The 56929-nt window shown below is 57.4% G+C and carries 52 protein-coding genes, 1 tRNA gene and 1 riboswitch; of the genes, 23 read left to right on the top strand and 30 right to left on the bottom strand.

Features of this window, described 5'->3' with window-relative positions:
- Window positions 1-148: 148 nt before the first annotated feature.
- Window positions 149-1528 (bottom strand): putrescine aminotransferase, encoded by a 1380-nt coding sequence (gene ygjG / locus IM291_RS19225; RefSeq protein ID WP_185860329.1) that lies wholly within the window; start codon window positions 1526-1528, stop codon window positions 149-151.
- 436 nt (window positions 1529-1964) lie between these two features.
- On the opposite strand from ygjG, the gene IM291_RS19220 reads away from it, so the two are divergent.
- Both IM291_RS19220 and IM291_RS19215 read left to right on the top strand, forming a co-directional pair.
- On the top strand, window positions 1965-3485 hold the full coding sequence (locus tag IM291_RS19220) for a PAS domain-containing methyl-accepting chemotaxis protein (RefSeq protein ID WP_192987511.1): 1521 nt from the start codon (window positions 1965-1967) through the stop codon (window positions 3483-3485).
- 336 nt (window positions 3486-3821) lie between these two features.
- Window positions 3822-5381 carry a methyl-accepting chemotaxis protein gene (locus tag IM291_RS19215; protein ID WP_192987510.1) on the top strand — a complete coding sequence of 520 codons (1560 nt, stop codon included), beginning with the start codon at window positions 3822-3824 and terminating at the stop codon, window positions 5379-5381.
- Here the strand turns inward: IM291_RS19215 and IM291_RS19210 are convergent.
- Window positions 5378-5872, bottom strand: a complete 495-nt coding sequence (locus IM291_RS19210; protein WP_126300150.1) for a PadR family transcriptional regulator — start codon at window positions 5870-5872, stop codon at window positions 5378-5380. The two genes, IM291_RS19215 and IM291_RS19210, sit on opposite strands and share 4 nt — an antisense overlap.
- Window positions 5873-6019: 147 nt before the next feature.
- Between IM291_RS19210 and IM291_RS19205 the strand changes: the two genes are divergently transcribed.
- Window positions 6020-6784 carry a siderophore-interacting protein gene (locus IM291_RS19205; protein ID WP_192987509.1) on the top strand — a complete coding sequence of 255 codons (765 nt, stop codon included), beginning with the start codon at window positions 6020-6022 and terminating at the stop codon, window positions 6782-6784.
- Here IM291_RS19205 and IM291_RS19200 read toward each other — a convergent pair whose 3' ends face one another.
- The gene (locus tag IM291_RS19200) at window positions 6785-7954 is read right to left on the bottom strand and encodes a DNA repair protein (RefSeq protein WP_192987508.1); all 1170 of its coding nucleotides are present in this window, start codon (window positions 7952-7954) and stop codon (window positions 6785-6787) included.
- Window positions 7955-8274: 320 nt separating this feature from the next.
- Window positions 8275-8350, bottom strand: a tRNA-Ile gene (locus IM291_RS19195).
- A 124-nt stretch (window positions 8351-8474) separates the two neighbouring features.
- On the opposite strand from IM291_RS19195, the gene mug reads away from it, so the two are divergent.
- Complete coding sequence (mug, locus tag IM291_RS19190; RefSeq protein ID WP_048998545.1) at window positions 8475-8981, top strand: G/U mismatch-specific DNA glycosylase; 507 nt, start codon at window positions 8475-8477, stop codon at window positions 8979-8981.
- Window positions 8982-9081: 100 nt separating this feature from the next.
- Here the strand turns inward: mug and rpoD are convergent, their stop codons facing one another.
- The 3 genes from rpoD to rpsU all read right to left on the bottom strand — a co-directional run bounded on the left by rpoD (window position 9082) and on the right by rpsU (window position 13156).
- Window positions 9082-10926 carry an RNA polymerase sigma factor RpoD gene (gene rpoD / locus IM291_RS19185; protein WP_028014473.1) on the bottom strand — a complete coding sequence of 615 codons (1845 nt, stop codon included), beginning with the start codon at window positions 10924-10926 and terminating at the stop codon, window positions 9082-9084.
- A gap of 153 nt (window positions 10927-11079) precedes the next feature.
- Entirely contained in the window at window positions 11080-12825 is a 1746-nt protein-coding gene (gene dnaG / locus IM291_RS19180; protein WP_028014472.1) for a DNA primase, read from the bottom strand.
- 115 nt (window positions 12826-12940) lie between these two features.
- Entirely contained in the window at window positions 12941-13156 is a 216-nt protein-coding gene (gene rpsU / locus IM291_RS19175) for a 30S ribosomal protein S21 (RefSeq protein ID WP_001144069.1), read from the bottom strand.
- Between the two features lie 236 nt (window positions 13157-13392).
- Here rpsU and tsaD point away from each other — a divergent pair, with 236 nt between their 5' ends.
- Entirely contained in the window at window positions 13393-14406 is a 1014-nt protein-coding gene (gene tsaD, locus IM291_RS19170) for a tRNA (adenosine(37)-N6)-threonylcarbamoyltransferase complex transferase subunit TsaD (RefSeq protein ID WP_041908060.1), read from the top strand.
- 46 nt (window positions 14407-14452) lie between these two features.
- On the opposite strand, the gene ureG is transcribed toward tsaD, so the two are convergent.
- The 9 genes from ureG to IM291_RS19125 form a co-directional block, all read right to left on the bottom strand.
- Window positions 14453-15070 (bottom strand): urease accessory protein UreG, encoded by a 618-nt coding sequence (gene ureG / locus IM291_RS19165; RefSeq protein ID WP_022651876.1) that lies wholly within the window; start codon window positions 15068-15070, stop codon window positions 14453-14455.
- A 9-nt stretch (window positions 15071-15079) separates the two neighbouring features.
- Window positions 15080-15754: an urease accessory protein UreF gene (locus IM291_RS19160; protein ID WP_126344883.1), complete on the bottom strand. Its 675-nt coding sequence runs from the start codon at window positions 15752-15754 to the stop codon at window positions 15080-15082.
- Entirely contained in the window at window positions 15754-16293 is a 540-nt protein-coding gene (locus tag IM291_RS19155; RefSeq protein WP_049000588.1) for a HupE/UreJ family protein, read from the bottom strand. Before IM291_RS19155 ends, IM291_RS19160 begins: the two co-directional genes overlap by 1 nt.
- A gap of 9 nt (window positions 16294-16302) precedes the next feature.
- Window positions 16303-16767 carry an urease accessory protein UreE gene (gene ureE / locus IM291_RS19150; protein ID WP_192987506.1) on the bottom strand — a complete coding sequence of 155 codons (465 nt, stop codon included), beginning with the start codon at window positions 16765-16767 and terminating at the stop codon, window positions 16303-16305.
- 9 nt (window positions 16768-16776) lie between these two features.
- Window positions 16777-18480: an urease subunit alpha gene (ureC, locus tag IM291_RS19145; RefSeq protein ID WP_192987505.1), complete on the bottom strand. Its 1704-nt coding sequence runs from the start codon at window positions 18478-18480 to the stop codon at window positions 16777-16779.
- Window positions 18473-18787 carry an urease subunit beta gene (locus IM291_RS19140; protein WP_028014465.1) on the bottom strand — a complete coding sequence of 105 codons (315 nt, stop codon included), beginning with the start codon at window positions 18785-18787 and terminating at the stop codon, window positions 18473-18475. The genes ureC and IM291_RS19140 overlap by 8 nt, the downstream gene beginning before the upstream one ends.
- Before the next feature lie 10 nt (window positions 18788-18797).
- Window positions 18798-19100 (bottom strand): urease subunit gamma, encoded by a 303-nt coding sequence (locus IM291_RS19135; RefSeq protein ID WP_003862556.1) that lies wholly within the window; start codon window positions 19098-19100, stop codon window positions 18798-18800.
- 10 nt (window positions 19101-19110) lie between these two features.
- Window positions 19111-19938 (bottom strand): urease accessory protein UreD, encoded by an 828-nt coding sequence (locus IM291_RS19130; RefSeq protein ID WP_192987503.1) that lies wholly within the window; start codon window positions 19936-19938, stop codon window positions 19111-19113.
- A 137-nt stretch (window positions 19939-20075) separates the two neighbouring features.
- A complete protein-coding gene (locus IM291_RS19125; RefSeq protein ID WP_028014463.1) occupies window positions 20076-21089 on the bottom strand; it encodes an alpha/beta hydrolase in 1014 nt (337 codons plus the stop codon).
- A gap of 143 nt (window positions 21090-21232) precedes the next feature.
- Between IM291_RS19125 and IM291_RS19120 the strand changes: the two genes are divergently transcribed.
- On the top strand, window positions 21233-21655 hold the full coding sequence (locus tag IM291_RS19120) for a MarR family winged helix-turn-helix transcriptional regulator (protein WP_047367377.1): 423 nt from the start codon (window positions 21233-21235) through the stop codon (window positions 21653-21655).
- A 41-nt stretch (window positions 21656-21696) separates the two neighbouring features.
- Here the strand turns inward: IM291_RS19120 and IM291_RS19115 are convergent, their stop codons facing one another.
- The gene (locus tag IM291_RS19115; RefSeq protein WP_063155324.1) at window positions 21697-23163 is read right to left on the bottom strand and encodes an MFS transporter; all 1467 of its coding nucleotides are present in this window, start codon (window positions 23161-23163) and stop codon (window positions 21697-21699) included.
- A 92-nt stretch (window positions 23164-23255) separates the two neighbouring features.
- Window positions 23256-23870, bottom strand: a complete 615-nt coding sequence (plsY, locus tag IM291_RS19110; protein ID WP_014833311.1) for a glycerol-3-phosphate 1-O-acyltransferase PlsY — start codon at window positions 23868-23870, stop codon at window positions 23256-23258.
- A gap of 107 nt (window positions 23871-23977) precedes the next feature.
- Here plsY and folB point away from each other — a divergent pair, with 107 nt between their 5' ends.
- Both folB and bacA read left to right on the top strand, forming a co-directional pair.
- Entirely contained in the window at window positions 23978-24346 is a 369-nt protein-coding gene (gene folB, locus IM291_RS19105; RefSeq protein WP_045261137.1) for a bifunctional dihydroneopterin aldolase/7,8-dihydroneopterin epimerase, read from the top strand.
- 108 nt (window positions 24347-24454) lie between these two features.
- The gene (gene bacA, locus IM291_RS19100; RefSeq protein ID WP_028014459.1) at window positions 24455-25276 is read left to right on the top strand and encodes an undecaprenyl-diphosphate phosphatase; all 822 of its coding nucleotides are present in this window, start codon (window positions 24455-24457) and stop codon (window positions 25274-25276) included.
- 13 nt (window positions 25277-25289) lie between these two features.
- Here bacA and IM291_RS19095 read toward each other — a convergent pair whose 3' ends face one another.
- Together IM291_RS19095 and IM291_RS19090 are read right to left on the bottom strand one after the other, a co-directional pair.
- Window positions 25290-26531: a multifunctional CCA addition/repair protein gene (locus tag IM291_RS19095; protein WP_192987501.1), complete on the bottom strand. Its 1242-nt coding sequence runs from the start codon at window positions 26529-26531 to the stop codon at window positions 25290-25292.
- A gap of 60 nt (window positions 26532-26591) precedes the next feature.
- Complete coding sequence (locus IM291_RS19090; RefSeq protein ID WP_041911953.1) at window positions 26592-27212, bottom strand: TIGR04211 family SH3 domain-containing protein; 621 nt, start codon at window positions 27210-27212, stop codon at window positions 26592-26594.
- Window positions 27213-27441: 229 nt separating this feature from the next.
- Here IM291_RS19090 and IM291_RS19085 point away from each other — a divergent pair, with 229 nt between their 5' ends.
- Genes IM291_RS19085 through hldE form a run of 3 tightly spaced genes read left to right on the top strand, consistent with a single transcriptional unit; the run spans window position 27442 to window position 33091 of the window.
- The gene (locus tag IM291_RS19085; RefSeq protein ID WP_028014456.1) at window positions 27442-28743 is read left to right on the top strand and encodes an inorganic triphosphatase; all 1302 of its coding nucleotides are present in this window, start codon (window positions 27442-27444) and stop codon (window positions 28741-28743) included.
- Window positions 28744-28764: 21 nt separating this feature from the next.
- The gene (glnE, locus tag IM291_RS19080; protein ID WP_192987499.1) at window positions 28765-31620 is read left to right on the top strand and encodes a bifunctional [glutamate--ammonia ligase]-adenylyl-L-tyrosine phosphorylase/[glutamate--ammonia-ligase] adenylyltransferase; all 2856 of its coding nucleotides are present in this window, start codon (window positions 28765-28767) and stop codon (window positions 31618-31620) included.
- A gap of 40 nt (window positions 31621-31660) precedes the next feature.
- On the top strand, window positions 31661-33091 hold the full coding sequence (gene hldE / locus IM291_RS19075; RefSeq protein ID WP_003862540.1) for a bifunctional D-glycero-beta-D-manno-heptose-7-phosphate kinase/D-glycero-beta-D-manno-heptose 1-phosphate adenylyltransferase HldE: 1431 nt from the start codon (window positions 31661-31663) through the stop codon (window positions 33089-33091).
- 64 nt (window positions 33092-33155) lie between these two features.
- On the opposite strand, the gene ubiK is transcribed toward hldE, so the two are convergent.
- A complete protein-coding gene (gene ubiK, locus IM291_RS19070) occupies window positions 33156-33452 on the bottom strand; it encodes a ubiquinone biosynthesis accessory factor UbiK (protein ID WP_028014454.1) in 297 nt (98 codons plus the stop codon).
- A gap of 121 nt (window positions 33453-33573) precedes the next feature.
- Window positions 33574-33724: riboswitch (FMN riboswitch) on the top strand.
- Window positions 33725-33830: 106 nt separating this feature from the next.
- On the opposite strand from ubiK, the gene ribB reads away from it, so the two are divergent.
- Window positions 33831-34484, top strand: coding sequence for a 3,4-dihydroxy-2-butanone-4-phosphate synthase (ribB, locus tag IM291_RS19065; protein ID WP_028017147.1), 654 nt, complete (start codon window positions 33831-33833; stop codon window positions 34482-34484).
- A gap of 44 nt (window positions 34485-34528) precedes the next feature.
- On the opposite strand, the gene IM291_RS19060 is transcribed toward ribB, so the two are convergent.
- The 5 genes from IM291_RS19060 to zupT all read right to left on the bottom strand — a co-directional run bounded on the left by IM291_RS19060 (window position 34529) and on the right by zupT (window position 40524).
- Complete coding sequence (locus IM291_RS19060; RefSeq protein ID WP_063155327.1) at window positions 34529-35590, bottom strand: fimbrial protein; 1062 nt, start codon at window positions 35588-35590, stop codon at window positions 34529-34531.
- Window positions 35574-36335, bottom strand: a complete 762-nt coding sequence (locus tag IM291_RS19055; RefSeq protein WP_048959459.1) for a molecular chaperone — start codon at window positions 36333-36335, stop codon at window positions 35574-35576. Before IM291_RS19055 ends, IM291_RS19060 begins: the two co-directional genes overlap by 17 nt.
- Before the next feature lie 9 nt (window positions 36336-36344).
- The gene (locus tag IM291_RS19050) at window positions 36345-38783 is read right to left on the bottom strand and encodes a fimbria/pilus outer membrane usher protein (RefSeq protein ID WP_192987528.1); all 2439 of its coding nucleotides are present in this window, start codon (window positions 38781-38783) and stop codon (window positions 36345-36347) included.
- 73 nt (window positions 38784-38856) lie between these two features.
- Window positions 38857-39417, bottom strand: a complete 561-nt coding sequence (locus IM291_RS19045; protein ID WP_045261131.1) for a fimbrial protein — start codon at window positions 39415-39417, stop codon at window positions 38857-38859.
- 333 nt (window positions 39418-39750) lie between these two features.
- Entirely contained in the window at window positions 39751-40524 is a 774-nt protein-coding gene (zupT, locus tag IM291_RS19040) for a zinc transporter ZupT (RefSeq protein ID WP_028014448.1), read from the bottom strand.
- A 130-nt stretch (window positions 40525-40654) separates the two neighbouring features.
- Between zupT and ygiD the strand changes: the two genes are divergently transcribed.
- Window positions 40655-41443, top strand: coding sequence for a 4,5-DOPA dioxygenase extradiol (ygiD, locus tag IM291_RS19035; RefSeq protein ID WP_048959959.1), 789 nt, complete (start codon window positions 40655-40657; stop codon window positions 41441-41443).
- 37 nt (window positions 41444-41480) lie between these two features.
- Here ygiD and IM291_RS19030 read toward each other — a convergent pair whose 3' ends face one another.
- From IM291_RS19030 to tolC, 3 genes are all read right to left on the bottom strand, one after another.
- Window positions 41481-42641 (bottom strand): glutathionylspermidine synthase family protein, encoded by a 1161-nt coding sequence (locus IM291_RS19030; protein ID WP_047364600.1) that lies wholly within the window; start codon window positions 42639-42641, stop codon window positions 41481-41483.
- A 2-nt stretch (window positions 42642-42643) separates the two neighbouring features.
- On the bottom strand, window positions 42644-43309 hold the full coding sequence (locus IM291_RS19025) for a DUF1190 family protein (RefSeq protein WP_049000611.1): 666 nt from the start codon (window positions 43307-43309) through the stop codon (window positions 42644-42646).
- A gap of 161 nt (window positions 43310-43470) precedes the next feature.
- Window positions 43471-44949 carry an outer membrane channel protein TolC gene (tolC, locus tag IM291_RS19020; RefSeq protein ID WP_028014444.1) on the bottom strand — a complete coding sequence of 493 codons (1479 nt, stop codon included), beginning with the start codon at window positions 44947-44949 and terminating at the stop codon, window positions 43471-43473.
- A 204-nt stretch (window positions 44950-45153) separates the two neighbouring features.
- On the opposite strand from tolC, the gene nudF reads away from it, so the two are divergent.
- From nudF to parE, 5 genes are read left to right on the top strand one after another with little or no spacing between them, the layout of a single operon-like run.
- A complete protein-coding gene (nudF, locus tag IM291_RS19015) occupies window positions 45154-45786 on the top strand; it encodes an ADP-ribose diphosphatase (RefSeq protein ID WP_028014443.1) in 633 nt (210 codons plus the stop codon).
- Entirely contained in the window at window positions 45783-46205 is a 423-nt protein-coding gene (locus IM291_RS19010) for a DUF1249 family protein (RefSeq protein ID WP_003862516.1), read from the top strand. Before nudF ends, IM291_RS19010 begins: the two co-directional genes overlap by 4 nt.
- A gap of 27 nt (window positions 46206-46232) precedes the next feature.
- Complete coding sequence (cpdA, locus tag IM291_RS19005; RefSeq protein ID WP_028014441.1) at window positions 46233-47060, top strand: 3',5'-cyclic-AMP phosphodiesterase; 828 nt, start codon at window positions 46233-46235, stop codon at window positions 47058-47060.
- Window positions 47060-47641, top strand: coding sequence for an esterase YqiA (gene yqiA, locus IM291_RS19000; protein ID WP_041908103.1), 582 nt, complete (start codon window positions 47060-47062; stop codon window positions 47639-47641). The genes cpdA and yqiA overlap by 1 nt, the downstream gene beginning before the upstream one ends.
- 28 nt (window positions 47642-47669) lie before the next feature.
- Window positions 47670-49562 (top strand): DNA topoisomerase IV subunit B, encoded by a 1893-nt coding sequence (gene parE, locus IM291_RS18995; protein WP_028014439.1) that lies wholly within the window; start codon window positions 47670-47672, stop codon window positions 49560-49562.
- Between the two features lie 83 nt (window positions 49563-49645).
- On the opposite strand, the gene IM291_RS18990 is transcribed toward parE, so the two are convergent.
- Window positions 49646-51784: a TonB-dependent siderophore receptor gene (locus IM291_RS18990; RefSeq protein ID WP_047367385.1), complete on the bottom strand. Its 2139-nt coding sequence runs from the start codon at window positions 51782-51784 to the stop codon at window positions 49646-49648.
- Window positions 51785-52168: 384 nt separating this feature from the next.
- Between IM291_RS18990 and IM291_RS18985 the strand changes: the two genes are divergently transcribed.
- From IM291_RS18985 to IM291_RS18965, 5 genes are read left to right on the top strand one after another with little or no spacing between them, the layout of a single operon-like run.
- Window positions 52169-52981: an ABC transporter ATP-binding protein gene (locus IM291_RS18985; protein WP_126817121.1), complete on the top strand. Its 813-nt coding sequence runs from the start codon at window positions 52169-52171 to the stop codon at window positions 52979-52981.
- The gene (locus IM291_RS18980) at window positions 52978-53961 is read left to right on the top strand and encodes an iron ABC transporter permease (RefSeq protein WP_192987498.1); all 984 of its coding nucleotides are present in this window, start codon (window positions 52978-52980) and stop codon (window positions 53959-53961) included. The genes IM291_RS18985 and IM291_RS18980 overlap by 4 nt, the downstream gene beginning before the upstream one ends.
- Window positions 53958-54998 carry an iron ABC transporter permease gene (locus IM291_RS18975; RefSeq protein WP_192971898.1) on the top strand — a complete coding sequence of 347 codons (1041 nt, stop codon included), beginning with the start codon at window positions 53958-53960 and terminating at the stop codon, window positions 54996-54998. Before IM291_RS18980 ends, IM291_RS18975 begins: the two co-directional genes overlap by 4 nt.
- Before the next feature lie 9 nt (window positions 54999-55007).
- On the top strand, window positions 55008-55958 hold the full coding sequence (locus IM291_RS18970) for an iron-siderophore ABC transporter substrate-binding protein (RefSeq protein WP_192971897.1): 951 nt from the start codon (window positions 55008-55010) through the stop codon (window positions 55956-55958).
- Window positions 55955-56830, top strand: coding sequence for a MurR/RpiR family transcriptional regulator (locus IM291_RS18965; protein ID WP_028014433.1), 876 nt, complete (start codon window positions 55955-55957; stop codon window positions 56828-56830). Before IM291_RS18970 ends, IM291_RS18965 begins: the two co-directional genes overlap by 4 nt.
- Window positions 56831-56929: the final 99 nt, after the last annotated feature.

Below are 56929 nucleotides of genomic sequence, written 5' to 3'. Positions count from 1 at the left end.
TCCTTTTATTAAAATTAAATATTAATTTAAAACGGGAATTGTTCTTTAGGGCAATGTAAGAGTGATTTTCAATATGCCATGTTTAATTACAAATTGAAATGAAATTAGAGTGGATATAACTCCCTCCTCCATAAGAGGAGGGATTAAATCATACTTCTTCTACTCTTACCCGCAGCGCTGCCAGCGCCTTGCGCGCCGCCTTCAGCACCTGCTCACACTGCTCTATGGTCAGCGTCAGCGGTGGCTCAATGCGGATGGTTTTCGAGTTGTTGAGCGTGCCGGCTACCAGCACCCGCTGGCGGAACATCTCGCTCGCGAAGCTATAGCCGATTTCATTGTCGACAAACTCGATTGCCATCAGCATCCCTTTGCCGCGCGCCTCCTGCACCAGATCCGGGTACTCACGCCCCAGCTGGCGGAAGCCATCCAGCAGCATGTCGCCTTTCTGCTCCGCCTGCGCAGGCAGGTTTTGCTCCAGCAGCACGTTGATGGTGGCCAGCGCCGCCGCACAGGCCAGCGGGTTACCGCCAAAGGTGGTGGTGTGCAGGAACGGATTGTCGAACAGCACCGAGAACACCTCCTCGGTGGCAACCGTTGCACCAATCGGCATCACGCCGCCGCCGAGCGCCTTCGCAAGACACAGTATGTCCGGCTGAACGTTCTCGTGCTCGCAGGCAAACATCCTGCCGGTGCGCCCCATCCCGGTCTGCACTTCGTCGAGGATCAGCAGCGCGCCAAACTCATCGCACAGCTGACGCACGGCGGGCAGGTAGCCCTGTGGAGGCAAAATCACGCCGCCTTCACCCTGAATCGGCTCGAGAATCACCGCCGCCACGTCATCGCCGGTTTTACGGCATTCGCTTAGTACGGTGCGCATGGCGTTAATGTCGCCGAACGGCACGTGGCGGAAGCCCGGCAGCAGCGGCATAAACGGTTTGCGGAAGGTGGATTTGGCGGTCGCAGACAGTGCCCCCAGGGATTTCCCGTGGAACGCGCCGCTGGTGGCGATAAAGGTGAATTTCCCGCGTGGCGACTGGTACGCCTTGGCGAGCTTGATCGCCGCCTCGACCGACTCGGTGCCGCTGTTGCTGAAGAAGCTGTATTTCAGCTTGCCGGGCGTTAAGGCCGCCAGCGTTTTCGCGAGCATGGCGCGAAGAGGGTCGAGCAGTTCCTGACTATGGAGAGGTTGTTTCGCAAGTTGATTCTGTACGGCGGAAACCACTACTGGATTACGGTGCCCCACGTTAAAGATACCGAAACCACCCAGGCAATCTATAAACTCCTGTCCCTGGGTGTCGACAAGCGTGTTGAGACTTCCCGCTTGCCACTCTACGGCTCCGTAATCCCCGCCGGCGGTAACAGATTTGCGATACTCCAGAAAACCAGGATTCACATGCTCTTTAAAATAATCGATGACCTCTCGGTTAAGTTGTTTCATCTCCTCATGATCGAGCGTTCGCTTCTCAATGAGATTCAGTGCGTGCGCGGTACAGGCAAGAGCCGAGGCGCTGGAAGGTAACCTGTTCAAAATATGCTCCCGGGGATCGCGTATCACATGATACTGAGTTAAGTATTGCAGGGATTACGCCACTTCAGATGACTTAACGAAAATCGGGATAAACGCCAGGTTAAAATTATGTTGCGCAATATTTAATCATGCCGGAGCAATCGAAACGGGATTTAGGGGGGACAGGGCAACCCGCATTCTCAGGTGCACAAAAAGGCAATTGCACTAAAGGAGTGCATGGCTTGCGGCTTAAGTGGGCGTTAACAGGTCATGCTTTAAAGGTAATTTCTTTACGAAAGTATTTGGAATCAATGAATTATAAAATCTCACAAAAAGTGCGGTTTAAGTGAAATCTGCGATCTCCATCAAGTTTAACAACTAAAGATAAATTGTTTACCGCCGAAAAAACAATAAACCACAAAATTAACATTCGAATAACCTGCAAGGAATGCCCGTCATGTCTTCTTCTTCCTGTGTCACCCAGAATAATTATCCTCTGGACGATGACACCACCTTAATGTCGACCACCGACGTCCACAGCTATATGACCCATGCAAACGACACCTTTGTGCAGGTGAGTGGCTATCAGCTTGATGAGCTGATGGGCCAGCCGCACAATCTGGTGCGCCATCCCGACATGCCAAAAGCGGCGTTTGCCGATATGTGGTACACCCTGCAGCAGGGTGAGCCGTGGAGCGGCATTGTCAAAAACCGGCGTAAAAATGGCGATCATTACTGGGTGCGCGCGAATGCGGTACCGATGGTGCGGAATGGGCAGGTGACGGGGTATATGTCGATCCGCACCAAAGCCACGGAGGAAGAGATCGCTGCCGTAGAGCCGCTCTACCGGGCGCTGAATAACGGGAGCTGTAAAAAACGCATCCAAAAAGGACTGGTGGTGCGTAAGGGCTGGTTGGGTAAACTTCCTTCCATGCCGCTACGCTGGCGCGTACGCAGCGTGATGGCGGCGCTCTTTGCCGCGCTTGCCGCTACCCTGGAGACCACCTCCGCAGGCTGGATGCCGCTCGCCGCGGCCGCCGTGGTAACGCTGCTGGGAACGCTGCTGTTTGAGCAGCAAATTGTCCGCCCGATCGAAAACGTCGCGCATCAGGCGCTGAAGGTGGCGACCGGCGAGCGCAACAGCGTGCAGCATCTGAACCGCAGCGACGAGCTGGGGCTGACCCTGCGCGCGGTAGGACAACTGGGGCTGATGTGCCGCTGGCTCATCAATGACGTCTCAAGTCAGGTGATGAGCGTCCGTGACGGCAGCGACAGGCTGGCGCAGGGGAACGAAGCGCTGAACGATCGTACGCGTCAGACCGTGGCGAACGTGCAGCAGACCGTCGCAACGATGAACCAGATGGCCGCTTCCGTTCAGAGCAACTCAGAAACCGCCGCCGAAGTGGACAAACTCTCCGTCGCCGCGAGCAGCGCGGCGACGAAAGGCGGCAACGCGATGCAGACCGTGGTGAAAACGATGGATGACATCGCCGATAGCACGCAGCGCATCGGCTCGATTACCTCCCTGATTAACGACATCGCTTTCCAGACCAATATCCTGGCGCTGAATGCGGCCGTTGAAGCGGCAAGAGCCGGCGAGCAGGGGAAAGGCTTTGCCGTGGTCGCGGGGGAAGTGCGCCACCTTGCCAGCCGCAGCGCGAATGCGGCTAACGATATCCGCAAGCTGATTGATGCCAGCGCCAGCAGGGTACAGTCCGGCTCGGAGCAGGTGCACGCCGCAGGCCGCACGATGGATGACATTGTCGAGCAGGTGAAAAACGTCACGCAGCTCATCGCGCAGATCAGCCACTCGACGTCCGAACAGGCGACCGGGTTGTCAGAGCTAACCCGCGCGGTGGCGGAACTGGACAGCATTACGCAAAAAAATGCCGACCTGGTCGAGGAGAGCGCGCACATCTCTGCCATGGTGAAACACCGCGCCGGGCGTCTTAAGGATGCGGTGACGGTGCTCCATTGAGCCAGTAATGTTCCGGAAAAGTCGTTTATACCGTAAGGAATAAACGGCTTTTTTATTTGTGGTTGTGACTATTAATGTTTTTTATTGTTAATGAGATATTAAATAACTAAAGAAAGTGCCTCAGTTATTTATCCCTGCCTAAGTCAGTTTTCCCCGATGCTATTTTGCAAAACCCTGTTCTGGTGGTCTGGTAACGATCGATGGGGCGGAATTAATAGCCTCTACCTATCCATTGTGATGGTTATGAAATAAAAAAACGATCAAAGTCATAAAGTTAGCGGATTCGTTACCGATAACAGCGATCGTCTGAGAAATAATCACATCGATGGAGTAAATATGTTCTTACATGACGTAAAGATCGGCACGAAATTATTTCTGGCGTTTGGATTCTTTATTGTCCTGATGGTGATCAGCGCCAGTATGTCCTTACTGAGCCTGAACCGGGCTAACAACGGGATGCAATCCATCATTACCCATGATTATCCCACCACGGTAAAAGCGAACCAGTTAATCGACAACTTCCAGGAATTTATTAGCACTCAGCAGCTCATGCTGCTGGATGAACAGGGAACGTACAAGGCACAGTCGCAGCAGCATCTTAAAGAGATCAGCGAGCATATCACGGTGATTTTGGGCGAGCTGAATACGGTGTTGCAGGACCCGAAATCGCAGCAGGTCCTTGCCGAGATCCGCGACGTTCGTCAGCAGTATCTGGACTCGCGCTATCGCATTTTGCAGGCGGTGCAGAATAATGACCGTGCGGGTGCTATCCAGGAGATGATGACCCATACCCTCACCGTGCAGCAGGCCTATAAAGCTAAAGTGCAGGAGCTGATTGCGATTCAGAACCATGAGATGCAGAGCGCGGGGGCGCAGGTGGAAGGAGACTTCAGGTCCAGCCGACTGCTGCTGATCCTGATCACCCTCTTTAGCGTCGCCGCTGGCAGCCTGATTGGCTGGTTTATCGTGCGCGCTATTACCCGCCCACTCGGCGAGGCGGTGAATTTTGCCAATGCCATTTCAGAGGGCGACCTGACGGGCAGCATCACGCCGCACGGCAAAGACGAAACGGGCCTATTGCTGCACGCGCTGATGGAGATGAAAAACCGCCTGCTGGATATTGTGCAGCAGGTGCAAACAGGCTCGGAGAATATCTCCAGCGCAGCCGCGCAGATTGTCGCCGGTAACCAGGATCTTGCCGCGCGCACCGAGGAGCAGGCAAGTTCGGTTGAACAGACCGCCGCCTCGATGGAGCAGATCACCGCGACGGTGAAAAACACCGCCTCGCACACCGGAGAAGCGACTAATCTCTCGGCAGATGCCGCCACGGTGGTCAAAAACAACGGGGAGATGATGAAGCAGGTGACCAGCAAAATGCGCCTGATTAACGAGACGTCGAACCGGATGTCCGACATTATCGACCTGATCGACGCTATTGCGTTCCAGACCAACATTCTGGCGCTGAACGCGGCGGTGGAAGCGGCGCGTGCGGGCGAGCACGGCCGCGGCTTCGCGGTGGTTGCCGGTGAGGTTCGCCAGCTTGCCCAGAAGAGCGCGTCGTCTGCCAGTGAAATTCGCGAGCTGATCGAGAGCTCCACCAGCCAGACCCAGGACGGGATGAATCTGGTGGAAAAAGCGAGCGCGTTGATCAACGGCATGGTCGGCAACGTGGAGGAGATGGACACGATCCTGCGCGAGATCCGCCAGGCCAGCCACGAGCAGACGGAGGGGATCTCGCAGATCAACAGCGCGATTGGCCTGATTGATGCCACCACCCAGCAGAACTCTGCGCTGGTGGAGGAGTCCGTCGCGGCGGCGGCATCCCTTAACGAGCAGGCGATGCACCTGAAAGAGCTGGTTCGCGTATTCCGAGTGAGCGAGCACGCGCCGGCTTAATCCAGCTGGGAGATCTCCAGCGCCGCGCGGTCGATTATGCCGATAATCTGCTTGAGCTGCGCGTCGCTGAACTCTCCCTGATTTACCTTCAGGTCTAACACCGCTTTAAAGTTATCCAGCGCCCGCTTCATCTGCGGGTTTTTGCGCAGCTCAAAGCCGACGCTGCGCGCCTTAATACGCACCTGGATCTGTTCCAGCTGTTCCCGGTTTTCGTCCAGCCAGCGTTGTCCTTCAGCGGTAATCGCAATCTTCTTACGACCGCTCTCTTCTTCCGTAATGGTGATAAGGGTTTGATCTTGCAGATAATCCAGCGTCGGGTAGATCACACCGGGGCTCGGCGTGTAGTTCCCCTGGGTCAGGTTCTCGATCTCTTTGATCAGCTCATAGCCGTGGCTGGCGCTGCGGGTCAGGATATCCAGAATCACCAGTCGCAGGTCGCCGTGGCCGAAAAAGCGCGGTCGGCGTCCACCGCCGTCGTGTTCATGTCGCATGTTATGTCTCTTAATTTGATATATCTAAACTATATCTAAGATATATTCAGATGCAATCTAAAAAATCTTGCTTTTTTACTGATTAGTAATCATTATCATTTAAAATTCAATTCCGATATATCGTATTCACCAGAGAAGAGGCTAAAAATGGCATCTACCCGTTACCCACAGCGCGTGCGTAATGACCTGCGCTTTCGCGAGCTGACGGTGCGCCGCGTTGAACGCGTTAGCGCAGGCTTTCAGCGCATTGTTTTAGGCGGCGAGGCGCTGGAGGGCTTTAGCTCCCGCGGCTTCGACGACCACAACAAAGTCTTTTTCCCTGCACCTGGCACCACGTTTGTCCCGCCGAAGGTTACCGATGAAGGCATCGACTGGGGCGACGGCGTACGTCCACAGGCGCGCGACTATACGCCGCTGTACGATGAGGCAAATCATGAGCTGGCGCTCGATTTCTTCATTCATGACGGCGGGATTGCCAGCGGCTGGGCAGTCGAGGCGAAGGTGGGCGACAGGTTGACCATCGGCGGCCCGCGCGGTTCGCTGGTAGTGCCGGAGGATTACGCCTGGCAGCTGTACGTGTGCGACGAGTCCGGCATGCCGGCGCTGCGTCGACGTTTAGAGAGCATTGCTAAACTGCCGGTTTGTCCGGAGATTCACGCGGTGGTGACCGTAGGTGATGAATCTTATAAGGACTATCTGGCGCACCTGAGTGATTTCAACATCACCTGGGTGGTGGGCCACAGCGAGCAGGCGGTGGCTGACCGTCTGGCGGCGCTGGCCGTGCCGGCGGAAGATTACTTTATCTGGCTGACCGGAGAAGGGAAGGTGGTAAAAAGCCTGAGCCGCCAGTTTGAAACCAACGCGATTGACCAGCATCTGGTGCGTGCCAGCGCATACTGGCACGCTAAATAATCAGGCTGCCGAATCCATCTGCGCTTCGTTAACCTGATGTTCGAGCGAGGCGCATACCTCTTTTAGCGCTTTCTCCTGCTGAGCAAAGTACGCTTCCATATTGCTCAGCGACGAGACCAGCAGCCAGGACTCCTCTTTTTCCAGCTCCGCCAGCTCGTTCACTAAGGTGTCGATTTGCTCGCGGACCTGCGCCATTTTTTTGCGGATACGCTCCAGATCGTTCAGCCTGTCGCTCGCCATCAATGGCTCGAACCCCTGCTGCAGGCGGGCCACCAGCGAGCGAATGGTTTTGACGTCGCCGCGCTGTTTGGCCTGGTTGAGCTGCACCATCATCGCGTTGGCTTCCTCTTTCAGATCGTCTGCGACTAAATCCGGATGGCAGAGCTTGCTCGCCTGCCGCCAGAGGCGCTTGAGTTCGTTCTGATCTTCTTCCGAGAGATGCTTGCCCTTGCGCAGCCGCACTTCGGCATCGTGATGCTGTTCGCGATACTTCTCGTACTCTTCGTTGGCCTCGTCGCGCGCCTGACGCGCGGGATCTTCTTCGCGCGTTAAGCCGCTTTCCAGTTCGAGCGCTTCGGCCAGCAGGTTGGCAATCAGATTGCTTTGCTGCTCAAGATGCTTACGCGCCTGAGCGGCCTGGACGGAGTCAGCCGGGAGATCGCGCCAGCGCTGGGTAAGCGTCGCCAGCACCTCCACCGCCTGCGCCATATAGCGCTGACAGCGGCGGTAATCCTCCTCGCGACGACGTGCCTCTGCCTGCTGACGACGCAGGTTCAGCTCCGCCAGCGTTTTACGCAGGGCGAGGATCTGCTGCATCAGCGGTCCGAGTCGGGAGAAATAGAGATCGTTGAACTCATCAAGCTGCTGCACGCGCGCGTTGCGGCGGTCAATCAGATCGCGCAGACGCTCTTCCAGCGCCTTCAGCTCCAGCTTGCTGGCGGCTACCTGTGGGTCACGCCACTGGGTCACGGCGCGTTGGCCCTGCAGCCAGGCGGTTATGGCCGCCATGGCCGCGGTGTAGTTCTTTTCCTCAAGCGCCACGACGATTGCCTGTAGCTCATCGTCAAACGCTTCATTTTTCAGGCGTGTCAGCTGGCTCTGGATGATGTCGTCATCTTCCAGTTCAATGGCATTTTTAATGATTTCTAGCCGTTTGATCGGTGTGCTCATGATGCCTTTCGCTTTGGCGCTTAAGTATTTGAGTTAAGGGTAGTTGTTGTAAAAGCTACAGGAAATAATACACACGGATGATGATCGGCGCGATGGGGGATTTCTTTAGTTTTGCAGTTTGTGAGGGTGAGCGGCAGGCCGGGCTACGTGTGATTGATTCCGTATGTGCTTGCATAGGGGGCAGCAAAATCAAAGGAGGGATACAGCCTGGCGAATGCTTGGGGGAAAACTCAGGGGACAACAAGATGGTACCCGTTATTCAGCCAACAAAAAAGCCACTCGCTAGAGTGGCTTAATCATATGATTCTAACACTAAAATTTGGTGGCCCCTGCTGGACTTGAACCAGCGACCAAGCGATTATGAGTCGCCTGCTCTAACCACTGAGCTAAGGGGCCGTGGCGGTGAATTATAAAGTAACTCCCCGCAGCAATCCAGCCATTCACACCTGCCTGCTGTTTTTATAAACAACGCATTATCAATCCTTTATACTTCCATTACGACGTATCAGCGGGAGTAAAGATGATCAACGACATTCTGGCCCCTGGCCTGCGGGTGGTGTTTTGCGGAATCAATCCAGGAAAGTCCTCGGCGCACACCGGCTTTCACTTCGCCCATCCGGGCAATCGCTTCTGGAAGGTGATCTATCAGGCCGGGTTTACCGACAGGTTACTCAAGCCGGAAGAGGAGCAGCACCTGCTGGACACGGGCTGCGGAATTACCATGTTGGTCGAGAGGCCGACGGTACAGGCAAGCGAGGTCAACCTGCATGAGCTGCGCAGCGGCGGGCGGGAACTGGTAAAGAAGATTGAAGACTATCAGCCCGCCGCGCTGGCGATCCTCGGTAAGCAGGCCTACGAGCAGGCGTTTAGCCAGCGCGGGGCTAAGTGGGGTAAGCAGAACATCACCATCGGCGTTACGCAGGTGTGGGTGTTGCCGAATCCTAGCGGGCTCAACAGAGCGACGCTGGATAAGCTGGTGGAGGCCTACAGGGAGCTGGATGAGGCGCTGATGGTGCGGGGGCTTTAGCTCCTTTGCGGCCTGATGCCCTCACCCTGGCCCTCTCCCACGGGGAGAGGGAATAAACAAAAAAAGCTCCCGATTGGGAGCTTTTTGCTGTTTACCAGGATTAGTCGTCCAGGAAGCTACGCAGCACTTCAGAGCGGCTTGGATGACGCAGCTTACGCAGCGCCTTCGCTTCGATCTGACGGATACGTTCGCGGGTCACGTCGAACTGTTTACCCACTTCTTCCAGCGTGTGGTCGGTATTCATGTCGATACCGAAACGCATACGCAGCACTTTTGCTTCACGGGCGGTCAGTCCAGCCAGAACGTCGTGCGTGGCGGCACGCAGGCTCTCGGTAGTAGCCGAGTCCAGCGGCAGCTCAAGGGTGGTATCCTCGATGAAATCCCCCAGATGCGAATCTTCATCATCACCGATCGGTGTTTCCATGGAGATTGGCTCTTTGGCGATCTTCAGCACTTTACGGATCTTGTCTTCCGGCATCAGCATGCGCTCGGCCAGCTCTTCCGGCGTCGGCTCGCGGCCCATCTCCTGCAGCATCTGGCGGGAGATACGGTTGAGCTTGTTGATGGTCTCAATCATATGAACCGGAATACGGATGGTGCGTGCCTGGTCCGCGATAGAGCGGGTGATCGCCTGACGGATCCACCAGGTTGCGTAGGTGGAGAACTTGTAACCACGACGGTATTCAAACTTATCTACCGCTTTCATCAGACCGATGTTGCCTTCCTGAATCAGATCCAGGAACTGCAGACCGCGGTTGGTGTATTTCTTGGCGATAGAGATAACCAGACGCAAGTTCGCCTCAACCATCTCTTTCTTCGCACGGCGGGCTTTCGCTTCACCGATGGACATGCGACGGTTGATGTCTTTGACCTGCTCGATGGTCAGGCCGGTCTCTTCTTCAATTTGCTGCAGCTTCTGCAGACCGCGATAGACATCGTCCTTCACGTCGTGCAGTTTTTCAGACCACGGTTTGTTCATCGCGATAGCCGCGTTGAACCAGGTTTCGCTGGTTTCGTTGCCGGTGAAGAGGGTGATGAAGTTCTTCTTCGGCATTTTGCACTGCTCAACGCACAGCTTCATGATGATGCGTTCCTGGGTGCGTACGCGATCCATCATCACGCGCATGCTGTTTACCAGGTAGTCGAACTGTTTTGGCACCAGGCGGAACTGTTTGAATACTTCAGACAGCTTCAGGATCTCTTCCTGAGCGGCGGCATGGCTGCGGCCTTTCGCTTTGATGGTGTCACGCGTTACTTCGTACTGGGTACGCAGCTCGGCAAACTTCTCGCGCGCCAGTTCCGGGTCGATGCTGTTGTCATCGTCCGCGCTGTCGTCGTCTTCTTCCTCATCTTCATCTTCGTCGTCATCCATCTCTTCCTGAGACAGCTCAGAACCGACGTGAGTGGCGGTAGGCGCCATATCTTCTTCAGCGTTCGGGTCGACAAAACCGGTGATCAGGTCAGACAGGCGCGCTTCTTCCGCTTCAACGCGATCGTACTGCTCCAGCAGATAGGTAATCGCTTCCGGGTATTCGGCAACAGAGCACTGAACCTGGTTGATCCCGTCTTCGATGCGTTTTGCGATGTCAATTTCGCCTTCGCGGGTCAACAGTTCAACGGTACCCATTTCGCGCATGTACATGCGGACCGGGTCAGTGGTACGCCCGATTTCAGATTCCACGCTGGACAGGACCTGTGCAGCAGCTTCTTCCGCATCTTCGTCAGTGTTGTTGGAGGTTTCAGCCAGCAACAGATCATCGGCATCCGGTGCTTCTTCCATCACCTGAATGCCCATGTCATTGATCATTTGGATGATGTCTTCGATCTGGTCTGAATCGACGATATCTTCCGGCAGATGGTCATTGACCTCGGCATAGGTCAGATAGCCTTGCTCCTTACCGCGTTGGACAAGAAGTTTCAGCTGTGACTGCGGGTTTTGCTCCATAAGACGGTATCCACACTTAATTCGTTTGATTGGTGTCGGCGATGGTGCTGCCAACCTTTAAAGCGAGGGCGTACTTATATTTTTGCCGCTGCCTCTCAGTGCGGCTGCCGGGGGCTTCCCGATCGATATTCGGCACTTAAGCCGTTAAATTTTTTATTTCTTCGCCAGTTCCTGGTTAATCATCCAGAGCTCCCGGCGTTCTTCGCTGCTTAAGCCATGGGTGCGCTCGCGAGCTATCAACTCTTCCTGGCGCAACTCAAGCATCGAATCAAACATATGGTTGAGCGAGTCGGTGAACGTTTTTTCTGCAATTTCCTTATCTGCTATATCGTCCCACATCGACAGTTTTTCAAGGGTAGCGGCCTCTTTTGTGCCGCGATAATGCTCTAAAAGTTGTCCGGTGGTCAGACCTGGCTGAGACAAACAAGTGTTGACCAGTTCTGAAAATAAGCCAAGTCCGGGCAACTTTTCGTGGTTCAAACCCGCCAGCGACGGCACTTGCGGAGCAAGTTCGGGGTTTTGCACCAGTAACCCTATCAGTATACGCATGGTTGTGCGTTTTAGCTGAGGCGCGGGGCGAACCGTGCCGTTTTCAGCCTGTTTAGGCATTAAACGTTCAAGCTGGCTGTCATCCAGGATACCGAGCTTGTTGCCTAACTCCTGACGCAGGTAGATGCGCAGCGTTTCGCCGGGCACCTGGCTGATTAACGGCAGCGCCAGAGTACTGAGCTGCGCGCGCCCGTCAGGGGTACTCAAATCCACCTGCGGCATCAGGCTGTTAAACAGAAACGTGGAGAGCGGCTGTGCCTGCTCCATCCGCGCTTCGAATGCCGCTTTGCCCTCTTTACGCACCAGCGTATCCGGGTCTTCACCGTCGGGCAGGAACATAAAGCGTAGCTGACGTCCGTCGGTCATATACGGCAGCGCGGTTTCCAGCGCTCGCCAGGCGGCGTCGCGTCCGGCTCGGTCACCGTCGTAACAGCAGATGACGTTGTTGGTCACCCTGAACAGCAGTTGAATATGATCGGCAGTGGTGGACGTACCTAACGACGCAACCGCGTAGTTAATGTCGTACTGCGCCAGCGCAACGACGTCCATATAGCCTTCGACGACCAGCAGACGCGGAGGTTCCGCATTGTCCTGCTGCGCCTCATAAAGACCGTACAACTGGCGGCCCTTATGGAAAATATCGGTTTCCGGAGAGTTGAGGTATTTCGGCAGGGCATCACCCAGCACGCGACCACCAAAACCAATTACCCGGCCACGCTTGTCGCGGATCGGGAACATCACCCGTTCACGGAAGCGGTCGTAGCTTCGTCCCTGGTCGTTAGTGACCAGCATGCCTGCGTCGATGAGGGATTTACGATCTTCGCTATTGCCGCCAAAACGCTTTAACACGTTGTCCCAGCCGGGCGGGGCGTAACCAATAGCGAAACGCGCAATCACATCGTCGCTCAGTCCGCGCTTGTTCAGATACTGACGCGCAGGCTCAGCCGCAGAGTGCTTAAGAGACTGTTGGTAAAACGAATTCAGGCCATCCATCAGTTGATACAGCGTTTGCCGCTGATGGCGCTCGATCTGACTTGGCCCACTGCCTGCTTCATACGGCACTTCAAGATTATGCATCGCCGCCAGTTCTTCGACGGTTTCAACGAACTCGAGCTTGTCGTAGTTCATTAAAAAATCGACGGCATTACCGTGTGCGCCACAGCCGAAGCAATGGTAAAACTGCTTTTCACCGTTTACGGTGAAGGAGGGGGTTTTTTCGTTATGGAACGGACAGCACGCATGGTAGTTCTTGCCCTGCTTTTTCAGCTTTACCCGCGCGTCGATGAGATCGACGATGTCGGTTCTGGCGAGCAGGTCATTGATGAAAACGCGTGGGATTCTTCCGGCCATATGCCCCAAAAATTTAAGCGACTTATAAACGAAAACAAGCCGCGCATTCCTTCCGGAAGCACGGCCTTACGACTACTACTCTGTCTGTCAATTGAGGGCGTTGGCCCTCAACAGATTAGTACAGACGAGTACGGCGTGCGTTTTCGCGAGCCAGTTTCTTCGCGTGACGTTTCACAGCGGAAGCTTTAGCGCGCTTACGTTCGGTCGTTGGTTTTTCATAAAACTCACGACGACGAACTTCAGCCAGAACACCTGCTTTCTCGCATGAACGTTTGAAGCGACGCAGTGCTACGTCGAACGGCTCGTTTTCACGTACTTTAATTACCGGCATGTAACTCTCACCTTTAATAAATTCGGTTTGCCGCTGGCATCAACGCCAGCTTATTTCAAAATGGTGCGGAATTTTACTGCAAATGCTGCTGCTTTGTAAAGCACCGATGCGATTTTGAAAGGGACTTTAATAAGGGTGAGGAGTATACACGAGCCTTCTTCCTGGGGCGAACAAAGTTTTACATCAACCCGCCCAGGCTCTACACTGCGCGGTATTGAAACGAGGTAAAACAAGTCATGCGTGTACTGGGTATTGAAACATCCTGCGATGAAACCGGCATCGCCATTTACGACGACGAAAAAGGGCTTCTGGCCAACCAGCTGTATAGTCAGGTGAAATTGCACGCTGACTACGGCGGCGTCGTACCTGAACTGGCCTCTCGTGACCACGTGCGTAAAACGGTTCCCCTGATTCAGGCGGCGCTGAAAGAGGCCGGATTAAGCTCAACCGATATTGACGCCGTAGCCTATACCGCAGGGCCGGGTCTGGTCGGTGCGCTGCTGGTCGGCGCAACGGTGGGGCGTTCGCTGGCCTTCGCGTGGGACGTTCCCGCCATTCCGGTTCACCACATGGAAGGGCATCTTCTGGCACCGATGCTGGAAGACAATCCGCCTGAGTTCCCGTTCGTGGCGCTGCTGGTCTCCGGTGGGCATACCCAGCTGATTAGCGTAACGGGTATTGGCAAGTACGAGCTGCTGGGCGAGTCGATCGACGACGCCGCCGGTGAAGCGTTCGACAAAACCGCCAAGCTGCTGGGCCTGGATTATCCGGGTGGCCCGATGCTCTCTAAAATGGCGTCGCAGGGAACGGAAGGGCGCTTTGTTTTCCCGCGCCCGATGACCGACCGTCCGGGGCTGGACTTCAGCTTCTCCGGGCTGAAAACCTTCGCGGCGAATACTATCCGCAATAACGACAACGACGAGCAGACCCGCGCCGATATCGCCCGCGCGTTCGAAGATGCGGTGGTGGATACGCTGATGATCAAGTGCAAGCGCGCGCTGGATCAGACCGGGTTTAAGCGCCTGGTGATGGCGGGCGGCGTCAGCGCCAACCGTACGCTGCGTGCGAAGCTCGCCGAAATGATGCAAAAGCGTCGTGGGGAAGTGTTCTACGCGCGTCCGGAATTCTGTACCGATAACGGGGCGATGATCGCCTACGCCGGTATGGTGCGCCTGAATGCGGGGGCAACGTCCGACCTGAGCGTGTCCGTGCGTCCGCGCTGGCCGCTGGCGGAACTGCCTGAGGCGTAACCCCCTCACCCTAACCCTCTCCCCACAGGGAGAGGAAAATTTACGACTACACCCGCAGCATCCCTTTCTCTTCCAGAAACGCAATAATCGTCCCCAGGCCGTCACCCGCCTTCAGGTTGGTAAAGGTCCACGGGCGCTCGCCGCGCATGCGGTTGGTATCACGCTCCATCACCTCCAGCGACGCCCCCACGTATGGCGCAAGATCGGTTTTGTTGATCACCAGAAAATCGGATTTGGTGATCCCCGGCCCGCCCTTGCGCGGGATTTTTTCCCCTTCGGCCACGTCGATCACGTAAATGGTCAGGTCCGCCAGCTCCGGGCTGAAGGTCGCGCTCAGGTTGTCGCCGCCGCTTTCAACGAAGATCAGATCCAGATTACCGAACTTCTCGCTGAGTGCTTCTACCGCCGCGAGGTTCATTGAGGCATCTTCGCGGATGGCGGTATGTGGGCAGCCGCCCGTCTCCACGCCCACGATGCGCTCCGGCTCAAGCGCGCCCGCCTCGGTGAGGATGCGCTGATCCTCTTTGGTGTAGATATCGTTAGTGACCACCGCCAGATGGTACGTGTCGCGCATCGCCTTGCAGAGCGCTTCCAGCAGCGCGGTTTTGCCCGATCCTACCGGACCGCCCACGCCCACGCGCAGGGGATGTTTGTAATCAGCCATGTTGACTCCTCAGGAACGGAATAGTCGTGAATATTGTGTTTCGTGGCGCGCGGAGGCGATGGCCGACAGTGGCGTAGCTGCCCCCAGCGCGTCGTCGCCACGTAAAAATGCCTGTTCAAACCCGGCGGCAAAATGGTCGCTCAGCTCGATAATCAACTGCTGCGCCGCCTGCTGTCCGAAGGGGACGAGCTTGACGCCCGCCATCACCGCGCTCTCTATCCAGCTGTAGCCGAGGCTCAGCGCCAGCTCGCGCGCGCCAATGCCCCAGCGCACGCCGAGCCACGCCATGCCGCAGAGCTGGCTCTGCGCAAACAGCGGCAGCCACTCTGCCGGGCAGTTCGGCTCCCAGCTTTTAATCAGGCGCGTAAAGGCCGCCCCACGGTTGCGCTCCTCTTCGCGCAGCTCGCGCGTTTCCCGGCAGGCGAGCAGATATGTCGTCCAGCGTTTTGCTGCCGCGACGTCCTGCTGTTCGCAGGCCCGGAACAGCCGGATAAACATCGGCAGATCGACGCAGAAAAAGCTCTGCTCCATCTGCTGGATCTGCCAGCGCCTGAAGGCGTCGGTGCTCGTAACCCAGCCCGCCTCAACGGCCCACTCCAGCCCCTGCGACCAGGTAAACGACCCGACCGGCAGGCTGCTGCTGGAGAGCTGCATCAGGCGCAGCCGCTGGCGGGCATGCTCCATCAGCTCATCAGCGCCAGCAGGGCGGAGACGATCAGCCCGCCGCCGAAGGTTTTACGCAGACCGTCGTGGCGGCGCAGCAGCAAGCCTGCGGCGAAACTGGCGCCCAGCACCGTCGCGCTGGCCAGCATAAAACCGCTGGTGAACAGCCAGAAGCTGTGGCCAGACATCTCCACGCCGTGCGCCCAGCCGTGGAACATCGCCAGGGCAGGCACCGCCAGCAGCAGGCGGTTTTCGGTTTTAAACATCATCACGCCGCAGACCGCCAGCGAGGCGATAATCAGCATCTCCATGCCGCTAAAGCCGCCGAGCAGGCTGCCCGCAACGGCGCCGACAAGCATCATGCCGAGGGTGGCAAACGGCAGCAGGAGCTTGCGGCCGCTCAGGGCAGATAGCACGCCAGCCCCGGTCAGCATCAGCAGGTGATCCAGCCCGGTCAGCGGGTGGAGAAAACCGGCCTGAAAGCTGTCGGCGCCGTGGCCGGGATGCGCGAGCGCGGGAACGGAAAAAGCCAGCAGTAACAGCGGTAAATACTTACGCATGATTGATCCTTAATGTGAATGGGCGTGAGAATGGCTATGGCTGTGGGTATCGCTGGCGTAAGCGCCCGCTTCCGGTTCAAACGGCAGGCTGGCGAAGGTTACCTCCAGCCCGAACTGGCGCAGCATATCGTCGAGAACGTGATCGTGGTGATAACGCAGCTCGCCGGGCATGACCTGCAGCGGTACGTGGCGGTTGCCCAGGTGGTAGCAGGCGCGGGCGAGTAGGAACGGATCGGCGCAGCGCACCACGGAAACCGACTCCGGGGCGGCGATCACCTCAATCACCTCGCTGCCGTCTTCGTTACAGAGCAGGTCGCCCCCGCGCAGCAGCAGGCCGCGCGGCAGCATCAGTCCGGCTTCACGACCGTCGTTCAGCGATACGCGGGCGCGGCTTTTCACCCGCACGTCAATCGGCAGCGTGACGCTGGCGGTGATCGGGTGCGCGTGGTCCAGACGTTGTGTTAAGTAGATCATCTTCACTCCTTAAAACAGGAAATAGCGTTGCGCCATCGGCAGAACGTCAGCCGGTTCGCTGGTTATCAGTTCACCGTCGACGCGCACCTCGTAGGTTTGCGAATCGACGGTGATGTTCGGTTGCAGAGCGTTATGGATCATGTCGGCCTTTTTCACCGTCCGGCAGCCTTTTACCACCGCCGTGGCGCTCTGCAGGCTGAGCTGCTGCGGGATGCCGTTCGCGTGGGCCGCCTGAGAAACAAACGTCAGCCGCGTGGCGTGACGTGCGGCGCCCAGCGCGCCAAACATCGGGCGGTAATGCACTGGCTGCGGCGTGGGGATCGAGGCGTTGATGTCGCCCATCGGCGCGCAGGCGATCATCCCGCCTTTGACGATGGTGGCCGGTTTTACGCCAAAGAAGGCGGGGGACCAGACCACCAGATCCGCCAGCTTGCCCGCCTCAATCGAGCCCACTTCATGGGCGATGCCGTGGGTCAGCGCCGGGTTAATGGTGTATTTGGCGACATAGCGCTTCACGCGGAGGTTGTCGTTATCGCCCGTCTCTTCCGGCAGCGCGCCGCGCTGGACCTTCATGCGGTGCGCCACCTGCCAGGTGCGGATAATCACTTCCCCGACGCGGCCCATGGCCTGCGAATCTGACGAGGTGAGCGAGAACGCGCCGATATCGTGCAGCACGTCTTCCGCGGCGATGGTCTCCCGACGAATGCGGGATTCGGCAAACGCTACGTCCTCGGCGATATCCGGGTCGAGGTGATGGCAAACCATCAGCATGTCGAGGTGCTCGTCGAGGGTGTTCACCGTGTAGGGCAAGGTAGGATTGGTGGAAGAGGGCAGAATATTCGGGTGCGCGCAGGCGGTGATGATATCCGGCGCGTGGCCGCCGCCCGCGCCTTCGGTGTGGAAGGTGTGGATCGTGCGCCCGCCGATGGCCGCCAGCGTGTCTTCGACAAACCCGGACTCGTTCAGCGTGTCGCTGTGCAGCGCCACCTGAATATCCATCTCTTCGGCCACCTCCAGCGAGCAGTTAATCGCCGCGGGCGTCGCGCCCCAGTCTTCGTGGATCTTCAGCCCGATGGCGCCGGCGGCGATCTGCTCGCGCAGGGCGTTCGGGTTGGAGCCGTTACCCTTGCCGAGCAGGCCAATATTCACCGGCAGCGTATCAGCGGCCTGCAGCATGCGGGCGATATACCACGGCCCCGGCGAGCAGGTGGTGGCGTTGGTGCCCGCCGCCGGACCGGTGCCGCCGCCAATCATGGTGGTGATGCCGGAGACCAGCGCCTCTTCCGCCTGCTGCGGGCAGATCCAGTGGATGTGGGTGTCGATCCCGCCAGCGGTGACGATCTTCCCCTCGGCGGCAATCACTTCCGTCGCGGCGCCGATCGGGATCGTCACGCCGGGCTGAATGTCCGGGTTCCCGGCTTTGCCGACGGCGAAGATCCGCCCGTTCTTCACGCCGATATCGGCCTTCACGATCCCCCAGTGGTCGACGATCAGCGCGTTGGTGAGAACCAGATCCACGCAGCCGTCAGCGGTCATCTGCCCCTGGCCCATGCCGTCGCGGATCACCTTCCCGCCGCCGAACTTGACCTCTTCGCCGTAGACCGTGAGATCGTCTTCCACTTCGATCCACAGCTCGCTGTCCGCCAGCCGCACCTTATCCCCGGTGGTGGGGCCGAACATGTCGGCATACGCCTGACGTGAAATTTCAGCCATGTTTCACCTCGCCCATGACCTCGCCGCGAAAGCCAAAAATGCGTTGCGCGCCCGTCACCTGTACCAGCGTCACCTCTCGCTTCTGGCCTGGCTCGAAGCGCACGGCGGTGCCCGCCGGAATGTTCAGCCGGTAGCCCCTGGTGGCTTCCCGGTCAAACTTCAGTGCCGGGTTGACCTCGTAAAAGTGGTAGTGCGATCCGACCTGGATCGGCCTGTCGCCGTGATTTTCAACAACAACACTTTGGGCTTCACGCCCGACGTTGATCGCAATAGTGCCGGGCTGAATCTGGTATTCACCTGGGATCATCACGTGCTCCTTACACGATCGGGTTGTGGACGGTGACGAGCTTGGAGCCGTCCGGGAAGGTGGCTTCCACCTGAATATCCGGGATCATCTCCGGCACGCCCTCCATCACCTGATCGCGCGTCAGGACGTGGCGGCCCGCCTCCATCAGCGAGGCGACGGTTTCGCCATCGCGCGCGCCTTCCATGATGAAGGCGCTGATCAGCGCGACCGATTCCGGGTAGTTGAGCTTTACCCCGCGCGCAAGGCGGCGTTCGGCAACCAGCGCGGCGGTAAACAGCAACAGCTTGTCTTTTTCTCTGGGGGTCAGTTCCATAACGTTTCTCTTATGTCTGCCAGATGCGCGGCGAACAGGCGGTTTTGGTAGTAAGAAGCGGGCGAAGCGACTGCCAGATGTCGCGCATCGCCCGCTGGCAAATCAGGTTGTCGTGGGAGAGAAAACGCACCGACAGCAGATCGTCGGTGAGCGTTGCCCCCGCAAAATGGCCCAGAGGCGCGAGCAGCGCGCGCACCGTGTCGAGATGATCTTCCCGGGCCGGATAGAACAGCAGTGTGCCGATCCACGGGTGTCCGGCAACGGGCGTGAGATCGCCGTCGCCGAGGTGCTGGCGCTCTATCAGGCGCGGTTCGTCATCCACCCACACTTCAAGGCGGCTCTCCAGCGTGCCGTGGCTGAAGGTCTCACCGATTACCGGGCGGCCCAGGCAGTACAGCTCCCACGCCAGCAGCGTGCTGGAGGCCTTAAGGTGGAAGATGGAACGCAGCGCGGCGTTCGCGCCGGGAAAGATAATGGTGTCCTGCGGCAGCCACTCCAGCGTGGCGTTTTCATCAAGATAAAAGTGCTGGCTCAGACGCGCCTGCGGGCCGCTGCTGCGGTAGAACTTGCTGGCGCCGGGCATGGTGATAAGCGCGTGGCTTTTGGCATCGAGCCGAACGGAAATATCCAGCGAATCGCCGCCCACAACGCCGCCGGGCGGGTGCAGCAGATAAAGGTGGCAGGTTTTTCCTTCGGGGTAAAACGGACGTTGTACGGTGAGCGGCCCGACGTGGCGCGCGGAACGCAGGAGGGTTTTCTCAGGGGCGTGACAAAACTGCAGGGCAAGCGACGCCTGCCAGCCTTTATACGTATTATCAGTGACCTGAGCTGCTAACATGCTGCTTCCATCTGCGCATCATCGGGGTCGTTTCAGTATGCCCTGGCGGAAATGAAGGCTGTCATATGAGTCGCTTATGGATAGAGGAAATTAAAAAGCACGGCCCGGGGCCGTGCTCTGTATGAAGCATGACGATCCTATTTCAGGTGGTCATGCAATGCTGCACCTGCCTGCTCAAGGGCGACTTTAACCGTTGGCTCCTGGCTCAGCGGGTTAAGCAGGCCGTAATCGTGGATCATGCCGTTATAGCGCGTGACGGTCACCGGGACGCCAGCCGCATCCAGTTTACGCCCGAATGCTTCACCTTCATCCCGCAGAACGTCCAGCTCAGCTGTCTGAATCAGCGTCTCCGGGAAGCCTTTCAACTGTGCAGTGCTGGCGCGAAGCGGAGAGGCAAGGATATTGTTACGATCGGCAGCGCTGGTGGTGTAGTTATCCCAGAACCATTTCATCATGTTTTTTGACAGGAAGTAGCCATTTTCGAACTGGTGATAGGAAGCCGTATCAAAGCTGGCGTCCGTCACTGGCCAGAGCATCACGTTGTAGCGAATTTTTGGCCCATTAAACTGTTTGGCCTGCAACGCCACTGAAGCCACCATGTTGCCGCCCACGCTGTTACCTACCAGGCCCAGACGGCTGCCGTCCACGCCAATTTCCTGGCCGTGCTCGGCTACCCATTTTGTCGCTTCATAGGCCTGATTGATTGCCACCGGGAAATGGGCTTCAGGTGACGGTGTGTAATCAACGTAAACCGCTGCGGCGCCTGATGCGCGAACCAGATCGCGGATTAAACGTTCGTGGGTTGGAAAATCACCCAGCACCCAACCGCCACCGTGGAAGAACATAAATACCGGGAGCGTACCGGCAGCATGTTCAGGCTTCACAATTTTAAGCGCGATCGTCTGGCCATTGACCTGGATCGTTTTTTCAGTCACCTGAGCGGGCGGCAATTTTGCTCCTTGCTGTGCGCCGATCAGTACCTGGCGGGCCTCCTGCGGGGTCATCTGTTCCATCGGTTTCCCTTTGCCAGCATTCAGGACATCAAGAAATGCCTGTACGCCTGCGGTCGGGGCTGGAGTATTGGTGGTTTGAGCGGATGCCGCGGCTGACGCGAAGACGGAAGAAATCAGGATGGCGGTTAATGTTTTCATGGTGGTACCCCTTTTAACGTATTTGATTGGATAACTAAATAGTGCGCTACTTAGTTGTTGATGTAATACTTGCGCGCAAGATACTTTTAGTCAAACATTATTTATAATTTTTTTTAGACAACAGATTCAGGGTTGATAGAAAAATGAAAGAAAACAAAACACTAGATGATTTATTGTGCTTCTCGCTGTACTCGGTCACCAATGCGTTCGTGCGCCAGTATCGCCCCCTGCTGCAGGAGATGGATCTGACCTATCCGCAATTTGTTGTTTTGATGGCGCTTTATGAGAAAGACAACATCCCGCTTCGCGATCTCAGCGATAAAACCTATTTTGATTCAGGCACATTGACCCCGCTGGTTCAGAAGCTTGAGGCAAAAGGTTTTCTCAACCGTATCGCGGTTGTGGGGGATGAAAGGATGAAAAATGTCGTATTGACCGATAAAGCGAAAGAACTGAAAAAGCAGGTGATGGCGCTGCCGGACCAGATTCGCTGCAGCATGCGGATGAATGATGATGAGCTGGAAATGCTAAAAAAACTCTCCCGAACGCTGCTGGAAGATTTGTAAGCGCACTTCGGTGGGGGTGAACCCACCGAAGCGATGTGTCGTTACCGGTAGTCCTCCGCATCCACATCATACCCGGACGGCTCCCAGCGGATCGCCAGCAATGACGCCAGACCGATAAACGGCGCCAGCGCAATCACCCAGAACACGGCGGTGTCGAGAGACGCGACCAGCAGCGGGAACAGGAACAGCGACAGCGTGGAGCTGCTGCGCATCAGCGTCTGGTTGAGACCCACGCCCACGCCGCGCAGCGAGGTCGGGTAGCTCAGCGAGGCGAACGTCATGGTATGCGCGCCCGGGCCAAATCCCTGACCGAACAGGAAAAGCGCCAGCATCGCCACGGCAAGCACCCCTTCAAAAGCACCGTCCGGTCGACCAATCAGCGCCAGCCCCAGCAGCGCCACAAGCTGACAGGCGTAACCCGCCAGCGACATCCGCCACGCGCCGAAGCGCGGCACATAGCGCACCGCCAGTAATCCGCCGATAAACGCAAAAAGCAGGTTCAGCGCCAGCGAGATCACAATAGTGGTCAGCATAGACTGCACGAAGAAGCTTGAAATAATCACCGGCAGGCCAAAGGCCACGGCGTTATAGGCGAACGAGGAGACGACAGACAGCAGCGTGGCGAGCGTGGTGCGCCGCAGATAGATGCCGCGGAACAGGTTCAGATAGTTCGACCATTTGGCTTTATTCACGACAGGCGCAGGCTGGGTGAGCGCATCCTGCGGGACGTGGGCGTTAATATTGTACGACTGGCGTAAAATGGACGCCGCCTCTTTCAGGTTGCCCTGATTCGCCGCCCAGACCGGCGATTCGCTCATATAGCGGCTGCGGATGGCGATAATCACCAGCGCGGGTACTGCACCAAAGCCGAGAATCAAACGCCAGAGCCAGTCGCTGTGGCTTTCCGGCAGCACGGCGTAGAAAAAGAGAACCAGAAGGTAAGAGATGCTGATCGCCGCATACCAGGTAGGGCACCACATCGCGACGCTGGAGGCCTTATTGCCCGGCCCTTTCAGCCTGGCAAACTCGCTCAGGAACGCCATCGCCACGGGAAGGTCGATCCCCACGCCAAGGCCCATCACAAAGCGCGCGCCCGCCAGCACATATTCATTCGGGGCCAGCGCGCAGGCGATAGCGGCGACGACAAAGAATACCATGTCGGCCATAAAGACGCGGTAGCGCCCGATTTTATCCGTGAGGTAACCGCCGAGCAGCGCCCCGACAATCGCACCAAAGGTAATCGCCGAGGCCACCATGCCGGTACCGGCGGGCGTCAGGTTAAATTCGCGGGTAATGTCTTTAATGCCGAACGCCAGCGCGCCTAGATCGTAGGCATCGAGGAAAATCCCGCCCAGAGCGATACCGACCACGATCCGGGCGTTAGCCCGGCCCTGTGAGCCGTCATTAACGAGACGTGAAACGTCCGATGCACTGCGCACCCACTGAATGTCGCCATCAGGGGGAATTCCTGCCGTTGAAAGGGGAGTGGTGTCTGTGATTTCTGCCATTTTCTTTTTGTGTGGTTGTGTTGTGTCTCTAACAGTTACCACAGGCAGAAGGTGACAAAAATCACATTTGGTTATAAGGCATAACTAACCGCCTACTCGGGATCTTTTTTCTTTCGCTTGAGCTTCGTCCAGATCTTCGTTTCCTGGCGTCGCCACAGGCGCTGGATATTGTCGTGATGACGCAGCAGGATCAGGCAGGAGAGCATCGATACCGGGAAGGTGAATTGGGGTTTAAACCACCAGACGTAAAACGGGGCGATCAGCGCGCTGACGATGGCACCCAGCGACGAATAGCCGCTCAGCAGAATGGTCAGCAGCCAGGTCCCGGCCATGACGCCGGTTAAGTCCCATCCGATGGGCGCGATGGCACCAAAGGCGGTCGCCACCCCTTTGCCGCCTTTAAAGCCGAAGAATACGGGCCAGATATGGCCGACGCAGGCGGCGATGGCGATGAGCCCCAGCCAGAACGGCGTGACGCCCAGCGCATACGCGCCCCAGACGGGTAGCATCCCCTTCAGAACATCAAAAATCAAAACCGCTACGGCTGCTCCCTTGCCGCCAATTCGAAGCACGTTGGTCGCTCCCGGATTCCCGGAACCACTTTCACGCGGGTCAGGTAACCCGGCAATGCGGCAGACCAGAATGGCGCTGGAGATTGAGCCGCAAAGATAGGCGAGGAGGATCATTCCAGGCGCGATTGCACTCATAACGCTGTTCCGTTTTGAAAATGTATCTGTATTCTCAGCATCTGTGGATAATACGCATAATTCGCCGGAAGTGGTATCCGGTTTAGCCAAAAAGCAGGCAGGTCGTGATGGATATTGTATTTATAGAGCAACTTTCGGTAATCACCACAATTGGTGTTTACGACTGGGAACAGACCATCGAGCAGAAACTGGTGTTCGATATCGAAATGGGATGGGATAACCGCAAATCGGCAAAAAGCGATGACGTGAATGACTGTCTGAGCTATGCCGACATCAGCGAAGCGGTGATCGGCCACGTGGAAGGACAGCGTTTTGCGCTGGTGGAACGGGTGGCGGAAGAGGTGGCGGATCTGCTGCTGACCAAATTCAACTCACCGTGGGTACGCATCAAGCTGAGCAAGCCGGGGGCAGTGGCGCGCGCGGCCAACGTGGGCGTGATTATCGAGCGTGGCACAAATCTGAAAGGAAACAATTAACGTCATAATTGCTAAACCATTTTAGGTTATATCGGTCTTAAGGCTGTATCTTTCACGGTAGCCGTTAGGGGCGACCGTTTTTTTATATCTTTTTTTAGGGGTTTATAGATGAGCGATATGCACTCGCTGCTGGTGGCGGCAATTCTGGGTGTGGTCGAAGGATTGACGGAGTTTTTACCGGTTTCCAGTACGGGCCATATGATTATCGTTGGCCATCTGCTGGGCTTCGAAGGCGATACCGCAAAGACGTTTGAGGTGGTAATTCAGCTGGGCTCGATTCTGGCGGTGGTGGTGATGTTCTGGCGTCGCCTGTTTGGCCTGATCGGCATCCATTTTGGCCGTCTGCCGCAGCGTGAAGGAGAGGGCAAAGGCCGCCTGACGCTGATTCACATCCTGCTCGGGATGATCCCGGCGGTGGTATTGGGGCTGGTATTCCACGACACCATTAAATCGCTGTTTAACCCGATTAACGTCATGTACGCGCTGGTGGTGGGCGGTTTCCTGCTGATTGCCGCGGAAGTGCTGAAGCCAAAAGTCCCGCGTGCGGAAGGCCTGGACGATATGACCTATCGTCAGGCGTTTATCATTGGCTGCTTCCAGTGTCTGGCGCTGTGGCCGGGCTTCTCCCGTTCAGGTGCGACCATTTCAGGCGGGATGCTGATGGGCGTGAGCCGCTACGCGGCGTCCGAGTTCTCGTTCCTGCTGGCGGTGCCGATGATGATGGGCGCCACCGCGCTGGACCTTTACAAAAGCATTGGCTTCCTGACCACAGGCGATATTCCGATGTTTGCCGTGGGCTTTATCACCGCCTTTATCGTGGCGCTGATTGCCATCAAAACCTTCCTGCAGCTGATTAAGCGTATCTCGTTTATTCCGTTCGCGATCTACCGCTTTATCGTCGCGGCTGCGGTGTACGTGGTCTTCTTCTGATAACCGATTGCCCTCACTCTTTCGGCTGAGGGCAACGCTTTTCCTTCCACGCGGTAACCGCGTCAATCCGCCGTTTGGTTAGCTCCTCGCGAATCTCCGGGCCTTTAAATCCTGCCTCAACCACGTCTTTCGTTGGCACCGCTTTTGCGACTTCCCACACTTCGCGCAGCAAACGCCCCTGGGGATAATCGGACGCTTCAAACCCGGTGCGACCGCGCACGTCCGCTTCGCTGGTGAGCGCAATCTGCTCCACGCGCTGCGGCTTGCGCCAGGCGTCGATATTATCGAACAGCTTCACGATGGTGGCGGGCTTCAGGATCGGGAAGGTATGAATCAGGTCGTGGAACTCGGCGACCAGCTTTGCCAGATCGCGGATGTCATTCGGCACGCGCAGACGCTGGCAGAGCCCGTCAACCAGCTTTACCCCCGCCGGACCGTGCCCGTGATGGCGCGGCCAGAACTCTTTCGGCGTTAAGCCTTTGCCGAGATCGTGGCACAGGGTGGAAAAACGTACGTCCACCTCAGGGCTGAGCATGGCGGCCATGCTCAGCGTCATCAGCGTGTGCACGCCGGTATCAATTTCGGGATGCCATTTCGCCGGTGCGGGCACGCCAAACAGCGCGTCGATTTCCGGGAACAGCACCTTCAGCGCGCCGCAGTCGCGAAGAACCTGGAAAAAGACCTGCGGGTTGCGGGTGGTGAGGGCATTTTCCGTCTCTTTCCAGACGCGCTCCGGCGTCAGGTGTTCCAGCTCGCCCGCCTCGGTCATGGCCGTCATCAACGCCATCGTCTCATCCGCAATACGGAAGCTCAGATGCGCGTAACGCGCGGCAAAACGCGCCACGCGCAGCACGCGGAGCGGATCTTCAGAAAATGCCGGGGAGACGTGACGCAAAAGACGATCGCGCAGGTCGTCCTGCCCGCCGTAGGCGTCGATGATATGGCCGTTTTCGTCCTGGGCCAGGGCGTTAATGGTGAGATCGCGGCGCAGCAGATCCTGCTCCAGCGTCACATCCGGCGCGGCGTAGCAGGTGAAGCCGGTATAACCGGAACCGGATTTCCGTTCGGTACGCGCCAGGGCGTACTCTTCCCGGCTTTTCGGATGCAGGAACACGGGAAAATCGCGGCCTACCTGCTGGTAGCCCGCGTCGAGCATCTCTTCCGGGGTGGCGCCCACCACCACCCAGTCTTTATCTTTGACCGGCAGACCTAACAACGCATCACGTACCGCACCACCGACCAGATAACTCTTCACGCCCAACTCTCCCGTTTTCTCTTTTCCAGAATGATACGTAAGTCTGGCAGAGAAGACGAATTAGTTCATCCAGCGATCTTTACGCTTACGGCTTGGGATCAGATGTGGCAGAACCAGACCCAGCACCAGACCAACGCCCAGCACGCCGCCACCATACATAAACCACTGCATGATAATGGTGCGCTGTTTGTCATCAAGCTGCAGGTTCGCGGCGTTCACTTTTTTCTGCGCGACGATCAGCTCGTTTTTGAGCTTTTGATTCTCTTCTTTCAGACCGTTGATCACGCCGTCGCTCTGCGCCACTTTCTGCTGCATTTCAGCGGTGCGCTGGTTCCAGGTCCCGTCGATGTTGTTCAGCTTGTCGGTCAGTGTCTTCACCTGGTTTTCCAGATCCGGCACGCGGGTGCGCAGGCTTGGCACGGTGCTCAGCTCTTTCATTGGGATCCAGGAGGTACGGCCGGAACTGTCGCGAACCTGACCGTAATTGGTCTCCGCGTTGGTCTGCAACAGGGTGACTTCCTCGCCGGCATTCACTGTGCCCACGAGGCGATAATTATCTCCGGGGCCACTGCGCACCCAGGTGTTAAGTTCGTCAGAAACGTAACGCTTCTCTTCAGCGTGCACTGCGGTTGCGGCGCTTAAAGCGAGTAAAGTAAGTCCAATCAGGCGTAATTTAAGCATCATTAGTCGTTATTTTCATAAAAAGTGGAACGATAGTAGTGGCAACAGTGTCTCTACGCAAAGCATTCATCAGCAATCAGAATCATCTGTGTCACGACTCTACACATTTACGCCCGACAAATTGCTCATTGCATGGCAATTTGGCGCAAAATACTATGTACTGACAAACAAATGGCGAGGAAGTTCGCCCTCATTGACGCGTCTGTGACGCCCGCAAAAGTACAAGGCTATGGCTCAGGAAATCGAATTAAAATTTATCGTCGAAAAAGACAGCGTTGACGCGCTCCGTCAGCATCTGAATACGCTCTCCGGCGAGCACCATGAACCCGTACCGTTGCTCAACATCTACTACGAAACGCCGGACAACTGGCTGCGCAACCACGATATGGGGCTGCGCATCCGCGGCGCGAACGGACGCTACGAGATGACGATGAAAATCGCCGGCCGCGTGGTCGGCGGTTTGCATCAGCGCCCGGAATACAATATCGACATCAGTAAGCCAGAACTTGAGCTGGAACGTTTCCCGGCGGAAGTCTGGCCGGAAGGCGAACTGCCCGCCACGCTGGCAGGGCAGGTGCAGCCGCTGTTCAGCACCGATTTCGCTCGCGAGAAATGGCTGGTGACGGAAGGCAAAAGCCGCATTGAAATCGCGCTGGATTTAGGCGAGGTGAAGGCGGGTGAGTTCCAGGAACCGATCTGCGAGCTGGAGCTGGAACTTCTGGAAGGGGATGCGAGCGACGTGCTGAAGCTGGCGCGCAAGCTGGTAAGCCAGCCGGGTTTACGTCAGGGCAGCTTGAGCAAAGCGGCGCGCGGCTACCACCTGGCTGCCGGAAATGCGCCACGCGTGCTGAGAGAGACTCCGATTTTGCGCGTCGTCCCGAAAGCCAGCATTGAGCAGGGCATGGAAGCGGCGCTGGAGCTGGCGCTCTCCCAATGGCAGTACCATGAAGAACTGTGGGCGCGTAACGTCAAAAATGCCAAAAAACAGGTGCTGGCCGCTATTGGACTGGTGCGTCATACCCTGACGCTGTTTGGCGGTATCGTACCGCGTAAAGCTAGCGCTCACTTACGCGATCTGCTGACCCAGACCGAAACGCTGCTGCTTTCCGACGTGTCGGCGCAAACCGCGCTTTATAGCCCGCAAAATGCCGCGGCAAAACTGGCGCTGACCGAGTTTCTGGTTACGCGCGGCTGGCGCGTCTTCCTCGATGCAAAAGCGCAGACCAAAATCGCAGACAACTTTAAACGCTTCGCGGATATCCATCTTTCCCGCCACGCCGCCGAGCTGAGAACCACCTTCGCGCATCCGCTGGGCGACCAGTATGGCGACCAGCTTCCCCGCCTGGCGCGTAATATCGACAGCATGTTGCTTCTGTCGGGAGCGTACGAGGGCGTGAAGGCGCAGGCCTGGCTGGAGAACTGGCAGGGGCTTAAGCATGCCATTGAGACCCGTCAGCAGATTGAGATCGAGCATTTCCGCAACGAAGCCATTTCGCAGGATCCATACTGGCTGCACAGCGGAAAACGTTAATTCTGGCAAGGAACCCCTGATATGCCGCTTTCTTCGCAGTTACAGCAGCACTGGCAAACCGTTTGCGAACGTCTGCCCGAGTCGTTACCCGCGTCATCGTTAAGCGAGCAGGCGAAAAGCGTGCTCACGTTCAGTGATTTTGTGCAGGAGAGCGTCAGCGCCAATCCTGACTGGCTGGCAGAGCTGGAAAGCGCGCCGCAGCAGGCTGACGAGTGGCGGCACTATGCTGGCTGGCTGCAAACCGCGCTGGCAGAGGTGGCGGATGAAGCCACGCTGATGCGCGTTCTGCGTCAGTTCCGCCGCCGGGTGATGGTGCGCATTGCCTGGGCGCAGGCGCTGGAGCTGGTGAGTGAAGAGAGCACCTTGCAGCAGCTGAGCGAGCTGGCGCAGACGCTGATTGTCGCCGCGCGGGACTGGCTCTACGCCGCCTGCTGTAAAGAGTGGGGCACGCCGTGCAGCGAAGAAGGGGTTCCGCAGCCGCTGTTGATTCTGGGGATGGGCAAGCTGGGCGGCTGCGAGCTGAACTTCTCCTCGGATATCGACCTGATCTTTGCCTGGCCGGAGAATGGCGCCACGCGAGGCGGTCGTCGCGAGCTGGATAACGCCCAGTTCTTTACCCGACTCGGGCAGCGTCTGATTAAGGCGCTGGACCAGCCTACGCAGGACGGCTTTGTTTACCGCGTGGACATGCGCCTGCGCCCGTTTGGCGACAGTGGCCCGCTGGTGCTGAGCTTCGCCGCGCTGGAAGATTATTACCAGGAGCAGGGGCGCGACTGGGAGCGTTACGCGATGGTCAAAGCGCGGATCATGGGCGACAGCGACGACGCCTACGCCAATGAGCTGCGTGCCATGCTGCGCCCGTTCGTGTTCCGCCGTTACATCGACTTTAGCGTGATCCAGTCCCTGCGCAATATGAAAGGGATGATCGCCCGCGAGGTGCGCCGTCGCGGTCTGAAGGACAACATCAAGCTTGGCGCGGGCGGCATCCGCGAAATCGAATTTATCGTTCAGGTCTTCCAGCTGATCCGCGGCGGGCGCGAGCCGTCGCTGCAGTCCCGCTCGCTACTGCCGACGCTGAGCGCCATTGAGCAACTGCATTTGCTTCCGGACGGCGACGCGCAAACCCTGCGCGAGGCCTATCTGTTCCTGCGCCGTCTGGAAAACCTGCTGCAAAGCATTAACGACGAACAGACCCAGACCCTGCCGGGCGATGACCTTAACCGGGCGCGCCTGGCCTGGGGCATGCGGGCGGATGACTGGTCAACGTTGACCGAACGGCTGGATGCCCATATGGCAGGCGTGCGCCGCATCTTTAACGATCTTATTGGTGACGACGAAAGTGAATCGCCGGACGATGCGCTCTCCGAGCACTGGCGCGAACTGTGGCAGGACGCGCTCCAGGAAGATGACACCACGCCGGTGCTGGCGCACTTAAGCGACGATGCCCGCCATCGCGTGGTGGCCTTGATTGCCGATTTCCGCCTTGAGCTGAACAAGCGCGCCATTGGCCCGCGCGGTCGGCAGGTGCTGGATCATCTGATGCCGCATCTGCTGAGCGACGTCTGCTCCCGCGAGGATGCGCCGATGCCGCTGTCGCGCATGATGCCGCTGCTGAGCGGGATTATCACGCGTACCACCTATCTTGAACTGCTGAGCGAGTTTCCGGGGGCGCTGAAACACCTGATTTCCCTCTGCGCCGCGTCGCCGATGGTGGCCAACAAGCTGGCGCGATACCCACTGCTGCTGGACGAACTGCTTGACCCGAACACGCTCTATCAGCCGACGGCGACGGACGCTTACCGCGACGAGCTGCGCCAGTATCTGCTGCGCGTGTCGGAAGAGGACGAAGAGCAGCAGCTGGAGGCGCTGCGTCAGTTTAAGCAGGCGCAGATGCTGCGCGTGGCGGCGGCGGATATCGCGGGTACGCTGCCGGTAATGAAAGTGAGCGATCACTTAACCTGGCTGGCGGAGGCGATCATCGACGCGGTAGTCCACCAGGCGTGGGTGCAGATGGTGGCCCGCTATGGCCAGCCGAAGCATCTTGCTGACCGCGAGGGGCGAGGGTTTGCCGTGGTCGGTTACGGCAAGCTGGGCGGCTGGGAGCTGGGCTACAGCTCCGATCTGGATCTGATTTTCCTGCACGACTGCCCGGTTGACGTGATGACCGACGGCGAACGTGAGATTGACGGGCGGCAGTTCTACCTGCGCCTGGCCCAGCGCATAATGCACCTGTTCAGCACCCGCACTTCGTCGGGCATTCTGTACGAGGTGGACGCGCGTCTGCGCCCGTCCGGCGCGGCAGGCATGCTGGTCACCTCGACGGACGCTTTTGCTGACTATCAGAAGAACGAAGCCTGGACGTGGGAACATCAGGCGTTAGTGCGCGCCCGCGTGGTGTACGGCGATCCGCAGCTCAAAACGCAGTTCGATGCGGTCCGCAAGTCAGTCATGACGACCCCGCGCGAGGGCAGCACCCTGCAAACTGAAGTGCGCGAAATGCGTGAGAAAATGCGCGCGCATTTGGGTAACAAACATCGCGATCGCTTTGATATTAAAGCCGATGAGGGCGGGATTACCGATATTGAGTTCATCACTCAGTACCTGGTGCTACTGCATGCCCACGACAAGCCGAAGTTAACCCGCTGGTCCGATAACGTGCGCATTCTGGAACTGCTGGCGCAAAACGACATTATGGACGAGCAGGAGGCGCAGGCCTTAACCCGCGCCTACACCACGCTGCGCGATGAACTTCATCACCTGGCGTTGCAGGAACAGCCGGGCCACGTGGCGCTGGACTGTTTTACCGCAGAGCGCGCCCAGGTGACGGCAAGCTGGCAGAAATGGCTGGTGGAGCCGTGCGTAACAAAACAAGTGTGATATTATCGCGCGCAAATTGTGAATCTTTCTGGAGTCAGGAATGAAAGTAACACTGCCAGAGTTTGAACGTGCTGGAGTAATGGTTGTCGGGGATGTGATGCTGGATCGCTACTGGTATGGGCCGACCAGCCGCATCTCTCCTGAAGCGCCGGTACCGGTGGTTAAGGTCGACACCATTGAAGAGCGTCCAGGTGGCGCGGCAAACGTGGCGATGAATATAGCCTCGCTGGGCGCGCACTCGCGTCTGGTGGGCCTGACCGGTATCGACGATGCGGCGCGTGCGCTGAGCAAGTCGCTGGCGGACGTGAACGTGAAGTGCGACTTCGTTTCTGTTCCGACACACCCAACCATCACCAAGCTGCGCGTGCTGTCGCGTAACCAGCAGCTGATCCGCCTCGATTTTGAAGAAGGGTTCGAAGGCGTTGATCCCGAGCCGCTGCACGAGCGCATTAACCAGGCGCTGGGCAACATCGGTGCGCTGGTGCTGTCTGACTACGCCAAAGGCGCGCTGGCGAGCGTGCAAACGATGATTCAGCTGGCGCGTAAAGCCAGCGTACCGGTGCTGATCGACCCGAAAGGCACCGATTTTGAGCGCTATCGCGGCGCAACCCTGCTGACGCCAAACCTTTCTGAGTTCGAAGCGGTGGCGGGCAAGTGCAAAACCGAGGAAGAACTGGTTGAGCGCGGCATGAAGATCATTGCTGACTTCGAGCTGTCCGCGCTGCTGGTCACCCGCTCCGAGCAGGGGATGACGCTGCTGCAGCCGGGCAAGGCGCCGCTGCATATGCCAACCCAGGCGCAGGAAGTGTACGACGTGACCGGTGCCGGTGATACGGTGATCGGCGTGCTGGCGGCAACGCTGGCGGCGGGTAACTCCCTGGAAGAGGCGTGCTACTTCGCGAACGCCGCGGCGGGCGTGGTCGTCGGTAAATTGGGTACTTCAACCGTTTCGCCAATCGAGCTGGAAAACGCGGTGCGCGGGCGTGCGGATACCGGTTTTGGCGTCATGACCGAAGACGAGCTGAAGGTGGCCGTTGCCGCCGCGCGCAAGCGCGGTGAAAAGGTGGTGATGACCAACGGCGTGTTCGACATCCTGCACGCGGGCCACGTGTCGTATCTGGCGAATGCGCGCAAGCTGGGCGATCGCCTCATTGTGGCAGTGAACAGCGATGCGTCGACCAAACGTCTGAAGGGCGAAACGCGCCCGGTGAACCCGCTCGAGCAACGTATGATTGTGCTTGGCGCGCTGGAAGCGGTGGACTGGGTGGTGTCGTTTGAAGAAGATACCCCGCAGCGCCTGATTGCCGGGATCCTGCCAGACCTGCTGGTGAAGGGCGGCGATTACAAGCCAGAGCAAATCGCAGGTAGCGAAGAGGTCTGGGCCAACGGCGGTGAGGTGATGGTGCTCAATTTTGAGGACGGGTGTTCAACCACCAACATCATCAAGAAGATCCAGAAAGACAGTCAGTAAAAAACGGGCCAGTTGGCCCGTTTTTTTTCACCCTCTCCCTGTGGGAGAGGGCATCAGGCCGCACTTACTCCTGATCGTCCACCGGTGGAATGGCCGGTGCCGGCTTCACTTCTTCCGGCGCATTGCGGTTTTCCAGCTCGCTCAGACGCTGTTCCAGCAGCGCCAGCTTCTCGCGGGTGCGCAGCAGAACCTGGGTCTGCACGTCAAACTCTTCGCGGCTGACTAAATCAAGGCGAACCAACTGCGCCTGCAGCGTCTGGCGGATTTTCTTCTCAACGTCATCACCAAATTCACGAATGCCCTTTGGCATGGACTCATGAACCTGACGCGCGATCTGCTCAATTTTTTTCGGGTCAATCATAATGGCTTCCCTTGATAAGTCGGTGTTGATGAACATTGTAGCGCGTCATGACCCAGGATAAAGCAGATTTGTTTGAAGTTTATGCATTGCCCAGGTTAATCAATAGCGTTATAGTTATCTCGCTTATTCTCAGGGCGGGGCGAAATTCCCCACCGGCGGTAAATCAGCTTAGCGCTGAAAGCCCGCGAGCGCTTTGGGTGAATTCTCAAAGGTCAGCAGATCCGGTGTAATTCCGGGGCCGACGGTTAGAGTCCGGATGGGAGAGAGTAACGATCCAGTCGGGCATGGGCCCGCTCACGTTATCTTTTTGCCGCTTATACGGCGCTCCTAAGACTGCCCTGATTCTGGTAACCATAATGTTAATGAGGTTTTTTTACCATGAATCAGACGCTACTTTCCTCTTTTGGCACTTCAACTCAACGTGTTGAACATGCACTGGATGCACTGCGCGAAGGCCGCGGTGTGATGGTGCTTGACGATGAAAACCGTGAAAACGAAGGCGACATGATTTTTGCCGCCGAAAACATGACCGTTGAACAGATGGCGCTGACCATCCGTCACGGCAGCGGCATCGTATGCCTGTGTATTACCGAAGATCGTCGTAAGCAGCTCGAGCTGCCGATGATGGTTGAGAACAACACCAGCGCCTTTGGTACCGGCTTTACCGTGACCATTGAAGCGGCGCATGGCGTGACTACCGGTGTATCGGCGGCTGACCGCCTGACCACCGTGCGTGCCGCCATTGCTGACGATGCGAAACCCTCCGATCTGCATCGTCCAGGCCACGTCTTCCCGCTGCGCGCGCAGGCGGGCGGCGTTTTGACCCGCGGTGGTCACACCGAAGCGACGATCGACCTGGTGACACTGGCGGGCTTTAAGCCTGCGGGCGTGCTGTGTGAACTGACCAACGATGACGGCACCATGGCCCGCGCGCCAGAGTGCATCACCTTTGCGCGTCTGCACAACATGCCGGTTGTCACAATTGAAGATCTGGTGGAGTACCGCCAGGCGCACGAGCGCAAGGCCAGCTGAGACAGCTGATGTGAAAAAGCCGGGGAAACCCGGCTTTTTTGTCGCTAGTGGTAGTTAATTTTAAACAGCACTACGGTTTCAAACGGTCCGGACTGGATCGCTTTTCCCTCATCCCACGACAGCTCTGCCGTGTACTTTTGCTCATACTGCAACGTACTCCCGGTGAAATCGGCATACTCCTGGTAGTGGTTGAAGGTAAACGGATCCGTTCCGTTCAGAATACGCAGTTTTAGCCCATTCCCAATCAATAGCGCCGTATCGTCAGCGCTCAGTTTTTCGTTCGTGTAGAATGACGAGTCCATTTTGAATCCATCAGAGCACTGCGCGTCCTGCACCTTGGTGGTTTTGACCGTAAATTCGCGAACGCGCGTTTTCTGGTTCACGATGTCGCGAGCGCTGAAGGTGCCAAAATCGATCTCCTGGTTTTCAGGGTAGATGCTGAAGGTTGCCCCGCAGTCCAGAACGGTAATGTTTTGCAAGCCGTTGATGTGATACTTCAGGTTTTTCGCGTCGGCCATCTGGTTGACCCCGCCTTTACCGTCAAACTGCACCACGATGTAATCGCCGAGGGAACTCACGTAGCCGTGAGGCGGAATCGCCTTAATTTTTACAAACAGGCGAAAGCGGGCAATAAACGTGCGTGTCGGATGAATGTCATCCGGGTTTCCTGAGCAGATCAGGTTTTCCCAGCCCATCTGCCGTATCTGATCCGGGGTATAGATGAGGATATTCTTGTTATCAAGACACTGGCGGGTGTCCACGCCATTCGGCTGGCCCGTGGCATCGTAATCCACCCCTTCGTAGGTTACGCCAAGCTCATAGTAAGGGTCCGTTGCGGCAGGATAAGGGTTAACCCAGGCGAATACGTCTTCCGGCTCAAAGCCGCCGTTGACGTTGTGATCGCAGGTGACCGGGATTTTAATGTCATCTGATTCCCAGATTTTCTGCCCCACCTGCGCGTTGCTGGGGATAGCAAAGGGCGAGATGGTTTTTGTCTCTTCAACCGGCCCGCCTGAAGTACCAAGATAGCAGTCCAGCGCCAGCGCTTCTCTTACGGGCAGAGCGGATATCAGCAGCAGGAACAGCAGATTAGCGAGCTTGCGCATCTTTATCGACCTTATGCTCGCTGAGTGTACATTTCGCCGTACCTGAACATTGCGCGTCGACCTTTTTCAGCGCACCGTAATCATCGATGTAGCCAATGCTGTAGTAGTTGCCGTGATAGTCACCGGTAGAGGTTGTCGCCGTCGCAAACGGGGCGATCATCAGGCTGTCAAAACCGGGCAGCATGGTTTTCGCATTTTTGCTCAGCCACGCCAGCGTGATGTAATAAGGCGTAGGGTTATGCACGGTGAGCCCTTTCGCGTTTGCGGTGACTTCCATACGCATTTCTGCCTGATCGCCTGCCTTTTTGGCGATCGCTTTGGGACGCCAGAACAGTTTGATCCTGCTCTGCATCGCGACCTGCATGACGCTGCGTTCCTCGCTCGCGCTGGAACTTTTCGGCGGCACCTCGCGCAGGTTGAAATAAAACAGCGATTCCCGGTCTTTCGGCAACCGGGCGGTCGCAGCCTGCTTCACAATCCGGACCTGAGACGAGGCGCCCGCTTCAAGACGTTGAATCGGCGGAAGCGCCATAAAATGGCTGTCCTCCTTGCGTCCGTTTTCATCTTCTATCCAGGAGAGCGCCAGATAAGGCAACGTTTTGCTCTGGTTATCAATCTTGAGGCTGCTGGCCTTATCGCTTTCCGGAAACACAATGCGGGTGCGGTCCAGGTTAACGGCGGCGTGGGTGGTAAATGCGGTGCCGATTAACATCAGGCACAGGCTAGTGAATGAGGTCAGTTTCATCATGGTTTCTTACTGGCATGGCAGTATCAACTGCATACTGTTTTCAAGGTGTGAAGGCAGCGAGAAGCGACACTGCTGATTGTCACCCCACGTTACCCGGAATTGTTGTTCAGGCTCGACTGCTCCCAGCCAGACGTGGCCTTCGTCGGCGACCATGCCGATTTGCTGGTCACTTTCCAGCAGGTGAACAATCGCGCCCAGCGGCGGAGTGCCGGCTGGCGTACGGATAATGCCGGCAATATCGTTGCCAGCGCGCGTGGCAATCTGGCGGTAGCCAATCGCCCCCTCGGTCCAGGTGGTGGTCGTGATGCGGTTGTCCACATCGACGCCGTCAGGCAGGTTATCCAGATTGACCTGTACGCTGGCGGGAGAGTAACTGGAAACCGACGGTAAAACGCCGATACCAAAGCGGTTGGTTTCATCCCGCGACATGTTCAGCGGAATGTTGCCGACGCCGTCGGTGCTGACCATTACGCGCGGTTCGTTTCCGTAGCTGCGACGGTGCAGCGCCGCACCTTTGGCCGTTGAGGTAAACGAGCCATTCCAGCTGGCGCTCAGGGAGTTATATTCATCAGCTTTATAACTTCCGGAGATATTCAGATCGCCAAACGGTGAATAGTGCTGATAGTTGCCGCTCATCTGTGCGCCCGCGTCCGCGTGTTCACTCTCCGTCCCCGCAGAGACGCCCCAGGTATTATTGCGATCGGACGTGTCGTACCAGGAGACATTTTGGCTCAGGCTATCGCTGTTGTGCAGATCGTAACTGAGGCGATGATCCGGATCGATCGGTACGCTCAGGGACAGGTAAAACTGCGTATCGTCGTCTTCATCTTCGTAATGCGTCTTGCTCCAGGAGAGGGTGACGCCGAGGTTTTTCCAGCGCCCCAGATCAAAGTTATAGCCTGCGGTAATGCTTCCGGTCGTGGACGGGGCTTCGTTCCACCAGGTCTGACGCAGTACGTTGACGTAGAGGTTGAGCGATAACGAGCTGATGTACTGGCTGGCGGTTACGCTCAGCGTCTGCTTTTCTGTCTGACGATCGTTGTCGTCATAATCAAGGAAGCGGGCATAGCTCAGGAATTTCCGATCGGAGTAGCGGTAGCTGGCAAGCGTAAGCTGGCTGCCGGTGGTATCGAAACGCTTACTGTAGTTAAAACGGTAGCTGTAACCCGTCTGGCTATCCTGGAAGGGGAGCTGGCTGGTGGCCTGCGTGACGTCAAAAGAGAGGGCACCCAGATGCGCCATATTTTGCCCGACCCCGGCGGCAATGGAACGGTAATGATCCCCGTCGGCAAGCGTCCCGCCATAGAGCGAGGTGTTTGACAGCATTCCCCATGAGAATTCACCGCTCATAAAACCGGTGTCTTCGACATCGTGAGAGGCGTCTTTACGCGCTTTACCCGCCGCCAGCTTGTAGCGAACCTGCCCTTTACGCGTTAAAAAAGGCACCGATTCCGCCGAGACCTGGAAGGTGCTGACGCGCCCGTCTTCCTCCGTCACTTTTACGTCCAGCGTCCCCTGAACGGACTGGTTAAGATCCTGAATAACAAAGGGGCCAGGCGGAACTTTACTTTGATAAATTACGCGATCGGACAGGCTGACGGTGACGGTCGCGTTGGTTTGCGCGATACCGGTAATTTGTGGCGCATAGCCACGCAGCGACCAGGGGAGCATGCGCTCATCGCTGATCAGGGAGGCGCCGGTATAGGTAAAAGCGTCAAAGATTGAGGACTGGAAGTCCGTTTCACCCAGCGTCAGCTTAGCACCAAGCGAAGGAAGAGGGCGGAACATGTAGACGCGCGAAAAGCGTCCGTCATGATCCGAACCTGCATCGGTATGCGTTTGGCTGTACTGATAATCACTGCGCAGGCGCCATGCGCCCATATTCGCGCCCGCCGTGCCATAGGTGTTGGCGTTGTTGGTGCTGCTGCCGTCGCTGGGCTGATAGTGGCTGGCGAACAGGTTGTAATCCAGAATCACGCCCGGTACGCCATTGTCCCACGTTGCGGGTGGCATCCAGTCGGCGGCGCGGTACTGCAACCATGCCTGGGGTACGGTGACCTTCAGCGTCTGGGTCGCTTGTTCAAAATTAAAGGTGATATCCGGTCTGGAGGAAAAGTCGACGCATCCCTCTTTTTCGGGTAAGGCGTCGCGGACTTCCTCTTTCAGGGCAAACGTATCCGCCAGTTCAGGAGGAATACACAACTGTACCGTATTATTTACCTCTTTCCAGCTAAGCTGCCAGCCGTTAGCCAGCGGTGTGTCGTTAATTGATACGGTAACAAAATAGCTGCCAGGGGTAACCGCTATTTCATTTTTAAAAAGGGAGAGGTCAACGCTGCTCCGCTGGTCTTTATCAATGGCATTGATATTAAACTCGGTGGCAGAGGCAATCTTCGTCATTAACAGGGACGCAATGATGATTTTAGATTGTAATTTATATGTCATCATCCTGTTACCAAAGTAATATCACATACCGGCTGGCAAATAATGCCAGCCGGTTTTATCGTGATGCATTGCCTTATTTGTACATCAGCACATAGTTGGCAGTCGCTTCAACCTGACCCGCTGTGGCAGTTTTACCCTGAGCAACTTCCATTAATGCTTTGAAGTGCAGAGTCTGAGTGGTGGAACCCGCCAGCAGATCGACCGTTTGAGCCGAACCCAGGGTGATGTTGGCTTCGTTGTTGTCCAGCAGACGAACACCGACGTTCTGAGCACCGCTTGCATAGGTGTTGCTCATCAGGCTGGTGTCAGTAGCGTCAGTTGCTGCGCTGGTGAAGGTCACGTCAACTTTGGTCACTGGCGTATCCGTTTCGTCCGCCGGATCGTCAAGCTGGCAGTTCTCCAGATTGATATCAACCGGAACAGCGGTAGACTTTTTGTTAGCGTTGATCACGGCAGTGGTAACTTCACCCAGGTCCACTTCTTTATCAACGCTGTCTGGTGCAATGCTGCACGGTGCATCAATGACCACGCCTTTGAATTTGATTTTGCCGGAACCCTGGTCATCAGCAAAAGCAGAACCCGAAACGATGGCAGCCATCGCAACCGCTAACAATACTTTTTTACCCATATACATGAAAATATCCTTTTTCAATTGAATTCATAATCTGAATATTAATTTTCAGAATACTCGCAAAGTATAACGGGTTGAGGGCGGCTTTTACGATTAATGAGGCTTAAAGATATTTTTAGAAGAGGTTAATATATAATTTATTACTATCGTAACCGATTAATATTTCATGCAGCAGCGGTTTTTTAAGCGCAATTTAATTGGGAAATATTGCGCTTAAAAATATCCATAAAAACTCTTGATTTTCCAATTGTAAATACAGAGCCGCAGACAGTGTAAAATGCAACGGCTGCGCTGGGGCGCATCAAAGAATTGCCCTCATCGATGAGGGCATCCGTGTCAGCCTATACCTGCCGTTTGCAGCAGAACCAGGCTTAGCCCCATCACCGACATGCCGCACAGCACGCCGTAGCTGGGATTGTTATTGGGATCGATCTCTTTCGCCAGCGGCATCAGCTCATCGACAGAGAGCGCAACCATAATCCCGGCCACGGCAGCCATAATCGCCGCCATCACGACAGGGGAGACGAGGCTTCCAAGGATCAGCCACGCCAGCACGCCGCCGAGAATTTCGGCCATCCCGGAAATCCCCGCCCAGAAGACGGCAGTACGTTTTGAACCCGTTGCGGCATAAACCGGCCCGGCCACGGCAAGTCCTTCAGGAATATTGTGTAAGGCTACCGCCAGCGCGACACCAAATCCCATTTCCAGATTGCTGCTGGCCGTGACATACGTGGCGACACCTTCCGGGAAGTTGTGCAGGCTGATACCCAGCGTCAGCAGGATCGCCGTGCGCTTGATGTTGCCGGGGATTGGAGTAACGCTTTTTTGCATCAAATCCTGAGGGTGGGCGTGGGGCAGCATACGGTCGAGCGCAAAATAGCCCAGCAGGCCGACGATGAACATGCCGTAGCCCAGAACCGGAGACATTCCCTCGGTGTGAAGCGCTGCTGGCAGCATCTCCATCAGCGAGATAAGCAGCATGATCCCAGCGGCGAAGCCCAGCGAGAACGCCAGAAGACGATTAGACGGTTTTTGCCCGAGCACGCCGAGGAACGCACCGATAAAGGTCGCGGCACCCGCAAGCACGGTCAAAATTAAGGGTACTGACATGCACTCTCCTTAAGCAATATCTTACGTTCAAATTTCCTGATGATGATCTTCACGGTTATCTGCGTTTATCTTCACCTGAATGCGCGTAATGTAGAACCATCAAATTGACACCTTCTCTAAGGATACCATCATGTCTTCTTCTCGTATGCCTGCACTGTTTTTAGGCCACGGCAGCCCAATGAACGTTCTGGAAGACAACGTCTATACCCGCGCCTGGCGTCATCTGGGGGAGACATTACCGCGTCCGAAGGCGATTGTGGTGGTGTCTGCGCACTGGTTTACCCGTGGTACCGGCGTGACGGCCATGGAAGCGCCTAAAACCATTCATGATTTCGGCGGCTTCCCGCAGGCGCTGTATGATACGCATTATCCGGCTCCCGGCTCGCCTGCGCTGGCACAGCGGCTGGTAGAGTTGCTCGCACCTGTTCCAGTGGCGCTGGATAAAGAAGCCTGGGGCTTTGACCACGGCTCGTGGGGTGTACTGATTAAGATGTACCCTGATGCAGATATTCCGATGGTGCAGTTAAGTATCGACAGCACTAAACCGGCGGCCTGGCATCTGGAAATGGGCCGCAAACTGGCGACCCTGCGTGATGAGGGCATCATGCTGGTGGCAAGCGGCAACGTGGTGCATAACCTGCGTACGGCGCGCTGGCACGGTGAGAACACGCCATACCCGTGGGCGAGCGCTTTTAACGCCTACGTCAAAGCGAACCTGACCTGGCAAGGCCCGGTTGAGAAGCATCCGTTAGTGAACTATCTGGATCACGAAGGCGGTTCGCTCTCTAACCCGACGCCGGAACACTTCCTGCCGCTGCTGTATGTGTTAGGTGCATGGGACGGTCAGGAGCCGGTTACCATTCCGGTTGACGGCATTGAGATGGGCAGTTTGAGTATGCTGTCGGTGCAGGTGGGGTAAAAACATGCCCGGTAAGCGTAGCGCCACCGGGCAAGTTTTATTCAACAAAAATATGCGGATAGAACCGTGACAGATCCTGCGTAATCAACGCGCGATCTTCGCGAATACCAATCCCGGCAGGTTGATCGTTAATAAGCCAGCTACCGATCAGCGTATAGCTGTCGCCAAACTTCGGCAGTTGATAAAACTCCTGGACGATCATCCCTTCTTCACCGTACGGCCCTTCAACCGCTTCCAGCGTTTTACCGTTTTCGATAATGGAGACGTTCGCGCCTTCGCGGGAAAAGATAGGCTTAACGACGTATTTCTCCATCGGCGGGAACTCATCTTCGGCAAAGTAAGCTGGCAACAGGTTAGGGTGGTTCGGGAACATCTCCCACAGCATCGGCAGCAGGGCTTTGTTGGAGATAATGCTCTTCCACGCCGGTTCCAGCCAGCGCACGCCCGCGTCTTCCAGCTTGGTGGAGAACATTTCACGCAGCATGTATTCCCACGGATAGAGCTTGAACAGGTTGCTGATCACCTGATCCTGCATATCCGTAAACTGACCTTTTTCCCCCAGGCCGATATCCTCGATATAGAGGAATTCAGTCGCCACTTCCGCTTCGGCCGCGCAGTCCTGCAGATACTGAACCGTGCCCCTGTCTTCTTCCGTGTCGCGACAGCAGGCAAGATGCAGCAGATTGAAGCCAAACTGCTCCCGCAGTTCGGCGAAACGCTCAATCAGCTTTTCCTGCAGGCTGTTGAACTGGTCGCTACCTTCCGGCAGGTTTCCGGCGTTCATCTGATCTTCCAGCCAAATCCACTGGAAGAATGCCGCTTCGTAAAGAGAGGTCGGCGTATCCGCGTTGTTTTCTAAAAGCTTCGGCTCACCCACGCCATCCCACGCCAGATCGAGGCGAGAGTAAAGCGAAGGCTGATTCGTTTTCCACGACTGACGGACGAAACTCCAGGTGTGCTTCGGAATACGGAATTTAGTCATCAGCTCGTCGCTGTCGATGACTTTATCCACCACCTTCAGGCACATCTGGTGCAGCTCGGCCGTCACCTCTTCCAGTTTTTCCACCTGGTCGAGCGTCAGTTTGTAGTAAGCATCTTCACACCAGTACGGCTCGCCGTACATGGTGTGGAAGTTAAAACCGTATTCAGTAGCTTTTTCGCGCCAGTCCGGGCGCTCGGTAATACCGACTCGTTCCATGATCAGCCGCCCATTGAGCGAGTGGAAGTGCCTGTTGCACTACGCTGCATGCTGGTCTGTTTCGCCACAGACTCACCGAACCCACCGCGGGTGATGGTGCTGGTGGTCGCAGGCTTCGGCGCCATCGCGGTTTTCGGGACGGTCACGGTGCGGCCCGGGGTCGCTGCGCCATAGCCTTTGCCGCTGGCATCGGTATATTGACCATAAGCCGGGCTGGCCGGGTTTTTCGAGCTAAACAGCGGTTGCTGCTGATAGCCCGCACCGCCGCCCATCAGGCGGCCCATCATGTAGCCTGCCATTAATGGCATCCAGAAGCTGCCGCTGGACTGCGCCTGCGCCTGATTTTCCGGCGCAGTACCTGCCTGAGCTGGCGTCTGCTGACACTGTCCTTCACCAAATTCCGCCACGCAGTCTTCGCGTGAGGCGTATTTCGGCGCGGTGCGTTCCGCTTCTTTCAGGGCGTTGGTGTAGGCGGTTTTACATTCTGCTGTCTGGCCGGTTGCGGCGGAGCAATCGTCCGCGTTTTGATACAGCGAAACCGTTTCGTCGTTTTTCTCACAGCCTGCCAGCATAAAGACCGCGGTTACTGCCAGCGCAACAGGGGTGAGATGGCGTGCGTTCCAGCTTTTGCGGAACGACGCGTGGTTAATCGTTTTTGTCCGTTTCATGTTTGTCTTCCAGGACCCAGTGGTAATAACGCTCAGGATAGTGGATGAGTGGTTGAAAATGAAGCGAAGAGGGGCGGAATCAGGGGGATCTTTACGTTGGCTTACGTTCGGGTGTGATTCAGCTGCGCCCTCTCCCGGTGAGAGAGGGCGTGATAACACTCTTAGTTACGGAACGGGTTAGAACCGCTGCTTGCAGGTGCCGTGCTACGCGCGGCCGCTGGCTGTGCGGCAGGGGCGCTGCCGTTAGCGTTGAAGTTATCAACGGCGGCAACCTGCTCCGGGTTCTCCGGCGCAACGCTGTCCGGCGAGGTAGAGACCGGTTTGCCCAGCGCGCTGTTCAGCATCTGCAGGTCTTGCTCGTTCAGCGTACCCAGAGCCTGCTTGATGTTCAGCTGGTTAATCAGGTACTGGTAACGTGCGCTGGAGAGCTGCTGTTTCGCGTTGTAGAGCGTGGTGGTCGCGTCGAGCACGTCAACGATGGTGCGGGTACCAACGGAGTAACCGGCTTCCATCGCGTCCAGTGAGCTCTGTGCAGACACAACGGCCTGTTTATAGGCGTTGATGCTACTGATAGACGCGTTCACGTTGTTGAAGGACGAACGCACGGTCTGCACCACGTTGCGGTGCGCGCTTTCCAGCTGCTCGCTCGCGCCAACAAAGTTGTACTGCGCCTGTTTCACCTGAGAGTTTACCTGACCGCCCTGGTACAGCGGCAGAGAGAAGCTCAGGCCCACTTTGTTCTGACCCATATTGCTGTCGTCATACTGGGCAGAATTGGTTTTAGAGCCGCTGTAGGTCGTGTCAGAAACGCCGGTGGACGCGCTCAGGCTCAGGGTTGGCAGATGGCCGTCCTGCGCCTGACGAATTTGCTCGCGGGCCAGGTCCTGGCTCAGACGCGCCTGCAGCAACGTCAGGTTGCGGTTTTCCGCCTCTTTCAGCAGGGCGTTAACGGCCTGCGGCTTATCCGTTTTGAAGCTGTCGACGTTCAGGGAAGCCAGCTCAGGATAGTAATTCCCGGTGACCTGGCGCAGGGATTCCAGCGCGTTGTCGAGGTTGTTACGCGCGGTCACTTCGTTGGCCAGCACGGTGTCGTACTGTGAACGGGCGTTCTGCACGTCGGTGATCGCCACCAGACCCACGTTGAAGCGCTGGGTGGTTTGATCCAACTGGCGGTAGATCGCCTGTTTCTGCGCTTCGGTGTAGGAGAGCGCGTCAATGGCGCTCAGCACGTTGAAGTACGCGGTGGCAGTATTCAGGATCAGCGTTTGCTGGTCGGTCTGATAGGTCACATCCTGGATGCCCGCGCTCTTTTCCTGCAGGGTCAGGGCGCGCCATTTGGACATATCAAACAGCGTCTGTGTTAATTGCAGTGAGGCGCTGGTAGCATTGGAGTTAACGCCGTTAGCGTCGCGGAAACCGTTGCTGTAGGTATAATCTGCACCTAAACCTAACTGCGGCAGCAGTGGGCTACGCGCTTCGTTAATCTTTTCAAACGCAGCATCACGATCGGCCGCTGATTTACGTAAATCAGGGTTGCCCAGACGTGCCTGCTGGTAGACCTGTAACAGGTTTTCCGCCTGGCTCATTGCACTGAAGCCCGTCAGGCTCAGGCCGATAAGGATGGGGAGCAATTTCTTCATTTGCATTCCTTGTTGTGAAGCAGTATTAGCGCTGATCTAATTAAAAAATAATTGCCGATTCTAACAGAATCATCCACACCAAAAGGTTGGCGTTACGTGCCATCTGGCGGTAATTTGCACCAATCTACCATATAGCCTTACAAACGGCAGCCAAACAGCCTTGAAATTCATAATTTCATCACCATTGCTACCAGGACTCGACTCATGCAAAAACCAGAAAAGTTGCCCGTGACATTCGCCAAAAACGATGTAGAAATTATTGCACGAGAAACGCTTTATAGCGGTTTTTTTTCGATGGATCTTTACCGTTTCAGGCATCGCCTGTTCAACGGTGAAATGAGCGGCGAAATCAGACGTGAAATTTTTGAGCGCGGGCATGCGGCTGTCTTGCTACCCTTTGACCCAGTGCGTGACGAAGTCGTGCTGGTGGAGCAGATCCGCATTGCCGCGTATGACACCAGTGAAAGCCCGTGGCTGCTGGAGATGGTGGCAGGGATGATCGAAGAGGGCGAGTCGGTTGAAGACGTCGCCCGTCGCGAGGCGCTGGAAGAGGCCGGGCTGGTGGTAGGCCGCACAAAACCAGTGTTGAGCTATCTGGCGAGTCCGGGTGGCACCAGCGAACGCTTATCCATTATGGTGGGCGAAGTGGACGCCACGACCGCAGAAGGTATTCACGGTCTGGCTGATGAAAACGAAGATATTCGGGTTCATGTGGTGAGCCGGGAACAGGCTTATCAGTGGGTAGAAGAGGGGAAAATCGACAACGCAGCGTCTGTCATCGCCCTGCAATGGCTGCAGCTGCATTATCAGACATTACGAAACGAGTGGAAAAAATGAAGCGCTATACGCCTGACTTCCCAGAAATGATGCGCCTGTGCGAAACCAATTTCGCACAGCTGCGCCGCCTGCTGCCGAGAAACGACGCACCCGGCGAAACGGTAAGCTATCAGGTGAGCAACGCGCAGTATCGGTTAACGATAACAGAATCAACGCGCTACACTACGCTGGTGGAAATAGAACAAACAGCGCCCAGCATCAGCTACTGGAGCCTGCCGTCAATGACGGTGCGTCTCTATCATGACGCGATGGTCGCTGAAGTGTGTTCAAGTCAGCAGATCTTTCGCTTCAAGGCGCGGTATGATTATCCGAATAAAAAGTTGCATCAACGCGACGAAAAGCATCAAATTAACCAGTTTTTAGCCGACTGGCTAAGATATTGTTTAGCACATGGAGCAATGGCGATTCCGGTTTGTTAGCGTCATAAACCTACCTAAGGACACCATTTGGAAAGCCTGTTGAACCTGACTGTTGCTGGTGGGGCGCCAGTCAGGATATTACAAATCACCGATACCCACCTTTTTGCCGAAAAGCATGAAACTTTGCTGGGGGTTAATACCTGGGAGAGTTATCAGGCGGTACTGAGCGCCATTCACGCTGAACATCGCGACTGCGACCTGATTGTCGCAACGGGCGATCTGGCGCAGGACCAGTCCTCCGCGGCCTACCAGCATTTTGCTGAAGGCATCGCGAGCTTTAGCGTGCCTTGCGTCTGGCTGCCCGGAAACCACGATTTCCAGCCCGCAATGTACAGCTCCCTTCAGGATGCGGGGATTTCTCCGGCGAAGTGCGTATTTGCGGGTGAACAGTGGCAGATCCTGCTGCTGGACAGCCAGGTATTTGGCGTCCCGCACGGTGAATTAAGCGAGTTTCAACTCGACTGGCTGGAGACCAAACTGGCTGCCGAACCTGAACGTCATACGCTGCTGTTGCTCCATCATCATCCGCTGCCGGCGGGCTGCAGCTGGCTGGATCAGCACAGCCTGCGTAACTCCGCGGCGCTGGATAGCGTGCTGGCGAAATACCCGCGCGTGAAACACCTGCTGTGCGGACACATCCATCAGGAACAGGATCTCGACTGGAACGGACGCCGCATGCTGGCGACGCCGTCAACCTGTGTGCAGTTTAAGCCGCACTGCGCCAACTTTACGCTGGATACCATCGCGCCAGGCTGGCGCTGGCTGGAACTGCATGCCGACGGCACGCTGACCACGGAAGTCTGCCGTCTGGCAGGCGCAGAGTTCCGCCCGGATACCGCTTCAGAAGGCTACTGATGTCTACGCTCCTTTATCTGCACGGATTCAACAGCTCGCCGCGCTCCGCAAAAGCGACGCAGTTTCGCCAGTGGCTGAGCGAGCATCACCCCCACGTTGAGATGATTATCCCGCAGCTGCCGCCGTACCCGGCGGAGGCGGCGGAAATGCTCGAATCGATCGTGCTTGAACACGGCGGTGAATCCTTTGGCGTAGTCGGCTCATCGCTGGGCGGGTACTATGCCACCTGGCTCTCACAATGCTTTATGCTGCCCGCCGTTGTGGTTAATCCGGCGGTACGGCCATTTGAGCTGCTGAGGGACTTTCTTGGCGAAAACGAGAACCCCTACACCGGGCAGCAATATGTGCTAGAGTCACGCCATATTTACGATCTCAAAGTTATGCAGGTCGACCCGCTTGAAGCGCCGGATCTCATCTGGCTGCTGCAGCAGACGGGTGATGAAGTGCTGGATTACCGCCAGGCAGTGGCGTATTACGCCTCCTGCCGCCAGACTATAGAAGAGGGCGGAAACCATGCTTTCACGGGCTTTGAGGATCATTTCACCCAGATTGTCGATTTTCTTGGACTGCACAGCCACTGACAATCAATGCGAATTGCTAGTTTAAATCATGACGCAAACCTATAACGCTGATGCCATTGAGGTACTCACCGGGCTTGAGCCGGTTCGCCGCCGCCCGGGGATGTATACCGATACGACGCGCCCGAACCATCTGGGCCAGGAAGTTATTGATAACAGTGTGGACGAAGCGCTGGCGGGCCATGCCAAACGCGTTGACGTCATCCTGCACGCCGATCAGTCGCTGGAGGTCATCGACGACGGTCGCGGCATGCCGGTGGACATCCACCCGGAAGAGGGCGTGCCTGCCGTTGAGCTGATTCTCTGCCGACTGCACGCGGGCGGTAAGTTCTCCAACAAGAACTATCAGTTCTCCGGTGGTCTGCACGGCGTGGGGATTTCCGTGGTGAACGCCCTGTCCAAACGCGTGGAAGTGAACGTCCGTCGCGACGGTCAGGTCTACAACATCGCGTTTGAAAACGGCGAGAAGGTGCAGGATCTGCAGGTTGTCGGCACGTGCGCTAAACGCAACACCGGCACGAGCGTCCACTTCTGGCCTGACGAAAGCTTCTTCGACAGCCCGCGTTTTTCCGTTTCTCGCCTGACGCATCTGCTGAAAGCCAAAGCGGTACTGTGCCCGGGCGTGGAAATTACCTTTAAAGATCACGTCAACAACACCGAGCAGACCTGGTGCTATGCCGATGGCCTGAACGACTACCTGTGCGAAGCGGTAAACGGCCTGCCGACGCTGCCGGAAAAACCGTTTGTCGGTAACTTTAGCGGTGATACCGAAGCGGTGGACTGGGCGTTGCTGTGGCTGCCGGAAGGCGGCGAGCTGCTGACCGAAAGCTACGTCAACCTGATCCCAACCATGCTCGGCGGTACCCACGTCAACGGCCTGCGTCAGGGACTGCTGGACGCGATGCGTGAGTTCTGCGAATACCGCAACATTCTGCCGCGCGGCGTGAAGCTCTCGGCGGAAGATATCTGGGACCGCTGCGCCTACGTGCTCTCCGTGAAGATGCAGGATCCGCAGTTTGCCGGTCAGACCAAAGAACGTCTGTCATCGCGCCAGTGCGCGGCGTTCGTCTCCGGCGTGGTGAAAGATGCGTTTACCCTGTGGCTGAACCAGAACGTTCAGGCGGCTGAGATGCTGGCTGAAATGGCCATCTCCAGCGCCCAGCGTCGTCTGCGTGCCGCGAAGAAAGTGGTGCGTAAAAAGCTGACCAGCGGCCCTGCGCTGCCGGGCAAGCTGGCGGACTGCACCGCGCAGGATCTCAACCGCACCGAGCTGTTCCTCGTGGAAGGGGATTCGGCGGGTGGGTCGGCCAAACAGGCGCGCGATCGTGAATATCAGGCGATCATGCCACTCAAGGGTAAGATCCTGAACACCTGGGAAGTCTCTTCAGACGAAGTGCTGGCCTCGCAGGAAGTGCACGACATCTCCGTTGCGATCGGCATCGATCCGGACAGCGAGGATCTGAGCCAGCTGCGCTACGGCAAGATCTGCATTCTCGCGGATGCGGACTCCGATGGTCTGCACATCGCCACGCTGCTGTGCGCGCTGTTTGTGAAGCACTTCCGCACGCTGGTGAAAAACGGTCACGTTCACGTGGCGCTGCCGCCGCTCTACCGTATCGACCTCGGCAAAGAGGTTTACTACGCGCTGACGGAAGAAGAGAAGGCGGGCGTGCTGGAGCAGCTTAAGCGTAAGAAGGGCAAACCAAATGTGCAGCGCTTTAAAGGGCTGGGCGAAATGAACCCGATGCAGCTGCGCGAAACGACGCTGGATCCGAACACGCGCCGCCTGGTGCAGCTGACGATCAGCGACGAAGACGAACAGCAAACCAACGCCGTGATGGATATGCTCCTCGCCAAGAAACGTTCGGAAGACCGACGTAACTGGCTGCAGGAGAAAGGGGATATGGCGGATATTGAGGCCTGATGCCCTCACCCTAACCCTCTCCCACAGGGAGAGGGAATGGATCGTAGGCCCGGTAAGCATTAGCGCCACCGGGCTTTTTTACATCAAAACTCCATCTTCACCGTAAACTGCACTTCGCGCGGGTCGCCAATCTGGTTGCCCAGGTTGTTGGTCGCAATCGACGACGTGTAGTAGGTCTTATCAAACAGGTTCTTCACGTTCACCTGCAGCGTCACCGGATACTGCAGCTTCATCTTATACGCCGCAAACGCATCCGCCACGAAATAGCCCGGCAGATAATAATCCGCACCGTTGGTCGCCGAGCGGCGGCTTACGCCGTGCCCGCCGCCGCCGAGCGTCAGGGTATTCCCGGCAAACGCATTATGAATGTCGTACGTCAGGAACAGGGAGCCGGTATGGCGCGGCACATTCGGCAGCGGTTTGCCCGCGTAGTCCGGGTCCTCCAGTACCTTCGCGTCGGTATAGCCGTAGCTGGCGATAATATTGGTGTTCTCGGTCAGCGAGCCTGCGAGATCCACCTCCACGCCCTGAGAGCGCACGCGGCCCGCGGTTTTGGCGATGGTTTCGCCCCCGATGCTTTCGGTATACAGCACGTTGCGCTTGTGAATATCAAACAGCGCGATATTGGCGGTTATGCCGTCGAACAGATCGAACTTTGCCCCTACTTCGTACGCGTTTGAGGTTTCCGGCGGCAGGTCGCCAATGTAGCTCGCAATGGACGACTGCGGCATAAACGTCTGCGAATAGTTGGCAAACAGCGAGACTGCTGGCGTCAGTTTGTAAACCAGCCCCAGCTTCGGCGTCCACTGCTCGTCGCGGCTATCGGTATTGACGTTAAAGGGACGACCTTTGCCCGCGTACTGGGTGTAATACTGGTAGCGCAGCCCGGCGACGGCGATCCATTTATCCGTCAGGTACAGGGCATCCTGGGCGTAGGCCGAGTAGCTCTCCTGCTTGAGCGTCTGGTCGCTGTCAGCGGCGGAGACGGTTGTACACTCGTCGAGTTTGCCGTAAACCGGATTATAGATATTGAAACCTTTGACGTTCTTACAGCGCATCATGTCCGTGCGCAGCAGATCGTAATTTTCATACGACACGCCGGTGAGGATCTCATTATAAAAGCCCGCGATATCCACGTTGCCCTGCAGATCCGCACGGGTGCTGTGCATGCGCTGGGTTGAGCCCTGGGTTGCATCCACCCGGCGGGTCAGGGTGCCGGTTTTTGAATCGTAGGCCATTACGCGGGCCTGGTTGTCGCTGTATTTATCCTGGCTGTAGCTGTAGTCGAACTTCGCGGTCCACTGGCTGTTGAGGCGGTATTCCGCGTTAAGCTGAGCGAGATCGGACTGCCCGTCAGTCACGTTGAAGGGCTCGTCAAAGCGGGTTTTGCGATCGACGTCGACGGCCTTTTTAGTGTTGAGATCGAAGATCGTTCCGCGATCGAACGGCGTCTTATAGTCGCGATGCGAATAGAGCACGGTCACGGTGGCATCGTCGCCGAACCAGGTGAGCGACGGGGCGATAAAGGTGCTGCGTTCGTTGCCGAAGTTGCGCCAGTAATCCTCGTCCTGATACTCGCCCGTGAGGCGATACGCCAGGCGCGTGCCCTCAATCGGACCAGTGACATCGACCTGTCCGGTGCCGCCGCCAAAGCTGGAAGAGGTGGCAGAAATCGAGCCACCGAAGATTTTCTCCGGGCGCTTCGTGACGACGTTAATCAGGCCGCCCGGATCGAGAATGCCGTACAGCGTTGAGGCCGGGCCTTTCAGCACTTCCACGCGTTCGGTTGCGGCGTTAAAGCTGCGCGGCAGCACGGTGCGCAGGCCGTTGGTCATGATCGAGCCGTCGCGGTTTGCGCCAAACCCGCGGCGCACGAAGGCATCCTGCGTACCGCCCAGGGTGTTGGTCTGCACCACGTTGCTGACGTTATAGAGCGCTTCATCGAGCGTGGTGGCGTGCTGATCCGCCAGCACCTTATCGCTGACGGTATTCACCACCTGCGGGATATCCAGCATCGGCATGTTGGTCAGCGTGGCGGTGGAGGTATTCAGCGGCTGGTAGCCGTTGGTGGCCTCCGCCGTAGCATTTGGATCGGCGGTGACGGTAAGCGTTTCGCCGTCTTTAGCCGTGGTGTCTGCTGCCTGCGACAGCGGCGCCATAAACAGCAGTGAAAAGAGCGCGCGCCCTTTTATCCCAGAGAGTGAAGGTGTGAACGTAGCCATTACAACTGTTATCCCAAAATATCCGTGAAGGTGCTTTACGGAAGAACCTGTGAGTCATTGCCCTTTATGGTCTGCCCGTTAGCCAGAACTGGCATCGAACATGTAATTGAGAATCATTCAATCATGCGGAAATGTAGTAGTAAATGAAAAAAGCCAAAAATCGACTACATCTCTGAAACGCAACGGAAAAGCGCAGTGGTAGCCTGTTAATTAATTGAAAATTAAGTCTTTATTGTTTTACCGACCAGTGTAGTAGCACACCGTTATCCCTGGTTTTTTCAGGGTGTTTCTTCCCTTGACTACTACATTGCGCGGCCTCAAACTCTCAAAAGAGAATGATTTTTATTTATATTTGTTTCCCTTTTTTATTACGTTGGCATGCACGTGGCTCACAACACGACAAAACCGGGTCTGGTTCTGGAGAATCTTTCTGCCGGTTATCAGAAAAAAATCATCGTTGATGATATTTCCCTTGCGGTCCCCCAGCAGAAAATCACCGTTCTGGTGGGGGCGAACGGCTGCGGAAAATCCACGCTGCTGAGTACCATCGCGCGTTTGCTTCAGCCGCTTGGCGGCGCGGCGGTTCTCGACGGCAAGGCGATCCACGCGCAGCCGACGAAAGCCGTCGCCCGCCAGCTTGGCATCCTGCCGCAGTCTCCGCTGCTGCCGGAAGGGTTAACCGTCTTTGAGCTGGTCTCGCGCGGGCGTTTTCCCTGGCAGAACGTTATGCGCCAGTGGAGCGACGAGGATGAGCAGGCGGTGGAGGAGGCCCTGCGCCTGACCGGCACGGCCGAGTTTGCCCACATGCCCGTCGAAAGCCTGTCCGGCGGCCAGCGTCAGCGCTGCTGGATCGCCATGGCGCTGGCGCAGCAAACGCCCTATATCCTGCTGGATGAACCCACCACGTTCCTCGATCTCCGGTATCAGGTGGAGATCCTCGAACTGCTGCATACGCTGACGCGCGAGCACGGACGTACCGTGGTGGTGGTGCTGCACGATCTCAACTTCGCCGTGAGCTACGGCGATTCGCTGGTCTTTTTACGCCAGGGAAAAGTCGAGGGCGTACTGCATGAAGGGGACGCCTGCACGCCGGAGCTGATTAAAGCGGTGTTTGATGTCGACGTGCATATGTCCATCAATCCGCTGACCGGTAAACCGTTCTTTATGCCGTTTCGCCAGGTCGCAAAACAGCCATGATGCGCACCTCTCTGGCTTTCCTGATGTTCGCCGTGCTGCTGGCAACGGGTGCGATTGCCCATCTGGGGATCGGTGCCCGCTTTATCGCCCCGCAAACGGTGGTGGAGGCCATCCTCCACTTCGATCCGCGCAATTTCGACCATAACATCATCATCAAGCTCAGACTGCTGCGCCTCTGCGCCGCGATGGTGGCGGGGGCCGCGCTCGGCGTGGCGGGCGTGCTGCTGCAATCCACGATCCGCAACCCGCTCGGCGAACCGCATATTCTGGGGCTCAACGCCGGGGCGGCGCTCGCGGTGGTGCTGACGAGCGCGCTGGGGATGACGCTGCCGTTTGGGCGCCCGCTGATTGCCGCCGCCGGAGCCGCGGCGCTGTTTCTGCTGGTGCTCACGTTCTCCTCGTCCGGACGCACCGGGCTTACACCGATGAAGGTCACGCTGTGCGGCGTGGCGATGTCGGCGTTTGCCTCGTCGATTACCGCCACGGTGCTCATCCTCGATGAACAGACGCTGCTCGCCATGCGCACCTGGCTGGCGGGGGATTTAGCGGGGGTCAGCGGTGAAACGATTGCCGCCGCCCTGTGGGTGGCTGGCGTGGGCTTTGCGCTGGCGCTCTGGCTGTCGCCCTCGCTCAACATGCTGGCGCTGGGCGACAGAATGGCGCAGGGGCTTGGCGTATCGCTGCTGAAAACCCGGCTGCTTGCCCTGATGGCCATCGCGCTGCTCTGCGGTGCGGCGGTCTCCTTCGCCGGGCCGATCGGCTTTATTGGGCTCGTGGTGCCTCAGCTCGTTCGCCGTCTGGTGTCGGTCGATCTGCGCGTGATGGTGCCGCTGTCCGCCCTGTGCGGGGCGCTGGTTCTGCTGCTGGCGGATATCGCTGCCCGCACGCTGTTTTCGCCCTGGGAGCTGGCAACCGGCATTATGACCGCGCTGGTTGGCGCCCTGGTCTTTATCTTCATGGCCTCGAGGATGTTTAAATGAACCGCGCCGGACTGCGTGCGCTACGCGTTGGCACCTTCTCGGCGCTGGTCCGCCCAAAGACGCTGGTATGTCTGGTCATCCTGACGCTGGCCGCCTGCCTGCTGACGGGGTTTGGCCTGACGCACGGCTCTCTGCCCATCCCCACTTCCGCCATCGGGCGCGCGCTGTTTTATCCAGAAACCCTGACGTCAGAGACGCGCTACATCGTGATGGATATCCGCCTGCCGCGCCTGCTGATGGCGGCGCTGTGCGGTGGGATGCTCGGCATGGCGGGGGCAGCAATGCAGTCCATTACCCGCAATGGCCTGGCCGATCCGGGGCTTATCGGGGTGAAAGAGGGCTGTAGCGCGGCGGTACTGCTGCTGATATTTCAGTTCCCGGCGCTGGGCCTGGCCTGGCGGCCGCTGGTTGGCATGGCCGGGGGGCTGCTCACCGCGCTGCTGGTGGTGGCCCTGGCGCGCGATATCTCACGTCCGCGATTCATCCTGATCGGCATCGGCGTGTCGTGGGTCTTTGCCGCCGCAATGGGCGTCTTTATGACCACGGCGGACGTGCGCGACGTGCAGACGGCGATGCTATGGCTGGCGGGCAGCCTCCACGCGGCAAACTGGACGCTGGTCTGCATTGCCGCAGCCTGGGCGCTTCCGGCGTTTGCGCTGCTGCTGGTTACCGCCCGCGCTGCGGACGTGGCGCTGCTTGGTAACCACACCGCAGCGGGCCTTGGCGTGCGCACAAACCGGCTGGCGCTTCTAAGGGTTCTCGCCCCGGTAGTGCTGACGGCGGCCTGCGTCTCCTGCGTGGGCAGCATTGGTTTTGTCGGGCTGATTGCGCCGCACATGGCGCGCCTGCTGCTCCGCGGCGGGCAAACGGCGCTCCTGACGGGTAGCGCCGTGCTGGGGGCGCTGCTTGTGCTACTGGCGGATAACGTCGGGCGGCTGGCATTCCTCCCGCTGCAGCTGCCGGCGGGAATTGTGATTTCACTGATTGGCGGACCGTTTTTCCTGCTGCTGCTCTGGCAGCGTCGGGACAGATTTTAGGGGATTAACATGCGCATACTGTTTTCATTGCTGTTGCTGGTGGGGTTTGCGGCGAGCGCGACCGAGCCGACGCAGATGTTTACTGACGATCTGAACCGTAAGGTGGCGGTGCCGGTGCATCCGAAACGGATCGTCTCGCTACACGACCTGGACATTACTATTCCGCTGATTGAGCTTGGCGTGCCGCCGGTGGCGAGCCATGGCCGCACCCGGCCGGACGGCAGCCATTTTCTGCGCTCCAGCGGCATGTTGACCGGCGTCGACTTCGATAATTCCGACATCAAGTTTATCGGCACTGCGGATATCGACATTGAAGCCATCGCCGCCGCAAAGCCTGACCTGATCATTACCGAGCCGACGCGAAATACCCCGGTGGAACAGCTGGAGAAAATTGCCCCGACGGTGAGTATCGATCATCTCGACGGCGGCGCACCGGAGATCTACCGCAAGCTGGCGCAGCTGACGGGCACGCAGGCGCGGCTCAAGATTCTGGAGCGGCGCTATCAGGAGCAAATTAAGGCGCTGAAAGCGACTATTGATACCCGCAAAGTGAGCGTGTCGGTGATTCAGGCCAATCAGGGGAAAATCAACGCCATGCACAGCTATCACTCGCTGGGCCGCGTGCTGCGTGATGCCGGGTTTACCTTCCCGCCGCTGATTGAGTCCATCCCGGAAGGGGGACGCATTGACGTCAGTGCCGAGCGGCTGCCGGAGCTGGATGCGGATTTCGTTTTCGCCACCTGGCGCGGGGATACGGGCGGCAAACCGCAGGATGAACTGGCGGCGATGGATGCGGTGATGCCGGGCTGGTGTCAGTTCCTGAATGCCTGTCGCACCGGACATTACGTGCTGATCTCGCGTGAAGAGGCCATCTCGAACTCGTTCGCCTCGTTAGGGCTGATGGCCGCGCAGGTCCAGTCGCAGATTGCCGGACGTCCGCTGCCGGAGGCGTCACGATGAGCCGTAAAGTTGATCTCTTCGGCGACCGCCTCCGCTCCCGGTCGCACCAGCTCACGCCGCGCCTGCTGCAGGTGGCGCGCTATATCAATGAAAATCGTGAAGCGGTGATGGAGCAGACGGCAATGGAGATCGCGACGCTGCTGAAAACGTCGGACGCTACCGTCGTTCGCGCCATCCAGGCGCTGGGTTTCGCCGGGCTGCGCGATCTCAAGCAGACGCTGGAGCAGTGGTTTGGCCCGGTTGTGACCTCCAGCGAAAAGATCTCCACCACGGTGAATACGCTGACCAGCGACGTCAATGCGAGCATTGATTTCGTGCTGGAAGGGCATCAGCACACCTGTGAGGTGTTGTCTGAACCCCACAACCGCTTCGCGATGGCGCAGGCGGTCTCGCTGCTGGCGCAGGCGAGGCAGGTTGCCATATTTGGGATTGGCGCGTCCGGGATTTTGGCCGACTACACCGCCAGGCTGTTCAGCCGGATGGGGCTACCCGCCACGCCGCTTAACCGCACCGGAATAGGGCTGGCCGAGCAGCTGATAGGTCTCCAGCGCGGGGATGTGCTGATCATGATGGCGCAAAAATCCGCGCATCGGGAAGGACAGACCACGCTGCGCGAAGCGAAACGGCTGGGGATCCCCACCATTTTGCTCACCAATGCCACCGACTCCCGATTCAGCAAAGAGGCCAGCGTGGTGATCCACGTTCCGCGCGGCGGCGAGAAGGGCAAAATCCCGCTCCACGGCACGGTGCTGCTGTGCCTGGAGATGATTGTTTTATCCGTCGCCTCCACCGAGCCGCAGCGCACCATCAAGTCGATGAAGCGCATCAACGAGCTTCACCGTGGGCTAAAGCCGGGCAAGAAAAGCAGTTGATTGTCTCCCTCTTCCCGCGGGATGTACGGTCCGGGGACATAGTGAACACTTGTTCGGGGACATGGTAGACACTTACAACTGAGGCATAAGAACCCGTTT

The sequence above is a fragment of the Enterobacter cloacae complex sp. P27C genome, from assembly GCF_014895705.1.
In the GTDB taxonomy this organism is placed as follows: Bacteria; Pseudomonadota; Gammaproteobacteria; order Enterobacterales; family Enterobacteriaceae; genus Enterobacter; species Enterobacter bugandensis.
Note: the sequence above shows the minus strand (reverse complement) of the source record. Positions and strands in the feature narration are given on the sequence as shown.

Excerpts from the sequence above, each read along its gene's own strand:
- IM291_RS19220 (WP_192987511.1), top strand. The coding sequence starts at position 1,965 with ATGTCTTCTTCTTCCTGTGTCACCCAGAATAATTATCCTCTGGACGAT.
- IM291_RS19215 (WP_192987510.1), top strand. The coding sequence starts at position 3,822 with ATGTTCTTACATGACGTAAAGATCGGCACGAAATTATTTCTGGCGTTT.
- IM291_RS19210 (WP_126300150.1), bottom strand. The coding sequence starts at position 5,872 with ATGCGACATGAACACGACGGCGGTGGACGCCGACCGCGCTTTTTCGGC.
- IM291_RS19205 (WP_192987509.1), top strand. The coding sequence starts at position 6,020 with ATGGCATCTACCCGTTACCCACAGCGCGTGCGTAATGACCTGCGCTTT.
- IM291_RS19200 (WP_192987508.1), bottom strand. The coding sequence starts at position 7,954 with ATGAGCACACCGATCAAACGGCTAGAAATCATTAAAAATGCCATTGAA.
- mug (WP_048998545.1), top strand. The coding sequence starts at position 8,475 with ATGATCAACGACATTCTGGCCCCTGGCCTGCGGGTGGTGTTTTGCGGA.
- rpoD (WP_028014473.1), bottom strand. The coding sequence starts at position 10,926 with ATGGAGCAAAACCCGCAGTCACAGCTGAAACTTCTTGTCCAACGCGGT.
- dnaG (WP_028014472.1), bottom strand. The coding sequence starts at position 12,825 with ATGGCCGGAAGAATCCCACGCGTTTTCATCAATGACCTGCTCGCCAGA.
- rpsU (WP_001144069.1), bottom strand. The coding sequence starts at position 13,156 with ATGCCGGTAATTAAAGTACGTGAAAACGAGCCGTTCGACGTAGCACTG.
- tsaD (WP_041908060.1), top strand. The coding sequence starts at position 13,393 with ATGCGTGTACTGGGTATTGAAACATCCTGCGATGAAACCGGCATCGCC.
- ureG (WP_022651876.1), bottom strand. The coding sequence starts at position 15,070 with ATGGCTGATTACAAACATCCCCTGCGCGTGGGCGTGGGCGGTCCGGTA.
- IM291_RS19160 (WP_126344883.1), bottom strand. The coding sequence starts at position 15,754 with ATGGAGCATGCCCGCCAGCGGCTGCGCCTGATGCAGCTCTCCAGCAGC.
- IM291_RS19155 (WP_049000588.1), bottom strand. The coding sequence starts at position 16,293 with ATGCGTAAGTATTTACCGCTGTTACTGCTGGCTTTTTCCGTTCCCGCG.
- ureE (WP_192987506.1), bottom strand. The coding sequence starts at position 16,767 with ATGATCTACTTAACACAACGTCTGGACCACGCGCACCCGATCACCGCC.
- ureC (WP_192987505.1), bottom strand. The coding sequence starts at position 18,480 with ATGGCTGAAATTTCACGTCAGGCGTATGCCGACATGTTCGGCCCCACC.
- IM291_RS19140 (WP_028014465.1), bottom strand. The coding sequence starts at position 18,787 with ATGATCCCAGGTGAATACCAGATTCAGCCCGGCACTATTGCGATCAAC.
- IM291_RS19135 (WP_003862556.1), bottom strand. The coding sequence starts at position 19,100 with ATGGAACTGACCCCCAGAGAAAAAGACAAGCTGTTGCTGTTTACCGCC.
- IM291_RS19130 (WP_192987503.1), bottom strand. The coding sequence starts at position 19,938 with ATGTTAGCAGCTCAGGTCACTGATAATACGTATAAAGGCTGGCAGGCG.
- IM291_RS19125 (WP_028014463.1), bottom strand. The coding sequence starts at position 21,089 with ATGAAAACATTAACCGCCATCCTGATTTCTTCCGTCTTCGCGTCAGCC.
- IM291_RS19120 (WP_047367377.1), top strand. The coding sequence starts at position 21,233 with ATGAAAGAAAACAAAACACTAGATGATTTATTGTGCTTCTCGCTGTAC.
- IM291_RS19115 (WP_063155324.1), bottom strand. The coding sequence starts at position 23,163 with ATGGCAGAAATCACAGACACCACTCCCCTTTCAACGGCAGGAATTCCC.
- plsY (WP_014833311.1), bottom strand. The coding sequence starts at position 23,870 with ATGAGTGCAATCGCGCCTGGAATGATCCTCCTCGCCTATCTTTGCGGC.
- folB (WP_045261137.1), top strand. The coding sequence starts at position 23,978 with ATGGATATTGTATTTATAGAGCAACTTTCGGTAATCACCACAATTGGT.
- bacA (WP_028014459.1), top strand. The coding sequence starts at position 24,455 with ATGAGCGATATGCACTCGCTGCTGGTGGCGGCAATTCTGGGTGTGGTC.
- IM291_RS19090 (WP_041911953.1), bottom strand. The coding sequence starts at position 27,212 with ATGCTTAAATTACGCCTGATTGGACTTACTTTACTCGCTTTAAGCGCC.
- IM291_RS19085 (WP_028014456.1), top strand. The coding sequence starts at position 27,442 with ATGGCTCAGGAAATCGAATTAAAATTTATCGTCGAAAAAGACAGCGTT.
- glnE (WP_192987499.1), top strand. The coding sequence starts at position 28,765 with ATGCCGCTTTCTTCGCAGTTACAGCAGCACTGGCAAACCGTTTGCGAA.
- hldE (WP_003862540.1), top strand. The coding sequence starts at position 31,661 with ATGAAAGTAACACTGCCAGAGTTTGAACGTGCTGGAGTAATGGTTGTC.
- ubiK (WP_028014454.1), bottom strand. The coding sequence starts at position 33,452 with ATGATTGACCCGAAAAAAATTGAGCAGATCGCGCGTCAGGTTCATGAG.
- ribB (WP_028017147.1), top strand. The coding sequence starts at position 33,831 with ATGAATCAGACGCTACTTTCCTCTTTTGGCACTTCAACTCAACGTGTT.
- IM291_RS19060 (WP_063155327.1), bottom strand. The coding sequence starts at position 35,590 with ATGCGCAAGCTCGCTAATCTGCTGTTCCTGCTGCTGATATCCGCTCTG.
- IM291_RS19055 (WP_048959459.1), bottom strand. The coding sequence starts at position 36,335 with ATGAAACTGACCTCATTCACTAGCCTGTGCCTGATGTTAATCGGCACC.
- IM291_RS19050 (WP_192987528.1), bottom strand. The coding sequence starts at position 38,783 with ATGACATATAAATTACAATCTAAAATCATCATTGCGTCCCTGTTAATG.
- IM291_RS19045 (WP_045261131.1), bottom strand. The coding sequence starts at position 39,417 with ATGTATATGGGTAAAAAAGTATTGTTAGCGGTTGCGATGGCTGCCATC.
- zupT (WP_028014448.1), bottom strand. The coding sequence starts at position 40,524 with ATGTCAGTACCCTTAATTTTGACCGTGCTTGCGGGTGCCGCGACCTTT.
- ygiD (WP_048959959.1), top strand. The coding sequence starts at position 40,655 with ATGTCTTCTTCTCGTATGCCTGCACTGTTTTTAGGCCACGGCAGCCCA.
- IM291_RS19030 (WP_047364600.1), bottom strand. The coding sequence starts at position 42,641 with ATGGAACGAGTCGGTATTACCGAGCGCCCGGACTGGCGCGAAAAAGCT.
- IM291_RS19025 (WP_049000611.1), bottom strand. The coding sequence starts at position 43,309 with ATGAAACGGACAAAAACGATTAACCACGCGTCGTTCCGCAAAAGCTGG.
- tolC (WP_028014444.1), bottom strand. The coding sequence starts at position 44,949 with ATGAAGAAATTGCTCCCCATCCTTATCGGCCTGAGCCTGACGGGCTTC.
- nudF (WP_028014443.1), top strand. The coding sequence starts at position 45,154 with ATGCAAAAACCAGAAAAGTTGCCCGTGACATTCGCCAAAAACGATGTA.
- IM291_RS19010 (WP_003862516.1), top strand. The coding sequence starts at position 45,783 with ATGAAGCGCTATACGCCTGACTTCCCAGAAATGATGCGCCTGTGCGAA.
- yqiA (WP_041908103.1), top strand. The coding sequence starts at position 47,060 with ATGTCTACGCTCCTTTATCTGCACGGATTCAACAGCTCGCCGCGCTCC.
- parE (WP_028014439.1), top strand. The coding sequence starts at position 47,670 with ATGACGCAAACCTATAACGCTGATGCCATTGAGGTACTCACCGGGCTT.
- IM291_RS18990 (WP_047367385.1), bottom strand. The coding sequence starts at position 51,784 with ATGGCTACGTTCACACCTTCACTCTCTGGGATAAAAGGGCGCGCGCTC.
- IM291_RS18980 (WP_192987498.1), top strand. The coding sequence starts at position 52,978 with ATGATGCGCACCTCTCTGGCTTTCCTGATGTTCGCCGTGCTGCTGGCA.
- IM291_RS18975 (WP_192971898.1), top strand. The coding sequence starts at position 53,958 with ATGAACCGCGCCGGACTGCGTGCGCTACGCGTTGGCACCTTCTCGGCG.
- IM291_RS18970 (WP_192971897.1), top strand. The coding sequence starts at position 55,008 with ATGCGCATACTGTTTTCATTGCTGTTGCTGGTGGGGTTTGCGGCGAGC.
- IM291_RS18965 (WP_028014433.1), top strand. The coding sequence starts at position 55,955 with ATGAGCCGTAAAGTTGATCTCTTCGGCGACCGCCTCCGCTCCCGGTCG.